The 57,671-nt window shown below is 71.1% G+C and carries 53 protein-coding genes, 1 tRNA gene, 1 rRNA gene and 1 pseudogene (1 of these 56 running past the window's edge); 15 read left to right on the top strand and 41 right to left on the bottom strand.

Features of this window, described 5'->3' with window-relative positions; translation table 11 throughout:
* The 3 genes from ACFYP0_RS14525 to ACFYP0_RS14515 form a co-directional block, all read right to left on the bottom strand.
* Positions 1-766, bottom strand: the 5' portion of a protein-coding gene (locus tag ACFYP0_RS14525) for a hypothetical protein (protein WP_386996136.1). Its footprint begins 680 nt before the window's first position; 766 of the gene's 1,446 nt are visible here — the first part of the coding sequence; it begins with the start codon at positions 764-766; the stop codon falls past the left edge of the window.
* Between the two features lie 5 nt (positions 767-771).
* Entirely contained in the window at positions 772-1,110 is a 339-nt protein-coding gene (locus ACFYP0_RS14520) for a pilin (RefSeq protein WP_269679770.1), read from the bottom strand.
* A 309-nt stretch (positions 1,111-1,419) separates the two neighbouring features.
* The gene (locus ACFYP0_RS14515) at positions 1,420-2,217 is read right to left on the bottom strand and encodes a hypothetical protein (RefSeq protein WP_386996133.1); all 798 of its coding nucleotides are present in this window, start codon (positions 2,215-2,217) and stop codon (positions 1,420-1,422) included.
* Between the two features lie 450 nt (positions 2,218-2,667).
* Here ACFYP0_RS14515 and ACFYP0_RS14510 point away from each other — a divergent pair, with 450 nt between their 5' ends.
* From ACFYP0_RS14510 to ACFYP0_RS14500, 3 genes are read left to right on the top strand one after another with little or no spacing between them, the layout of a single operon-like run.
* Positions 2,668-3,351: a hypothetical protein gene (locus ACFYP0_RS14510; RefSeq protein WP_386996130.1), complete on the top strand. Its 684-nt coding sequence runs from the start codon at positions 2,668-2,670 to the stop codon at positions 3,349-3,351.
* A 9-nt stretch (positions 3,352-3,360) separates the two neighbouring features.
* Positions 3,361-3,678, top strand: coding sequence for a hypothetical protein (locus tag ACFYP0_RS14505; RefSeq protein WP_386996128.1), 318 nt, complete (start codon positions 3,361-3,363; stop codon positions 3,676-3,678).
* 40 nt (positions 3,679-3,718) lie between these two features.
* Positions 3,719-4,468: a hypothetical protein gene (locus ACFYP0_RS14500; protein WP_386996126.1), complete on the top strand. Its 750-nt coding sequence runs from the start codon at positions 3,719-3,721 to the stop codon at positions 4,466-4,468.
* 12 nt (positions 4,469-4,480) lie between these two features.
* Here ACFYP0_RS14500 and ACFYP0_RS14495 read toward each other — a convergent pair whose 3' ends face one another.
* Positions 4,481-4,900, bottom strand: coding sequence for a hypothetical protein (locus tag ACFYP0_RS14495; RefSeq protein WP_386996124.1), 420 nt, complete (start codon positions 4,898-4,900; stop codon positions 4,481-4,483).
* A gap of 275 nt (positions 4,901-5,175) precedes the next feature.
* On the opposite strand from ACFYP0_RS14495, the gene ACFYP0_RS14490 reads away from it, so the two are divergent.
* Positions 5,176-5,433, top strand: a complete 258-nt coding sequence (locus ACFYP0_RS14490; protein WP_386996121.1) for a transcriptional regulator — start codon at positions 5,176-5,178, stop codon at positions 5,431-5,433.
* Positions 5,434-5,811: 378 nt separating this feature from the next.
* Here the strand turns inward: ACFYP0_RS14490 and ACFYP0_RS14485 are convergent, their stop codons facing one another.
* The gene (locus ACFYP0_RS14485) at positions 5,812-6,429 is read right to left on the bottom strand and encodes a hypothetical protein (protein WP_386996118.1); all 618 of its coding nucleotides are present in this window, start codon (positions 6,427-6,429) and stop codon (positions 5,812-5,814) included.
* A gap of 52 nt (positions 6,430-6,481) precedes the next feature.
* Here ACFYP0_RS14485 and ACFYP0_RS14480 point away from each other — a divergent pair, with 52 nt between their 5' ends.
* The gene (locus ACFYP0_RS14480) at positions 6,482-7,027 is read left to right on the top strand and encodes an HAD domain-containing protein (protein WP_386996116.1); all 546 of its coding nucleotides are present in this window, start codon (positions 6,482-6,484) and stop codon (positions 7,025-7,027) included.
* Positions 7,028-7,196: 169 nt separating this feature from the next.
* On the opposite strand, the gene ACFYP0_RS14475 is transcribed toward ACFYP0_RS14480, so the two are convergent.
* From ACFYP0_RS14475 to ACFYP0_RS14455, 5 genes are all read right to left on the bottom strand, one after another.
* Entirely contained in the window at positions 7,197-7,565 is a 369-nt protein-coding gene (locus tag ACFYP0_RS14475; RefSeq protein WP_386996113.1) for a hypothetical protein, read from the bottom strand.
* Positions 7,562-9,145 carry a hypothetical protein gene (locus tag ACFYP0_RS14470; protein WP_386996111.1) on the bottom strand — a complete coding sequence of 528 codons (1,584 nt, stop codon included), beginning with the start codon at positions 9,143-9,145 and terminating at the stop codon, positions 7,562-7,564. The genes ACFYP0_RS14475 and ACFYP0_RS14470 overlap by 4 nt, the downstream gene beginning before the upstream one ends.
* Before the next feature lie 359 nt (positions 9,146-9,504).
* Positions 9,505-10,863 carry a WXG100 family type VII secretion target gene (locus ACFYP0_RS14465; protein WP_386996108.1) on the bottom strand — a complete coding sequence of 453 codons (1,359 nt, stop codon included), beginning with the start codon at positions 10,861-10,863 and terminating at the stop codon, positions 9,505-9,507.
* 1 nt (position 10,864) lies between these two features.
* Complete coding sequence (locus ACFYP0_RS14460; RefSeq protein ID WP_386996106.1) at positions 10,865-11,458, bottom strand: hypothetical protein; 594 nt, start codon at positions 11,456-11,458, stop codon at positions 10,865-10,867.
* Between the two features lie 33 nt (positions 11,459-11,491).
* Positions 11,492-12,940, bottom strand: a complete 1,449-nt coding sequence (locus ACFYP0_RS14455; protein ID WP_386996103.1) for a S8 family serine peptidase — start codon at positions 12,938-12,940, stop codon at positions 11,492-11,494.
* A gap of 162 nt (positions 12,941-13,102) precedes the next feature.
* Between ACFYP0_RS14455 and ACFYP0_RS14450 the strand changes: the two genes are divergently transcribed.
* The 4 genes from ACFYP0_RS14450 to ACFYP0_RS14435 all read left to right on the top strand — a co-directional run bounded on the left by ACFYP0_RS14450 (position 13,103) and on the right by ACFYP0_RS14435 (position 15,949).
* Positions 13,103-13,291, top strand: coding sequence for a hypothetical protein (locus ACFYP0_RS14450; RefSeq protein ID WP_386996100.1), 189 nt, complete (start codon positions 13,103-13,105; stop codon positions 13,289-13,291).
* Positions 13,292-13,562: 271 nt separating this feature from the next.
* Positions 13,563-14,300 carry a hypothetical protein gene (locus ACFYP0_RS14445; protein ID WP_386996098.1) on the top strand — a complete coding sequence of 246 codons (738 nt, stop codon included), beginning with the start codon at positions 13,563-13,565 and terminating at the stop codon, positions 14,298-14,300.
* Positions 14,293-14,871, top strand: a complete 579-nt coding sequence (locus ACFYP0_RS14440; protein WP_386996095.1) for an XF1762 family protein — start codon at positions 14,293-14,295, stop codon at positions 14,869-14,871. Before ACFYP0_RS14445 ends, ACFYP0_RS14440 begins: the two co-directional genes overlap by 8 nt.
* 91 nt (positions 14,872-14,962) lie before the next feature.
* Complete coding sequence (locus ACFYP0_RS14435) at positions 14,963-15,949, top strand: tyrosine-type recombinase/integrase (protein WP_386996093.1); 987 nt, start codon at positions 14,963-14,965, stop codon at positions 15,947-15,949.
* A 650-nt stretch (positions 15,950-16,599) separates the two neighbouring features.
* Here ACFYP0_RS14435 and ACFYP0_RS14430 read toward each other — a convergent pair.
* Entirely contained in the window at positions 16,600-16,947 is a 348-nt protein-coding gene (locus tag ACFYP0_RS14430) for a hypothetical protein (protein ID WP_386996091.1), read from the bottom strand.
* A 358-nt stretch (positions 16,948-17,305) separates the two neighbouring features.
* Between ACFYP0_RS14430 and ACFYP0_RS14425 the strand changes: the two are divergent.
* A pseudogene (locus ACFYP0_RS14425) lies at positions 17,306-18,370 on the top strand (IS630 family transposase).
* On the opposite strand, the gene ACFYP0_RS14420 reads toward ACFYP0_RS14425, so the two are convergent.
* The gene (locus tag ACFYP0_RS14420; protein ID WP_386996089.1) at positions 18,371-18,694 is read right to left on the bottom strand and encodes a hypothetical protein; all 324 of its coding nucleotides are present in this window, start codon (positions 18,692-18,694) and stop codon (positions 18,371-18,373) included.
* 105 nt (positions 18,695-18,799) lie between these two features.
* Here ACFYP0_RS14420 and ACFYP0_RS14415 point away from each other — a divergent pair, with 105 nt between their 5' ends.
* Both ACFYP0_RS14415 and ACFYP0_RS14410 read left to right on the top strand, forming a co-directional pair.
* On the top strand, positions 18,800-19,411 hold the full coding sequence (locus ACFYP0_RS14415; RefSeq protein ID WP_386996087.1) for a hypothetical protein: 612 nt from the start codon (positions 18,800-18,802) through the stop codon (positions 19,409-19,411).
* 301 nt (positions 19,412-19,712) lie between these two features.
* Positions 19,713-20,627 carry a hypothetical protein gene (locus ACFYP0_RS14410; RefSeq protein ID WP_386996085.1) on the top strand — a complete coding sequence of 305 codons (915 nt, stop codon included), beginning with the start codon at positions 19,713-19,715 and terminating at the stop codon, positions 20,625-20,627.
* Between the two features lie 259 nt (positions 20,628-20,886).
* On the opposite strand, the gene ACFYP0_RS14405 is transcribed toward ACFYP0_RS14410, so the two are convergent.
* The 11 genes from ACFYP0_RS14405 to ald all read right to left on the bottom strand — a co-directional run bounded on the left by ACFYP0_RS14405 (position 20,887) and on the right by ald (position 31,795).
* Positions 20,887-21,513, bottom strand: coding sequence for a maleylpyruvate isomerase N-terminal domain-containing protein (locus tag ACFYP0_RS14405; protein ID WP_386996082.1), 627 nt, complete (start codon positions 21,511-21,513; stop codon positions 20,887-20,889).
* A gap of 369 nt (positions 21,514-21,882) precedes the next feature.
* Positions 21,883-22,839: a tyrosine-type recombinase/integrase gene (locus ACFYP0_RS14400; RefSeq protein ID WP_386996080.1), complete on the bottom strand. Its 957-nt coding sequence runs from the start codon at positions 22,837-22,839 to the stop codon at positions 21,883-21,885.
* Positions 22,840-22,955: 116 nt separating this feature from the next.
* Positions 22,956-23,029, bottom strand: a tRNA-Pro gene (locus ACFYP0_RS14395).
* 196 nt (positions 23,030-23,225) lie between these two features.
* Complete coding sequence (der, locus tag ACFYP0_RS14390; RefSeq protein WP_091407237.1) at positions 23,226-24,632, bottom strand: ribosome biogenesis GTPase Der; 1,407 nt, start codon at positions 24,630-24,632, stop codon at positions 23,226-23,228.
* Entirely contained in the window at positions 24,629-25,309 is a 681-nt protein-coding gene (cmk, locus tag ACFYP0_RS14385; protein ID WP_124861717.1) for a (d)CMP kinase, read from the bottom strand. Before cmk ends, der begins: the two co-directional genes overlap by 4 nt.
* 195 nt (positions 25,310-25,504) lie before the next feature.
* Positions 25,505-26,275 carry a pseudouridine synthase gene (locus ACFYP0_RS14380; protein WP_124861715.1) on the bottom strand — a complete coding sequence of 257 codons (771 nt, stop codon included), beginning with the start codon at positions 26,273-26,275 and terminating at the stop codon, positions 25,505-25,507.
* Positions 26,262-27,284 (bottom strand): SMC-Scp complex subunit ScpB, encoded by a 1,023-nt coding sequence (scpB, locus tag ACFYP0_RS14375; protein ID WP_386996594.1) that lies wholly within the window; start codon positions 27,282-27,284, stop codon positions 26,262-26,264. Before scpB ends, ACFYP0_RS14380 begins: the two co-directional genes overlap by 14 nt.
* A 242-nt stretch (positions 27,285-27,526) precedes the next feature.
* Positions 27,527-28,531, bottom strand: coding sequence for a segregation and condensation protein A (locus tag ACFYP0_RS14370; protein WP_386996077.1), 1,005 nt, complete (start codon positions 28,529-28,531; stop codon positions 27,527-27,529).
* Between the two features lie 41 nt (positions 28,532-28,572).
* On the bottom strand, positions 28,573-29,496 hold the full coding sequence (locus ACFYP0_RS14365; RefSeq protein ID WP_124862901.1) for a ParA family protein: 924 nt from the start codon (positions 29,494-29,496) through the stop codon (positions 28,573-28,575).
* 179 nt (positions 29,497-29,675) lie between these two features.
* Positions 29,676-30,641, bottom strand: coding sequence for a site-specific tyrosine recombinase XerD (locus tag ACFYP0_RS14360; protein ID WP_355493323.1), 966 nt, complete (start codon positions 30,639-30,641; stop codon positions 29,676-29,678).
* Positions 30,642-30,679: 38 nt separating this feature from the next.
* The gene (gene ald / locus ACFYP0_RS14355) at positions 30,680-31,795 is read right to left on the bottom strand and encodes an alanine dehydrogenase (protein WP_124862907.1); all 1,116 of its coding nucleotides are present in this window, start codon (positions 31,793-31,795) and stop codon (positions 30,680-30,682) included.
* Between the two features lie 280 nt (positions 31,796-32,075).
* Between ald and ACFYP0_RS14350 the strand changes: the two genes are divergently transcribed.
* Positions 32,076-32,363 carry a TM2 domain-containing protein gene (locus tag ACFYP0_RS14350; protein ID WP_386996073.1) on the top strand — a complete coding sequence of 96 codons (288 nt, stop codon included), beginning with the start codon at positions 32,076-32,078 and terminating at the stop codon, positions 32,361-32,363.
* An 83-nt stretch (positions 32,364-32,446) separates the two neighbouring features.
* Here the strand turns inward: ACFYP0_RS14350 and ACFYP0_RS14345 are convergent, their stop codons facing one another.
* From ACFYP0_RS14345 to recN, 9 genes are all read right to left on the bottom strand, one after another.
* Positions 32,447-33,052 (bottom strand): NUDIX hydrolase, encoded by a 606-nt coding sequence (locus tag ACFYP0_RS14345; RefSeq protein ID WP_355493322.1) that lies wholly within the window; start codon positions 33,050-33,052, stop codon positions 32,447-32,449.
* Positions 33,049-34,800 (bottom strand): CTP synthase, encoded by a 1,752-nt coding sequence (locus tag ACFYP0_RS14340; protein WP_124862916.1) that lies wholly within the window; start codon positions 34,798-34,800, stop codon positions 33,049-33,051. The genes ACFYP0_RS14345 and ACFYP0_RS14340 overlap by 4 nt, the downstream gene beginning before the upstream one ends.
* A 163-nt stretch (positions 34,801-34,963) precedes the next feature.
* Positions 34,964-37,378, bottom strand: coding sequence for a hypothetical protein (locus ACFYP0_RS14335; protein WP_386996070.1), 2,415 nt, complete (start codon positions 37,376-37,378; stop codon positions 34,964-34,966).
* Positions 37,378-38,547, bottom strand: a complete 1,170-nt coding sequence (locus ACFYP0_RS14330; RefSeq protein ID WP_386996068.1) for a glycosyltransferase family 4 protein — start codon at positions 38,545-38,547, stop codon at positions 37,378-37,380. The genes ACFYP0_RS14335 and ACFYP0_RS14330 overlap by 1 nt, the downstream gene beginning before the upstream one ends.
* Entirely contained in the window at positions 38,544-40,229 is a 1,686-nt protein-coding gene (murJ, locus tag ACFYP0_RS14325) for a murein biosynthesis integral membrane protein MurJ (protein WP_386996065.1), read from the bottom strand. Before murJ ends, ACFYP0_RS14330 begins: the two co-directional genes overlap by 4 nt.
* A 1-nt stretch (position 40,230) precedes the next feature.
* Positions 40,231-41,097 carry a hypothetical protein gene (locus tag ACFYP0_RS14320; RefSeq protein WP_386996062.1) on the bottom strand — a complete coding sequence of 289 codons (867 nt, stop codon included), beginning with the start codon at positions 41,095-41,097 and terminating at the stop codon, positions 40,231-40,233.
* 67 nt (positions 41,098-41,164) lie between these two features.
* Positions 41,165-42,109 (bottom strand): copper transporter, encoded by a 945-nt coding sequence (locus ACFYP0_RS14315; protein ID WP_386996060.1) that lies wholly within the window; start codon positions 42,107-42,109, stop codon positions 41,165-41,167.
* Positions 42,110-42,136: 27 nt separating this feature from the next.
* Positions 42,137-43,315, bottom strand: a complete 1,179-nt coding sequence (gene steA / locus ACFYP0_RS14310) for a putative cytokinetic ring protein SteA (RefSeq protein ID WP_091407271.1) — start codon at positions 43,313-43,315, stop codon at positions 42,137-42,139.
* 119 nt (positions 43,316-43,434) lie between these two features.
* Entirely contained in the window at positions 43,435-45,192 is a 1,758-nt protein-coding gene (gene recN, locus ACFYP0_RS14305) for a DNA repair protein RecN (RefSeq protein ID WP_355493654.1), read from the bottom strand.
* 89 nt (positions 45,193-45,281) lie between these two features.
* Here recN and ACFYP0_RS14300 point away from each other — a divergent pair, with 89 nt between their 5' ends.
* Positions 45,282-46,301: a helix-turn-helix domain-containing protein gene (locus ACFYP0_RS14300; protein ID WP_124854821.1), complete on the top strand. Its 1,020-nt coding sequence runs from the start codon at positions 45,282-45,284 to the stop codon at positions 46,299-46,301.
* A 79-nt stretch (positions 46,302-46,380) separates the two neighbouring features.
* Here ACFYP0_RS14300 and ACFYP0_RS14295 read toward each other — a convergent pair whose 3' ends face one another.
* The 5 genes from ACFYP0_RS14295 to ACFYP0_RS14275 all read right to left on the bottom strand — a co-directional run bounded on the left by ACFYP0_RS14295 (position 46,381) and on the right by ACFYP0_RS14275 (position 53,014).
* The gene (locus ACFYP0_RS14295) at positions 46,381-50,100 is read right to left on the bottom strand and encodes a S8 family serine peptidase (RefSeq protein ID WP_386996057.1); all 3,720 of its coding nucleotides are present in this window, start codon (positions 50,098-50,100) and stop codon (positions 46,381-46,383) included.
* A gap of 158 nt (positions 50,101-50,258) precedes the next feature.
* Complete coding sequence (locus tag ACFYP0_RS14290; RefSeq protein ID WP_091407282.1) at positions 50,259-51,143, bottom strand: NAD kinase; 885 nt, start codon at positions 51,141-51,143, stop codon at positions 50,259-50,261.
* 109 nt (positions 51,144-51,252) lie between these two features.
* A complete protein-coding gene (locus ACFYP0_RS14285) occupies positions 51,253-52,113 on the bottom strand; it encodes a TlyA family RNA methyltransferase (protein ID WP_386996055.1) in 861 nt (286 codons plus the stop codon).
* Between the two features lie 38 nt (positions 52,114-52,151).
* Positions 52,152-52,427, bottom strand: a complete 276-nt coding sequence (locus ACFYP0_RS14280; protein WP_356978922.1) for a hypothetical protein — start codon at positions 52,425-52,427, stop codon at positions 52,152-52,154.
* A complete protein-coding gene (locus ACFYP0_RS14275) occupies positions 52,424-53,014 on the bottom strand; it encodes a phasin family protein (RefSeq protein WP_386996052.1) in 591 nt (196 codons plus the stop codon). Before ACFYP0_RS14275 ends, ACFYP0_RS14280 begins: the two co-directional genes overlap by 4 nt.
* 110 nt (positions 53,015-53,124) lie before the next feature.
* On the opposite strand from ACFYP0_RS14275, the gene ACFYP0_RS14270 reads away from it, so the two are divergent.
* Positions 53,125-53,463, top strand: a complete 339-nt coding sequence (locus ACFYP0_RS14270; RefSeq protein ID WP_124854815.1) for an SCP2 sterol-binding domain-containing protein — start codon at positions 53,125-53,127, stop codon at positions 53,461-53,463.
* Positions 53,464-53,477: 14 nt separating this feature from the next.
* On the opposite strand, the gene ACFYP0_RS14265 is transcribed toward ACFYP0_RS14270, so the two are convergent.
* The 4 genes from ACFYP0_RS14265 to rrf all read right to left on the bottom strand — a co-directional run.
* Positions 53,478-54,509 (bottom strand): HAD-IIA family hydrolase, encoded by a 1,032-nt coding sequence (locus tag ACFYP0_RS14265; protein WP_386996050.1) that lies wholly within the window; start codon positions 54,507-54,509, stop codon positions 53,478-53,480.
* Positions 54,506-55,555 carry a tetratricopeptide repeat protein gene (locus ACFYP0_RS14260; RefSeq protein ID WP_356978929.1) on the bottom strand — a complete coding sequence of 350 codons (1,050 nt, stop codon included), beginning with the start codon at positions 55,553-55,555 and terminating at the stop codon, positions 54,506-54,508. Before ACFYP0_RS14260 ends, ACFYP0_RS14265 begins: the two co-directional genes overlap by 4 nt.
* A gap of 20 nt (positions 55,556-55,575) precedes the next feature.
* Entirely contained in the window at positions 55,576-57,270 is a 1,695-nt protein-coding gene (locus tag ACFYP0_RS14255; RefSeq protein WP_386996048.1) for a hypothetical protein, read from the bottom strand.
* Between the two features lie 316 nt (positions 57,271-57,586).
* Positions 57,587-57,671 (bottom strand): 5S ribosomal RNA (rrf, locus tag ACFYP0_RS14250); the annotation flags it as partial.

Genomic DNA, 57,671 nt, shown 5'->3' with positions numbered 1-57,671 from the left:
AGATGATGAACAGGTTGAACGTGCCGGTTGGGTCGTTGGGCAGGCCGAGGGCGGGCAGGTTCGCCGTCGGACTGAGGAAGACGGTCAGCGCGGTGTGCAGGGCGAGGGCTTGGGCGATGACGGTGGCCAGGGCACCGATGATGGCCCGCCACCACAGCTTCGCCGCGGGTTCGGTCCACGGTGTGGCGTGACAGGCCAACGCCACAGGTGCGATGCCGACGAGGATCACCAGCAGGCCGAGGCGCAGGATCCAACCAACCATGATCATCGCGACGAGAGCGGCGATGGCGATCCCGATGATCAGTGTGAGGAGCGCGTTGGCGGGGTTGGTGAGGGCGTCGACGACGGTGCGTTTCATCTGGGCGAGGGAGCCGTCGGTGGCGATGGGGTCACTGGTGAGGGCCTGGGTGAGCGCGTTGCCCAGTGCGATGAGCCCCTTCGACAGCGGCGTCGCGAAGTTGGCTGCGATGAAGCCGATGACCAGGCGCGGCGCCAGTTCACCGACGCCGTAGCGTGCCTGCACGCTGTCTCGACCCATGATCACGATGCCGCAGGCGATGATCGCCAGCACGAAGCAGGTGTTCACGATCATCAGGGCTCGGGCGCTGATCGTCTGGACCTGCGGCAGCCCAGTGACGTCGGGTACGACGAGGAACGCCGAAGACAGCAACGACCACAGGGCGTCGATGATGTCCGCGACCCGCTGTGCCAGCCAGGTGAGGATCTCGTCCAGCAGGGTTCCGACTCCGACGATGTCCCAGAACATCGGGGTCAGGTTCCCAGGATGCCGCGCAGGATGGTCACCAGCACCGGGGCCAGCACGGCGAGCGCGTAGCCCGTCGCTGCGCCCTTGAGTGCGCCCTTGGCCTTCTCCACCTGCCCGGGGTCGCCGCCGGCCATCAGGTACAGCGCCCCACCGTAGGTGAGGAACAACGTGGCGACGCCGACGAGGATGCCGACGATCCAGACAACCAGGTTGTTGATGACGGTCGGGAGGTTGTTGACGGCGAGCAGGTCCGGCGCTCCGGCGATGGCCTGCGCGGTCAGGCCGAGCAGGACACTGGCGTTGGTCGTAGTGGATAGGGACAGTCGGTTCAGGATGCGGCGCATCGGTGGTCACCTCCCGCCCCACCTCGCGGTGGGGCGTGCTCGAAAGCGGTTGGGAGGCGCCGCCCGTACGAGCGGGGACCGTGGAAGCACTGCTCCTTCCACACCGGGTTCGGTTTCGTGGTGAGCACGGACCTGGAGCCGGACCAAGTCACCACCCGTACCGGGCGGCGCCCGAGACCGCTCGCGCACCCCGGCTGGCGTGTCGGAGGGGTGATCGGTCTCGTGACCGCCAAGAGCCCGTGTTGGGCCCGATTTCCCGGGGCTGACCGGCCAACACATGGCCAACCGTCACCCAACCGCTCGCCCCGGTCACTGGCCGGGCCACGCCCTCAGGGACGTGCGGCGAACCGGCTTGGCCGGACGGGTACGCAGCCTGACGTGGGCCAGTTCCCCGTCACGGATCGCGTCGACCAGCCTCGACTCAGCCCGGTCGCGCCAGTGCGAGGCCAACTGTCCCGCGATGCCCCACCGGGCCGCCGCCGCCTGCACCGATGCGCCTTCCAGCCGCGTCTCGGCGATGATGTTGGCGTCGTCGGCGTCGATCACCCCGATCGCCACCGCACGGGCCAGAACGAACTCCGGGTGATCCCACGGCTGCAGTGGAGTACGCGGCCCGGGTGGCTCACTATCGAAGGGTTCGGTGGTGACGTCGGCGTAACGCACCTTCAGGCCCGCCCGCCCGGCAGCATCGAGCATGCGCGGGAGAATCCGCGGTTGGTCGACGTCCACCCGGCGCATCAGACGGTCCCAGAAGGTCCCCAGAATCTCCGCGTCGATATCGTCGCTGTCGCCCCGGTAACCCCGCGCCAGCCCGCCGGCCAAGGCCCGCAGGCCGGGCATCGCAAGGCCGACCGCCCCCAACCCCCAGCCAGGGCCGTCTTGGCGCGAGCGGACGACGAGTTCCCGCCAAATCAGGTCGCGTACCTCTCGCGGGGTGTCCCGGTCGAGGAGGAACCGCTTCAGCTCGTACAGGGACATCAGGCGGTCCGGGCAGCCGTCGAACCGGCAGCCGTCGAACTGGAGAGTGGTGGGCGGGTGGACGAGCAGGTCGAAAGCGCGCTGGGCGGAGTCCAATGGAGACTCAGGCCACTCGGAGAAGGAAGGCATCGTGATACTCCCGGTGTGCGGCGGGCTGCCGCCGGCGGCGGTAGCTCTCGAGGCTCATCCACACACGCGCACCCAACGCGACCTGGGGTTCACCGATGCGCGACGGCTTCAGAAATCGGTGCACGCACGCTTGTTGTCCGCAGGCCAGAACGCTGGGACCGCTTGTTGGCCAACAGGACGCCGTACTTCGCGGGACCCCCTTCGGAGATCACCAACAGGGCCTGTTTGGGCAGCTCAAGAGTGCTGTTGGCTGGCGTTGGGTCGAAACTTTGCCAACGGCGTGCGTCCGGCCTTTCGCTGCGGAGATCGACGCGGTCCTCCGGGGCCTCTCTGCCGCGACAGTGTCCTCGCCGTGGCGAGACGTCCAGCCCAGCGCCCGGGGTCCCCCGGATCTTGGTCATTCACGTACCGTGGTCCTACCTCGCCGTGGCGGGCGCATCACGGAAAGCGTTGACCGAGCAGGAAGCCGGGGGGCGAATGCAGCAGGGCAGCAGGCGTGAACGCCTCAAACTGGCGAGTCTGGACTTCCTGGGCGACGATTCCGCCTTGCGTGAGCAGGCCGATCGTGCGCTGCGCGAGGCGGGACGTGAACTGCGTCCCGGGGAGTGCTCCGGGGCGGACCACACCGGCTCCGTCCGCGTAGTGGTCGACACCCAGCGAGAGGTTTCCGCTGTCGCGATCGCTCGCGACTGGCGCGGCCGGATCGGCCCCAGCGGGCTCGCCGATGCGCTCGTCGAGGCGTACGTCGCCGCCGTGCAGTCTGCCCTCGAAGTTGCGGCTCTCCTTCATCTGCAGGTGGAGGAGAGTGGTCTTGCATCGCCGGAACGGGAACCGCTGGACAGGAGCCCCGAGCGGGACGTCGACGAGCACACCTGGCTGCGCGACACGTGGCGGACGCTGTCCGGCCTCGACGCAGAGCTCGAGGCTGCGACTCGCTTGCCCAGGCGGACGGATGAGTCGAGCATGTCGAGCCCGAACGGCTGTCTGACGTTGCACATCCGCGGAGGCGGCATCACCGGCATCACCGGTGACGTCCGGCGGATCGCACGGGCAGACGCGGGTCAGCTGCAGTTCGAGGCTCGTTCCCTCTTCCGCGCGTTCGAGCTGGCCACCGCCAGACGGACTGGATTGTGAGGTAGTGAGATGGCTGAACTGAACGTCATCACCGATTCGCTGCGCGATGAGGGAGGTAAGTGGCTGACGCTGTCGGACCGGGTCGCTGCCATCAAGGTCGCTGCGGAGCAGCTGCACCTCGACCCATCGGCCTTCTTCATCGGTGACGCGAACGTCCTCATTCACTCGCTGGCATACAACGACTTCCACAACTTCATGGTCGCCGTTCTGAATGGGGCGGTGACCGAATTCGAACAGGTGGGCAAGGCCCTGCGGCACATCGCCGATGAGTACGACCGGGCCGACGAGATCGTCTCACTCGACCTCAACAAGATCTACAGGGCCTAGCGGCCCACCGCGCGACGTCGGAGAGGGCACGGAGCACCCCATGCAGCCAGGTACCACTGATCTCGAGTACGGGGAACCGTTCAACAAGGCGTTCGACCACATCCGCGCCGGCATCGACACGGCCATCGCCACGTTCAACGAGATCGTCGAGCAGGTACAGCAGTGGAAGTGGCTCCTCGGACCCGCAGCACTCTTGTGGATCAAGCACAGCCTGGATAGCACCAAAACGGCACTGAATGCCGTCCTCGACCGCGTCGAGCAGGCCCTGGAGCATCAACTGCCGGTGCTCTCGCTGATCGAGGCCAGCTTCCGCTGGGTCAACGACGTGAAGACTCCGGTCTCCGAGCTTTCTTCCGTCACCACCGACCCGGCGAACGAGAACCTGCCCAAGTGGACCGGCGACGCCGCGAGTGCCTACAACGCCAAGGCTCTCAAGCAGAAAGCCGCGGTCGACGAATCCGTCGTCAAGTCGGAGTTCATCAGCCAGTGGCTGTTCACGATCGCCAAGTCAAACGTCGACTACGCCGTCGAACTCGCGAAGATCGTCACGGGGCTGGTCGGCAAACTGGCGCAGGCGGCGTCCGAAGGGGCAACCGTCATCGACCTACCGTGGGCCATCTCCACCCTCGCCGAGTCGGTCGGAGACCTGGTCACCGCCGGCCTGGACGTTCTGCTCACCATCGGCCAACGCTTCATCGACGCGCTGGGCAACATCCGCGACATCGCCACGCAGGTCGGGGACCACTCGAAGCTACCCGGTGGGCGGTGGCCCGAGGCCGTCCGCGGATGACCAACGGGCACATCACACCGTGGGTACGGCCGCCTGGGTCGCCTTGAGCAACGTCAGCGCCTTCGACGCGAGCGTTTCGGTGGCGGCATACGAAGCACCGCCGACGGCCAACCAGACCTTCACCACCAGGTTGCCCGTACGCGCCCGGACCATGTACTCGGCGTACTTGAAGCCGGGCTCGGAGCGCCTGGTGTAGGCCTCGGCCTCGTCGCCCACACCGGTGATGACGCCGGCGGGAGTCATCACCGTCACCTGCGCCGTGGCCCGGTAGAGCAGCCGAGCCTCCTGCTCGCTGACTGGCGTGGACGCCTCCACCCGCAGGTTCGCCTCATGCCCGTCCTTCGTCCGCATCTCGAACAGACACGACGCACCCGGCTGCCCCAGCGGTGGCTTCGGATCAGTGCGGGCCACCGTCAAAGACAGCTCCGCCAACGGCCGAAGATCAGTACGCTTACACAGGTCCAGGTCTTGAGCGCGGTAGACAGGGCCGACCGAGGCGGCAGGTGCGGTGGCGGCAACGCTGCTCGTGGCCGGACCGGCGGTCGGCGCAGCCTCCGGAGCCGAGGCATCGTCGCAGGCGGCAGTGGCGAGCACCGCAACGAGCGCCACGACAAGACGAGAGACACCGGCCGACGCAGACACGTCTCGAACATACCGGCTGCGGAGCTGGCAGACTGCCCGAGCGACGAGCCACTATGGTGCCGGGTATGACTGCCGCAGAGACTCCGGAGCAGATCGCCCGGACCCGGATGGTCACCGCCCAGGCGGTCCTGCAGGGCAAAGCCGACCTGCGGACGTACCCCTATCGCCTGCTAGCCGTGGTCTCCCATCACGGCCTCGGCGGCGGCAAGGTCAGCGAGGCCGTTGCTGCCGCCGAGGTCCTGGGCCAGTTCGGCTGGGACCTCGTAAACATCTCGGAATTCGCCTCCAACAAGATCGTCTATGCCTTCCTCCGGCGACGGTGACGATGACTCCCGGACCCTGCTGACCTGACGCGGCTGAGCAGGTAACCGCCATCGGACCGTAGCGTTCCGTGGATCTGCTGATCGCACTACTGGCGTGTCGCGCCGCCCAGCGATCTACAGGAGGTTTAACGCTCACCCGGGAGCGAGGCCTGGAGGGGTGGATGCGGTGGAACGGGCCTTCGACAGGCCAGAACTGATGGCTGTCCTTGCCCGCAGGTCGCGTTGGACGCCTGCGATCGCCCGACGGGCCCCCTCTAGTACGAGCACGTCCCGTTGACCGAGCAGTCGCGAGCCTCGACAGTTGGCGCGCGCTCAGTTGAACGCCGGAAGGGCTACGACGGCGGCATGGGTCGAGGTTGCTCCGGCGTGCCGGACGGATCAGAGGAAGTCCCGCCAGAACGCCACCGTCGCCCTCGGGTTCCAGCGCTGATCTGTCCTGTCCATACCCGGCCCGCCGAACTCCTGATGGATGTAGTCGACCAGGTCCATGCCGTAGTAGATGATGTCGGTCTCCACGATCGAGAGGACTGGGTGCCCGACGGTTCCACGCCCGGCGGGCAGGAACCGATGCCCGTAGACGGGTACCAGCCGTGGCGCCTGCGCAAGCTTGCGCCGCGCGGTCTCCAACGCCTCATCGCGGTCTGCCGGCCGATCGCCCCAGGTGTCGTGCCATACCGCGTTGTGTTCCACGTCGAAGAGCACCCCTTCCACGGGCCACTCCAGGCACTCCCGAATGGCACCGGAGGTGGCATCCCGCCAGTCCGGCCAGGGCCTCTCCCACGCATAGGACACGCCCTCCTCCGGCTCGAACGGCACGTTCAGCGGCAGCCCTTCCGCAAGGAACGCCCGATGGTCATCGGCGAACTCAAAGCCGTACGTCCTCTCAATGCGATCGAACTCCTCATCCGTCAGGCCCGGCGCGATCTCACAACACCCCGTCTGCGCGAGTCGACGCGCCGCCTCCATGCCCAGTCGAGCACCATCACCCTTGATCACGCCGGCACGATAGTGCTTCGGGCCGGCCAGGATGAACCGATATCGTGCTGCCGTGACCGGCTCTGCAGAGCGTCCGCTGCTCTTCCTCGATGTTGACGGACCCCTCATTCCGTTCGGTGGGACACCGCAGCAATACCCAACTTGCGAGACAGGCACTGAACCACGAGAGATCAGCTCGAATCCGCTGCTGGGCAGAATCGATCCCGAACACGGACCCCGGTTGACGGCGTTACGGTGCGATCTGGTGTGGGCCACGACCTGGATGGACGACGCAAACGAGACCATCGCGCCACGGATCGGTCTGCCGCAGCTGCCGGTGGTGATCTGGCCGGAGCCGACCGACACCGACGAGCAGGACGAGCGGAACGGGCTGCACTGGAAAACCCGCGCCCTCGTTGATTGGGCCGCAGGCCGCCCCTTCGCCTGGGTCGACGACGAAATCACGAACACCGACCGAGCCTGGGTGTCAGCACATCACGCAGGACACGCCCTGCTTCATCGCGTCGATCCCCGTCAGGGTCTCGCTGATGCTGACTACGCCGCACTCATGGACTGGCTACACAGGATTCACGACACACCGCCGCGTGGCGCGGCCTGAATCCCCAACCAGAGTTGGGTGCCGCGACACGCCGACGACTCAAAGCCGAGAGCCTCACTAGGCTCACCCAGATACCGGGCCGGCCACCGCTGGTCTGACATGAGCCCAAGACCGTGCGGTTAATCCTGCGTCCGGCTGCTGCGCCGTCCGTCCATCTGAAGGCTGAGGCTTACCTCTGCGGACGGGCGTTGATCTGCTCGACCGGTGGAAGCCGCCGAACGGGTTCGTCACCGATGGAGTAGACCTCCAGGCAGCACAGATAGCCCTCACCATCGACGAGCAGCACGATGCCGGCGTAGAACTCGTCGTCGCTGATGTCAGCCGACACTGGTGCACCGGACAACACCGTGGCCGGCGCTGCGGCGCGGTCCACAGCAAGGTTAACGGTCACGCAGCCGCAGTCGCACCGACCCTCGACAGTGGCGAACGGCAACTGCGCACGCAACTCGTCGCGCCCGGGGAACGGCACGGACAGCAGCCGCGCGATGACGTCCCGCTCGATGTCGCTGAGCGGGCGAGGTATGTCGCCGCCGGTCATATCGCCGCCTGATGGGGCAGGCCGGCATGGAACCGCAGCAGCCGGACCTTGTCCTCGTCGAGGATCGGGCGGGCACGTTCGATCAGCTTGTCGAGTTCGGCGGCACGATCGCGGGATGGACCGTGATAAGTCGTGGCCGCCTGCCGATTGAGCCACGAGCTGATATCCGCCCGCGCACCGACGCGCAACCGGTCGTCGGGATCATCGATCAGCCGTAGGTTGGTGGCCAGCCGCTGCCATGCGTTGGCCAAGGTCAGTAGCCGGTAGCCCGCGAACCGGACATGCGGCGCGTTGCCCGGCCTCAGTAGGGCCTCGAGCATTTCCGGGTCCAGGGCGCCGAGGTCGTGTCGCAGGGCCGCCACCACTTGGCGGGTCACCGCGCCAGACTCGTCGCGCAGCAGTGGCACGAGTTCGGCCGGCCGGGTCACACCGAGGCGACGCAATGCGCGGACCGCTTCGACCCGACCACGCGCACCTGGATGCGCCAGCCACCGTCGAACCAGGCCGGCATCCTCGACGCCGCCGGTCTCGCCCAGCCCGGCGATCGCCCCCGGCGCCGGCGGCTCCCGCCGAGCAAGCAGGCGATAGAACTCTGCCGGATCCGCTCCGCCGCGGCGGAGCCCGGCCTGAGCGATCGCCCGCACCAGCGGATGCCGATCAGGCAACGCAGCCTCAGCAGCGCCCAGATCACCGACTGCAGTCACGGCCTGCAGCGCCTCAGCCCGAACCAGCGCAGTACGGCTGACCAGTAACCCTCGCAATTGAGCCGGGTCCGTCGCGGCCTGAACGGCACTTCGGGCGCACAGGGACCGGATCGGCAGGTCATCGTCTTTCATCGCGGCCGTGATCAATCGGCTCACACTCAACAGGCCACCAGTCGTCGCGGCCTGGTACGCCGCCCGCCGGGTCCGACGATCCCGCGCCGCCAGCAACGGCTCCAAGCCGTCCAATGGCAGGTCCCGCAGGACACCTTCGACGCGCTCGGCCAACCAGGCGCCCTGACCTCGACCGCGCAGCGCGAACACCATCTCCGTGAGCTGGGTCAACGACCCCCGCGATGACGACAGCCAATCATTCACCGCCGCCCTTGCCGGCTGGCGCACCTCGGCCACCCAGTCGGCGGTCCGAAGCGTTAGCACCGCCAGCGCAGCCGGGTGCGCGTGATCAGCAAGGTGAACAACCGCCGCTTCACGGATCCGCCCGTCACGGTGGCAGCCGGCTACGACCAGGCGCAGTACCTCCACCTCACCCTCAGCCAGCTCCGCCGCAAGGCTCCGCGACCAGCGCGGCGCCGACCACCACCGCTCCCGCAGCGCTTCATCCACCGCCAACCACCACCGCGCCTCAGCGGAACCAAGCGCATCCGCAGCCGCGGCCCGCAGGCCCGGCTCACCGTCGCGGGCCACCGTCAGCAACACGACAGAGAACTCTGCGGGGCTGACGCTTCGATCGGCACCGCCTGCTCCAGCCCGCACCCACTCGATGGCCGGCAGCTCAGGCAGATAGTCAGGTTCAGGCGACTCGCTCGAGCTTGCGGACATAGCTCGCAGCCAGCGCCGCAGCACCGTGCCCAGCGACATCGCGCCCACCGACGCCCCCGTTCCCACCGCAGGTCACCATGATCGCAGCCATTCTGTCGCCCATGAGCCCACCGAGCGAACGCATTCACCCGTAGCCCCACGGCGACTCCGCAGCGGGTGGCAACCAACCGCCAGACATGGCCCAAACCAGATAAATGATCCTCGCGGTACGGAGAAGGCAGCCCACCGCCGTTGGGCCGAGACTCGCCGTCGTTGGGTGACGGCGCCCCGCCGTTGGGCTGACCGGGAGGGCGATCGGTATCCCTGTTCTCCGGATGGGTCTGCCGCGATCATTGACGGGCACGACCCCAGGGACGACCGTTGCCGTCAACGTGCGGAGCACTGGTCGATGGCGAGCCTCAGCGCAACACGCCGTCCGTGCCGTTGTCGTCCGCGCCCCATACGTCGTCGTCTTCTCTGAGCCATGTGCCGTGTTGGGACTCTTCGTTGCCGTCGTCGGCTCCACTGTTCGTCCCCGTCAAACCGCCCCGGACGCCACCGCCGGCAGCACGGGCGCCCGTACTGCCGGACCCACCCCGGCCGCCCGCGCCGACCATGCCAGGCGTCATCGCCGCACCGCCCCTGCTGGACGGACCATTGGCACCGCGCCCGGCACCACCGGTACCAGCCGCGCCACCCATCATCGGCGACATGCCGAGGCTGACCGGGCGGCCCAGGGAACCACCGCCCGGAATGGGGGCACCGGCCCCGCCCAGGCCTGCCGTGCCACCAAGACCACCGCCCCCGGCTCCCAGGCCGGTCGCGCTGGGCACGCCCCCGCCGGCACCAAACCCGGAGTTCACGCCAGTGAGGTTTCCCGTACCTGCGCCTGCGCCGGCTAAGCCGCTGCTGTACTCGCCGGCCAGAGCGCCGCCACCGAGGTCGCTGCCGACGCCCGAGGGCTTGCCGCTGCTGCTTGGGGCGTTGCCGTCGTAGCCGCCAGAGCCGGAGGAGAGGTCCGGGTGGGTACCCGAGCCGAAGCCTGCCCCGCCGGAGCCGGTGTATCCGGTTACCAGAGAAGGCTCACCACCGAGACCGCCGGTTGAAGGCCCTCCACCGAGGCTGGTCGCCTGGCCGGCACCGCCGGTGCCCGTTGGACCTTCCAGGTCCACCCCGCTCGGGCCGCTGCCTGTGCGCTTCTCCGACAGGGCGCCTCCGGGGGTCTCCCGCTCCCGGGCTGCGTAGTCGTCGCTGACCTTGTCGTAGGCTTTGCGCGCGTCCTCGGTGTTGTTGTTGAAGAATTCGCCGATCCGGTCGTTGAGCTGGCCGAGCTTCTCCATCGGCCAACTACCCGCGAAGTCGGCCCGGATGCTCGCCTCGAACAGCCCCGTCTCGATGACTATGGCACCGTTGCGGGCCGCCGCCAGGTCGCCCACGCACCCCTGTGGGACCGGCATCGCGTTCTGCGCACGCTCCAGATCCTGCGCGGCGGTTTGCAGGACGGTCACGATGCTGTGCTGACCGCTGCCCGACTCCCGGGCACCATCCACAATCGTCTCGGCCTGCTTGGTCAGCGCTTCCATGTGCATGCGGAACGCGTCGTACGCCGGGCCCTTCCAGCTCTCGCCGAGGTCGTGGATGTCGGCGCCCACCAGCCGTTTGACCTCCTCGACGTTGCCCAGCAGCGCCTGCCAGCCCAACGCGGCGCTGGTGATGTCGGCCGGCCGGCCTGCGACCAGCACCTGCCGCGCCATGTCCTCCCAGCTCGGAGCGCTCACGTCAAACTCCTTCCGCGCTACTGCCCGGAGCGGGGCCGCCGGCCCTCAGGGCTCGCTGCATCTCCTGCGCTGACATCTTGTTCGCGTCCTCGGCGGTGTCGTACTTACGCTTGACCTCGCGCAGCGCATCGGCCGCCCGGTACAGGTCGTTGGAGAGATTCGTCAGCGACTCCGAGGTCGTCCTGTGTAAACCATGGTGAGCGGCGGCCAGGCTCAGCCCTTTGGGAAAACCGCCCAGCGCGCCGCCCGGGTCAGCCAGGGCCGCTTCGCCGCCGAGTAGGTCCTTGATCTCCTCCATGTCGACGGCGAGCCGGCGCAGGTAGCTTGCGTGCCGCTCGATGTTGTCGGCGGCCGCCTCTAGGCGGTCCGCCTCCCACTCGGTGACGTCGCGCTGACCGGGCCCGCCCACGAGCTGCGACGGCGCCGATCCTGCGCCGGCGCGGACGTCATCCTGACGGAACCCCACGGCCGGCCCGTGCGCAGCCACCGTGGCAATGGGCCGCAACGGGCTGCCCGCTGGCATCGCGTCGGCGACGCCGGGCGGCACCCGCGTCCAGCCCTCCACCTGTGGTGGGCTGTTGCCCTCGTCGCTCATCTCCGTCCTCCCCGTTGATCGGTCGGTGGTGTGTCAGCGCTGGTGCGGGCCGCCCAAGCCCTGGGGCGGTGCGGTCCCGGGCTGCGCCGATCCGCCGGGCTGCCCCGGTAGCGAAGTGGGCGGAGGGAATGGGGGTACGGGCTGCGGCCTGGTCTGACGTGGATGAGGATGCTGCGCAGCATCTGACCGCGGGGGCGGCGTACCTCCCGGCGGGCCGTAGCCGGGCGGCGGGACGGCCGGGTGCCCGTACCCGGGCGGCGGGAACCCCGGACCACCCACCAGCGCTCTGCCCGGTTCGGGTCCGACCGGCGGCGCGGTACGGCGGCGCCGGCGGCGGGCGACGACTACGGCCAGCACCACCGCGGCGATGACGACGGCCAGGCACAGCACGCCCGCGACCATGAGGCCGGTCTTGTTCTTGACCTTGATGGCGACAGCCGGCCGTTCGGTCTGCCCGGCGCTGGGGGAGGTCGTCGCTCCATCAGGCTGCGCGCCGGCCGCCAGCAGCGGGTTGCCGTCTACGGCTGGCACCGGCCGCTGCAGCGCGGCAAGCGCGTCCACGGCGCCGAAGCCGAACTCCGGATCCCGACCCGGCACCCCCGCGTCCCGGGCCGTCCGGATCAGGCGATTGATCACGTTCGCCGCGTCCAGGTCCGGGTAGCGTGACCGCACCAGCGCGACCACCCCGGCCATGATGGCGGTCGCCTGACTAGTGCCCGATGCAACCGCGTAGCCGTTGTCCTGCACCGCCGTCGGCACGGGAGCGATGATGTCGTCGCCCGGGGCCGCGAGGACCACCTCAGGGCCGGCGACCGAGGCGCGGGCGAGGCCTCCCGATCGGGTTGTCGCGTTCACCGCGATCACACCAGGCGCGTTCGCCGGGGAGTCGACCGTCCGACCGCCCGCGCCGGTCGCCGCGACGAGCACGACGTTCTTGCTCAGGGCGTACTGGACCGCCTCGACGATCCGGATGCTGGCGGGCTGCGCGAAGCCGATGGACAGGCTGATCACGTCAGCTCCGGCGTCGGTGGCCCAACGGATGCCCCGCGCCACCTCACCGTCGTAGCCGTTGCCCTCGCTACCGCTCAGCGCGATCGGCAGGACCTTCGCCTCCGGCGCGACCCCCAGCTGCCGGTTCCGGTCGCCGCCCCGCCCGACGATCAGGCCGGCCATCGACGTGCCATGGCCCGCCTCCTTGTCCCGGTCGACCCAGCCTTGCGGCGACCCCGCCGGGGCAGCACCGGGGCGGCCGGCCAGTTGGCCGGCGAGCGCCGGGTGCGTGGCGTCGACGCCGCTGTCGATGACGGCGATCGTCACCCCACGCCCCTTGGTGATCTCGTGGGCCTGCGGGATCTGCAGCGCGTCGAGATACCACTGCAGGCCGCGTACCGTGTCGGCCGCCGACGCTGGAGCTGGCACGCCCACCACCCCGGACCCGACCAACGCGCCGATCATCGACACGGCGACGGCGATCTTCAGCACCGATCGGCGACCCTTACCCGTACGCACGGCACTCCCCGAACCTCGACGACTCGCTACGCGTGCGGCTTCGGTCCGGCTCGAGCCGGACCGAAGCCGCACGTCTGATTTTCTCAGCCCCGCACCTTGGTTGGCGTTGCTCATCTCGGTGGAGACGTTCTTTGCATGGGCAGCGCCGACGGCGCCGCCGATCTCGTTCAGGATCTTGCCGACGTCCCGGACGGCGGTGTAGTCGCTGCTCCGACCTCGAACACCACGTTCACGCCCTTCCGTCTCTTGTGGCGGCGGATCCGCGACGCGAACCTCCACCGCATGGCCGCAACCAACCCGGCCGCAGCGCAGGTGAGACGCTAGCGCAACGCGTCAAGATCCCGCCACCCTGTGTGACCAGCTGAGCCGGCGCCGCACCTCGTGCAGGTAATCCGACGGTTGCCATCCACGCCAGACTCGTCGGCAACCCGCCGCGGCAGTCCGCCATCACCGCCGGACCGGAGGTTGGCCAACCGTTGGCCAACGGTTGGGTCGCCGTTGGGTGGCCAACGTAGTGCTTCCCCAGCAAACCCGCCGGCACGACCGCTCTTGGTGGTCGTGAGCACGGGCCAGCCGGTGTGGAAGCCACCCACCGATGACCAGATCCTCCGCGACACCCGAGAACCCCAGCGGGCCGAAACCACCGTCCCGAGACGGCAGACCCGACCCATACGCCGACAGCTCCACCTTCGGCCACCACCGCGACTTCCTTCACGTCGACGTCATCGTCGGTGGCTCGCCGATCTGGATCTCGGTATGGCGCAGCGGCGCCCTTGGCGAGATCAGCGAGTCCACCTTTCGTCGCCTGCTGGCGCGTCGAATCATCGCCATTTACAGCCGGCGCGGCGCGACCGTGGTCGACTTCGACGGCGACCCGACCGTTCGCGACGAGAGCATTGCCGCGGCCCGCACCTACCGCTCGGTCACCCATGCTGCGGACCTGGCCGGTCTCGACACCGTGGAGCAGGTCGACCTGGTCGTACTGCGCTGGCCGCGACCCCAGCCGCTCGCGCGACCCAGGCCGGTCGACGGTGCGGTGGCCGATCTCTTCCGTGCCCTCCGGCTGGTTATCACCCCGGACGGCTTCGCGGTCCTCATCGTCGAGCAGCGTTCAGCCCAACCGGCGCCCACCGAGGTCGTTCACCTGGCCGGCCTTGTCCCCGAGGCGCACGTCGGTGGGATGAACTACCTCCAGCACGTCCTCGCGATCACCGCACCGGTAGGTCTCACTGCGGACAGCGCGGACGCCGCACGGTCGGCGGCCAGTCGGCACGGCTCGCCGACTGCCCTGCACCTGTTGGTCTTCGTCGTGCGAGCAGGCCACCGTGACTGACCAGCCGGAGACTGCCGCCCACTATCGTCCGTCGCGTCGCCGCCCAGCCCGTCCGCGGGTACGGCCGATCAGCTACCGGCAGGCGTGCGCCTACATCAGCGCCCACCACCAGCAACTCGAACGACCGCAGGGACACACGTTTTCCCTCGGACTGACCAACCACGCCGGCAACCTGATCGGTGTCGCGATGGTCGGCCGTCCCGACGCCCGCCACCACGACGACGGCCTGACCGCCGAGGTCACCCGCCTGGCGACCGGCGGGCCACGCAACGCGTGCTCGGTCCTGCTTGCCGCCGCGTGGCGAGTCGCCCGGCGCATGGGCTACCAGCGCATGATCACCTACACCCGCACCGACAGGCCCACCGCTGGCCTTCGGGCCGCGGGTTGGAAGGTCATCACCGAAACCCCTCCCACACGCGGGCGGAATCGGCTCAGCCGGCACCGCGCGCCGCGCGGCACCGGCGACGCGACCCGCACTCACTGGCAGGTCGCCACTGAGGACTGGCGCACCCGAACCGAAGCCCCTAACCGCGTCCCCCGGCGGGCCAGAGATGGACAGGGCCCACGGTGACCGGCCACACCGCAGCCGTGCACGCACCGGCGGATCGGTTGCTCCGCCACCGCGACGGGCCCATCGGCACCCTGCGGCCGGTCCTCGACGAATGCTCGACCTGGAGCGTCACCCCATGCCAATAGATGCAGGAAAGATGCTTGCTGGTCTGCCCGCTCCGTGGCGCGGTTTCCTGGAGGACTGGCATCGGTCATTGCGGTCCGGGAACTATCCGGAGACGACCCGCTACAACTATCTGCTCGCCGCGGCACAACTGGCCCGCTACCTGCAGGATCGCGCGAAATCGGCACCTGACACGTCGGAGGCAGCACACGATCCCACTGCCGTGGCCCGGGCACACGTGGAGGAGTTCCAGGCGTGGATGGTGGAGACACGCTCACCCGCAACCGCCCTGAACAAGCACAAAGCTCTGCAGCAGTTCTTCAAATGGCTCGCGCTCGACGAGGAGGAGATCGATCGGTCGCCGATGGAGCGGGTTCGGCAGCCCAAGACGCCGCAGAAGTTGATCCCGATCATGCGTGACGACGACACGCGACGCATCCTGGAGACGTGTCGCGGCAGGGCGTTCGTCGACCGTCGAGACGAGGCGATCATCCGCCTGCTGTACAACACGGGAGCGCGGCTGTCCGAAGTCGCCAACCTTCATGTTGACGACATCAGCCTCGCCGACACGGACACTGTCCGCTACCACGGCAAGGGCGCCAAGGACCGCCGGGTACGGCTGGGACCCAAGACCGCTCGCGCCATGAGCCGCTACCTCCGAATACGGGCCCAGCACAAAGGATCACTCCTTGCCGAACTTTGGCTGGCAGATCGAGGCATACGGGCACTTGCCGCCAACGGCATCAAGCTCATGCTCAAACGTCGCGGCCGCCGCGCCGGCGTCGTGAACGTCCACGCCCACCGCTGGCGGCACAACTTCGCCCACGAGTGGAAGCGCGCTGGCGGCGACACGGGCGATCTGATGCTGCTGCTCGGTTGGACCTCAGACGACATGCCCCGGCACTACGGCGCCAGCGCTGCCGCCGAGCGTGCCCAGGAGAGTCAGTCCCGTGTCGGGATCGGTGAACGTGTCTGAACCCGAAGAACGGAGAGCTAGGTCGACCGGGCTGACACCGGAGCAGCGTCGACGCCGGGCACGCATAGCCGCCCACACATCCTGGGCCAGAACAACCGACCGCCGCGCTCGCACGGCAGCGGGGACGCAGGGCTTCCTCGATCGCTTCGAACGACAGGTCGACCCCGACGGCCTACTCGATGCAGATGTACGCGCGGAAATGGCACGACACGCCAGGAAGGCGTACATGTTGCAGCTGGCGGAACTGTCCCGAAAGTGCCGCCGTCGGCGTACCGGAGGTTCACAGCCCTGACTCGAATCCGGCTCCGCCGCTCAACGACGTCGAGAACACGGTCCGCTGGGTCCGGGAGGTCACCTACGAGAGAAGACGGTCCTCAGATCCGCACCGCCCAGGTCGTAGCCACTCTGCGCAAGCCTTCATCGGCGCACTCCGCCACCGCCGGCAGCACCGACATGGCCGGCGCAACCTGTCGACGGCAGGTACCAGATTCAGTCGCCGAGCAGCACCAAGTCTGCCCGTTTTGTCCTGGCTGCGACGCTAGAGGGCCCCGGTTACGTTGACGTGACGGACACGCGCCACGCACAGCAGGGGTGATGGGGTGCCACGGCTATTTCGCGGATCCGGTTCAGTGGTAGCGGGCAGCTCTCGTCTAAACGCTCTTGTCTTTGCCCGTTGGTGTTGTCGACGGCTCGGCGTAACCCACGTTCAGCCAAGCTTCCGCAGTGATCGGTGAGCCGTAGCCCGAGCAGGGTTCTGGTGGCGTGAACATCGCTAGCCGCCGTTCGGTGCGGACGTCTGCCACGGTGGCACCGGGAGGCAGGCTGTCGAACGGTGGAACATCACGGATCTGCTCCTTGACGTCAGTGGAGGCGAAAAAAGCCGTCACGACCGCGTCGAGGACCCGCTCTGCCAACTCGTCGGATGTAACGTCTCCCGCATCTCGGGCAGCAGCCACGGCGGCCGCTCGCATGGGCGCCAGTACTGCGTCAGGAAGCACGGGCTCTCGTACCCTCATGGTTTCCCCAATCATCAGAGACGGTGGTCAGAGTATCGCCGGCCGCCTCGTACATGGGTGTTCAACACCTGCGGTGCTGCGCCACGCTCTCATGCGGATGCCAGGACGCGCCCGCGTGCTCCGTGCGCGCTGCTGCCCGGGACGGTTCCGGCGATCCAGTCCGCAGTGCAGCGGGGGGCTTGAGTTGCGCAATCCTGCTGAGGTGGCGAGTGGACGTTGTTCCGGTAGCCGTTGAAAACGGCGGCTTGATAAGCGAGAGCGGTTGCTCCGTTGTGCGCCATGCGCTCCTAGTGCTGTGTGTCTGAAGTGATTTGACGGTAGTGGTGGGTGACAATGAGGCATGGCTGTCGCTGCTCCGTTGGTACTTCGCCCCGGTGATGGCGTCCGTCTGCGGGAGTTGACGCGTTCGTCTGCTGCGCCGGCCGGGCATGTGCAGCGGGCTCGGATGATGTTGCTGGCTGCCGAGGGCCTGCCGAACGCGGAGATCGGCCGGCGGGTGGGAATGACGCGGCAGACGGTGATCGCCTGGCGAACTCGGTATGAGGCCGGTGGGATCGCCGCGCTGGCTGACCTACCACGCTCGGGTCGGCCGGGGCGGATCGATGAGGCGGCGGTGGTCGTTTCGACGCTGAACCCGCCGCCGTCGGACTTGGCGGTGACGCACTGGTCGGCGCGGCTGCTCGCGGAGCAGCTGAGCAGGGCTGGGATGCCGGTCAGCTTCGCCGAGGTAGCCCGGATCTGGCGGGCCTGGGGTCTGCCAGCGCATCGCGTGTAGACGTTCAAGTTCTCCACGGACCCGCAGCTGGAAGCCAAGATTCGTGACGTGGTGGGCCTGTATCTGGATCCGCCGGCGAACGCGGTTGTGGTGTGTGTGGACGAGAAGTCGCAGATTCAAGCGCTGGATCGGACCGCGCCGCTGCTGCCGATGCGCTTCGACGCCGCCGAGCGCCGCACCCATGACTACCGACGGCACGGCACCATCACGCTGTTCGCCGCCCTGGAGGTTGCCACCGGGAAGATCACCGCGGACGCCTGCTACGACCGTCATTCCAACGCTGAGTTCCTGGCCTTCCTCAAGCAGGTCGCCAGGGCCCACCCCGGCGTGAAGCTGCACGTGGTGGCGGACAACTCCGCCACCCACAACCACCCGAACGTCAGGGCCTGGCTGGCCAAGCATCCGCGGATCACCATGCACTTCACCCCGACCAGCGCGTCCTGGATGAACATGGTCGAGGTTTTCTTCGGGATCACCAGTCGGCAGGAGATCCGGCGCGGCAGCTTCACCAGCGTCAGCGACCTGATCGGGGCGATCCGCGCGTTCATCGACGGCTACAACGAGCGCTGCCAGCCGTTCCGCTGGACCAAGACCGCCGACCAGGTCCTCGCCAAGGCCATACGCGAGTAGTCAGAACGCTTGACCAGCGACACCGCTGTAGCCGCTCAACCCGTACCGCCCGGCCAGATCGAAGATACCGTCAAACCGGTCAAGCATGCCTACCGGCAAGGTGAGCAGGACGTACTTTGCGCCATCTTCGGGCACCTCAAGCAAGTCGTCTTCCGTTGGCTCGAGCACGTCCACCAGGTCGGGCCACCGCGACAACAACTCGCCGCGGAACCAGGAGACGTCGGAGTGCGGCTCAAGCGCCTCGGTGCCCCCGTCAGCCAAGCCGTCGAAGATCCCGCTGGGGTCGCCCCGGCCAACCTTCCAGAACGCGAAGTCACTACTCACGACGACGATGCTAACCGGCAAAGGAAATCAGACACGCGACACTAGATCCGGACGTCGCGCCTGGCGGGTTCGAGTCTTCCACATTGGGCCTGTCATCCTGCCGGGGTGGAGGAGTGGGCGTACGACGGCATGACCTACCAGATCAACTCGATGTACCTCCTGACGGAGGACGCGTGGACCTACGAGCTGATCGGGCCACGCGCAACGTCCGACGTGGTCGGCGCGGTCGCTGTGGTAATACCAGATGTGACGCCCGACGGCGAGCAGTTCACGCCGGCGGACGCCACCCACGCCTACGTGGCCGCCACTGAGAGGCCACTGCCCTGGCCGGTGTTGCTGCACTTCGTTCGCTTCGTTGAGTCATCCGGCGACATCGTGTCCGGCGCGCCGAACGCGGCCGTGGCCGGTGATCTCTCTTTGTCCTTGAACTTGTGGCGCTTCGCGAGTCGAGTTTTCGAGGTCACGTCCCACCATGACGGCGAGCACGACGGTTGGTGCTACGAGCTCTACGAGGTCAACCCGACGAACACCTCAAACGACTACATCTATATACGCATCCCCGATCTCCAACCGTCTGGCGGACCGTTTGTACCCGCCCTCGCACGACAGGTCACCGTCGCCGGGCACGGCAACTCGAAGCTTCCCTGGCCGGTTTTCCGCCACTTCCTCGATGCCGTCTTCGCCAGTGGCCACGTGGTCGACGATCAGGAAGGTTGACGGCCCGACCAGTCGGCGGTACGCGCGGACAGCGGCAGATCCGCGCGTTCCTCACCGTCACCTTGCCGACCCCTTCGGGCCGTTGGTGGTCTCCGAGTGCTCGGCGAGGCTGCGTTGCACTGTTCTGCTCTGCTGGAGCTGACGGCAATCTTTCGCCGGAAGTGTCGCAGGCGCCGTTTAGCGTCGTGCGCGTTGACGGGCGCCGGAAGGGCGGGGCATGGCGGGCTGGGATGGAATGCCGTTGTGGGGCGGAGGCGAGGATGAGGTACGGGCTCGTCTGGCGGCGGGAGCCGACCCCTGCATGCCACTCGGGCATGACTCGGCCCTGCACGTCGCGGCGGAGCACTGGCCGCCCGCAGTCGTGGCGGCGATGGCCGCGGCAGCAACCGATATTGATGTCCTGTCCGACGGCCGGTCCCCGTTGTGGTTGGCCGTACACTCGCGGCGGCACGACAACGCCCGGGTGCTAGCAGCCGCTGGCGCGGATCCATGGCAGCCGATGATGGCCGGTTGGTCACCCGGTCGGCTAAGCCTCGCAGGCCCCGAACCCGACCTATTCGGCGCCGCCCCTGCCGGTGTCGAGCTGAGCCCAGCCGAGCGAGAAGCCGTCGCGTTGGCCGGCGAGCTGGGCGAACGTCTGCAGGTCGACCACTACGACGGGACCGGGCTTCTCTGCGTCGCCGGGATCGACGCAATCGAGGCGATCCGCCGGCTCGACGGCACCCCGATGAGCGACGACGAACTTCTCGCCCACTACGACATCGACATCGACGAGGAGCCCGAAGCAGGCGACGAGAACGACTGGGGCTGGCTTTCGGAGATGGACGATCTGCTACTCGTCGGCGTGACCGATGTGCCTGGCGGCTGCGTGATCACCCAGCCGTGGGGATACCAGCCTCAGACACCCCTGATCGGTCGGCTGCTATCCGCCGGCACCGTCGCCTACGGCCTCTATGCGAACCCGAAAAGCGGCAACCAGGGCAGCATCCACCGTGATGGCGAGACGATCGGCTGGGACCTGCACCCTGGCGGTGCCGCGTGGAGCACAGACACCAGCCAGATGATCCTGCTCAGCTACCTCTACCGGCTGCAGGCCCCGGCATACGCGTGCGCGTTCGTAGGCCTGCGTCCTGTCGGCGCCCGATGCATCACCGGCCCCGCCAACCAATGGGTCCTACTGCCCGACCGGGACTACTGGGCCCGCGAAACAGTGTGACGACGTCCGGAATGATGAGGCACTGCCTTGCCAGGTCCCTCGGCGAAAACGCCCAGATAAGAGAGGTGATGGAAGCCGTCGTCAACTACGCCGCTGACGGTAGCGCCGGCGAAAATTGCAAGGCCACGGTGCCCCGATCAGCCGTCCGCATGTCGCAAGATCGAGTGCACTCACATCGGCTATGACAGCGCGCGGCGCCAGGCGCTACCAACGCGCGACAGCGGCAGATGAGGACAGTGCAGAGCGAGCGCTCCGCCAGCTAGAGGGCGGAGATGGAGGTGGGAGCTCGTTCTTGCCGAGCTAGCGCGCGTATCACGTTCAGGGAACCGTGTCGCCAGGCCGCGAGGCTGCTCAGCAGCTGGATTGTCGCTTCAGTCGCTGTCTGCGGCATCGGTGGCGTCGGCAAGCCGAGGCTGACTGCCAGGTCGTCGGTGTGCACGACCAGCTCCATGACCCGGGTCAGCAGGAAGTCGTCGACCTTTAGGCCCCAGTCGCCGAGGTCCACGATGCGGTCGGGCGGTTGCGCTGTCACCGTGGCACCCAGGTCGGTCAATGCCGCATCGACCGCGTCCGCCAGCTCCCTGGGGGTCGTCGCTGCAGCTGTCTGCTCGCTGCGCCGCCGGATGTCGATGTTGTCGGCACTGTCTACACCTGAAGTCACCCAGGCGTTGCCGGTGAAGTGCTCCAGCACCGGGATCGCCAATTTTCCTGGTGGCGCGGCGAGGTACGTCACGGTCTGGGTGACCTGGTTGGCCAGGTGGCGGGCGAGGCCGCCGGTGGAGAAGTCCGGCAGTGCGCTGGGCGAGGACCATTGCTCGGCCAGTATCGGACTGCGCAACAGGGCCGTGGCGGTCTCGGCAGAGTCCAGGAACGCGGGTCGGATCATCGAGTGCACGATATGCGCGCACAGGAACCCATGTCATCCCCCGCACGCGCCAGCGAGGAGCGGCTCCCCGTTGCGAGTGGGTGATCATCGGCAGATCCGAACGCCGAGCCGCGCGTCGCTGGCAGGCCTTCCGTTACACGACGTCACCAATCGGAACGTCCGCCGGTCCTACACGCGTCACGATGCCGATCAGGCGATCAGCGGGAGGCCAGCTACCCCGCTGCAGCTCTGCACGACAAGACGTACCGAAGTCTGCACCGAAGCCAGTAAGCCGAATCCAGCGCCACCTCGACTCAGGCCCGCCGATCGCCGACGAGAGCAACGCGGTCTGCCCAAGGTACTCGGGTCGACCGACCGTGTTGCCCGCGTCTACACCCCTTCCCCGATGCCCAGTTGCACCTGGATCTCCTGGGCGCGTTCGGCCGCCGCGCTGGCGCCGTAGTGCCGGGGCATGTCCTCGGAGGTCCAGCCCAGCAGCAGCATCAGGTCACCGGTGTTCCCGCCGGCACGCTTCCACTCGTGGGCGAAGTTGTGCCGCCAGCGGTGGGCGTGCACGTTCGCAACGCCCGCGGCGAGACCCAACCGCTTCAGACGAATCTTGATGCCGTTGGCCGCCAACCTCCGCCCACCACGGTCGGCGAGCCACAGATCCGGCAGGTCCGAACCCTTGTGCTTGCCGCGCGCCCGTAGGTAGCGGCTGATGGCCCGCGCCGTCTTCGGCCCGAATCGCACCCGGCGGTCCTTGGCGCCCTTTCCGTGGTAGTGGACCGACTCCGTGTTGAGGTCGACGTCATCGAGCAGCAGGTTGCCGACCTCCGACAGACGCGCTCCCGTGTTGTAGTACAGGCGGATGATCGCCTCGTCACGGAGGTGCGGGAAGGTCTTGCCCTTGCATGCGTCGAGAAGCTTCTTCGTGTCTTCGTCGCGGATGATCGGGATCAGCTTCTGTGGTGTCTTGGGCTGTCGGACCCGATCCATTGGAGAACGGTCGATGTCCTCCTCAGTCAGCAGCCATTTGAAGAACTGCTGCAGACCTTTGTGCTTGTTCAGCGCGGTCGACGCCGACCGGGTCTCGATCATCCACGCCTGAAACGCCTCCGCATGTCCCCGGGTCACCTCGGTGGGGTCCTCCGCGGCGTCGGCGGCATCGGGGTCGGGCGAGTGCTCGGCCAGGTAGCGGGCCAGTTGCGCGGCGGCGAGGAGGTAGTTGTACCGGGTCGTCTCCGGGTAGTTGCCCGCCCGCAGCGTCCGGTCCCAGTCGCGTAGGTATCCCGCCCAGGTCGAGGACAGGTCGGTCGTGAGCTTGGTGAGGTCCAGTAGAGCCATGTCGGTCACCCGTCGAGTCAAGGGGTCGATAAGCGGCGTGCTCGACCTCGACGAACCACCATGAACACGAAAAAGAGGGTTCCCACAGGCTCTGACCTGTGGAAACCCTCTTGCTGTCGGGACGGCCGGATTCGAACCGACGACCCCTTGACCCCCAGTCAAGTGCGCTACCAAGCTGCGCCACGTCCCGCCCCCGCGTGGTTTCCCCCGCGGCAGCCGGTACAGCTTAGCGCAGCAGCTCCGACTCGTCCGCACAGGCCCCACCGACGTAGCGAGGCAGCAGAACTACCGCACATCCCCTAGAGCGTCCTAGGAGGGTGGGGTTGGATAGGGAAATGCCGGATGGGCAGGGGCGCCCATCCGGCATTTGGCAGAACTGGACCGCGTCAGCCGTGCGCCTTGCCTCGGCCGCCGGGGCCGAGCTTCTTGCGCGGGCGGACCGAGATCTCGATCGGGCTGCCCTCGTACCCGAATTCCTCGCGGAGCTTGCGCTCGACGAAGCGCTGGTAACCGGCGTCGAGCGGGCCGGTGGTGAAGAGCACGAACCGTGGCGGTGCCACACCGGCCTGCGTCGCGAACAGGATCCGAGGCGCGCGCCCACCACGTACCGGGTGGGGGGTGGCCTGCACCAGCGCGGTGAGCCACTGGTTGAGGTGCGCGGTCGGCACGCGGGTTTCCCAGCTGGCCAGCGCCTTGTTCAGGGCCGGGGCCAGCTTGTCCACGGCACGGCCGGTCATCGCCGACAGGTTCAGCCGGATCGCCCAGGGGATGCGGCGCAGCTCCCGGTCGATCTCCTTGTCCAGGTAGTACCGACGGTCGGCGTCGACCAGGTCCCACTTGTTGAACGCGATGACCAGCGCCCGGCCCGACTCGGTCACCATCGACAGGATTCGCTGGTCCTGCTCGCTGATCGGTTCGCTGGAGTCCAGCAGCACCACGGCAACCTCGGCGGCCTCGATCGCGCCGGCGGTACGCAGACTGGCGTAGTACTCGGTGCCACTGGCCTTGCCGACCCGCTTGCGCAGCCCGGCCGTGTCGACCAGTTGCCAGGTCTGACCGCCGATCTCGACCAGGCTGTCCACGGGGTCCACAGTGGTGCCCGCCACCGAGTCGACGACCGCCCGCTCCTCGCCGGAGAACCGGTTGAGCAGGCTGGACTTGCCGACGTTCGGCCGCCCGACCAACGCCACCCGGCGCGGCCCGCGAGGACGGTTCTCCACGATCGCCGGTGCCTCCGGCAGCGCGGCGAGGATGGCGTCCAGCAGGTCGCCGGAGCCGCGTCCGTGCAGCGCGGACACCGGGAACGGCTCACCGAGACCGAGTGACCACAGCGAGGTGGCCTCCATCTCGATGGAGTTGTTGTCGGCCTTGTTGGCCACCAGGATCACCGGCTTGGCGCTGCGCCGCAGCATCTTCACCGCGGCCTCGTCCACGTCGGTGGAACCCACCATCGCGTCGACCACGAAGAGCACCACGTCGGCGGTGACGACCGCCGTCTCGGCCTGCGCCGCGATGGCCGCGGCCCGGTCCTTCGCGTCCGGTTCCCAACCGCCGGTGTCCACCACGGTGAACGCCCGACCGTTCCACTGCGCGTCGTACGGGACCCGGTCGCGGGTCACGCCCGGGACGTCCTCGACGACCGCCTGCCGGCGGCCGATGATCCGGTTGACCAGCGTCGACTTGCCCACGTTGGGGCGGCCGACCACGGCCACCACCGGCTGCGGGCCGGTCGGTTCCTCGACGGCGACGTCGGGCTCCCGCAGCTCCACCCAGCCACCACCATCGCTACTCATGCCACGCCCCGCTCGGTGAGGAGCTCGCGCAGCCGCGCCACGACCTCGTCGATGCCCAGCTCGGTGGTGTCCAGCACCACCGCGTCGGGCGCCTGCGCCAACGGGTTGACCTTGCGGGTCGAGTCGAGACGGTCCCGCCGGGCCAAATCGGCGGCCGTGGCCGCCACGTCGGTGGCGTCCTCGGCGCTGCGCCGGGCGGCACGGGCCGCCTCGGAAGCGGTCAGGAAGACCTTCAGGTCGGCGTCCGGTGCCACGACCGAGCCGATGTCGCGACCCTCGACCACCATCCGACCAGCGTCGGCGATCATCTCACGCTGCCGGGTGACGAGCAGCTCACGGACGGCCGGCACGGCGGCGACGGCGGAAACCGCGCCGGTCACCTCGGCGCCACGGATGTCGGCGTCCACGCCCACCCCGTCGATGGTCACGGCATACCCCTGCGGGTGGGTGCCGATACGCAGGTTGACCTCGCCGGCGACCTTCGCCACCGACGCGGCGTCGGCGAGATCCACGCCGGAGCGCAGCACGGCCCACGTGATCGCCCGGTACATCGCCCCGGTGTCCAGGTAGCGCGCACCGATGCTCACGGCGAGCCGCCGCGACACGGTGGACTTACCCGAACCGGACGGCCCGTCCACAGCGACCACACATCGCCCGGTCCGTACGTTTTCCTCCACCGTGTCCTCCTCAGCCCGTACCTCACGGATCGCCCGGTGATCTGGCGCCGCAAGCGGTTGTCAATCGTCATCAATCATGCCCGGGTCCATTGGCGGACCCGCGCGCGACGCCGCCGGAGGCGACCCACGCCACCCGGGCGGCCGCGTCCCGGCCAACGGTGGAGCCTACCGGCTGCCGTACCCCGAACTCGGGGGTCAGTCACCCACCGCGTTGAACAGGGCGGCGACCTCGGCGTTGGTCAACCGCCGAATCCGTCCGGTCCGCAGTTCACCCAGCCGGATAGGACCGATCGAGGTACGCACCAGCCGGGTGACCGGGTGTCCGACCTCCTCCATCAGCCGTCGGACGATGTGCTTGCGGCCCTCGTGCAGGCTCAGCTCCACCTGGGCGGATTTACCCAGAGTGTCCACCACCTTGAACGAGTCGACCTTGACCGGCCCGTCCTCCAGCTCGACGCCGGCCAACAGCCGCTTGCTCAGGTTGCGCGGGATCGGCCCGACCACCTCGGCGAGATAGGTCTTCAGCACCTCGTACGAGGGATGCATGAGCTTGTGCGCGAGGGTGCCGTCGTTGGTGAGCAGCAGCAGGCCCTCACTGTCCGCGTCAAGCCGCCCCACGTGGTAGACCCGCTGCTCCACCCGGTTGCCGATGAACTCGGCCAGCTCGTTGCGCCCCTTGTCGTCCGCCATGGAGGTAACCACCCCGCGCGGCTTGTTCATCGCCACGTAGACCAGGCGAATGTCGACCTGGAGGCGCTCCCCGTCCACGTGGATCACGGAGGTGGCCGGGTCGACCTTGTCGCCGAGCTTGGCGACCCGCCCGTCCACGGTGACCCGGCGGCGGAAGATCAGGTCCTCACAGGCGCGCCGGGAACCCACGCCGGCGGCGGCGAGCACCTTCTGTAGGCGCTCAGCCCCCTCGTAGACGGGCGCGTCGGCTTTGGGGGAACGGTTATCGGGTCGCATCAGCAAGCTCTTCTACGTCGTCGGGCAGGAAGGGTGCGAGGGGCGGCAGCTCGTCGACGGTGTTCAGCCCGAGCTTCTCCAGGAACAACGTGGTGGTCCGGTAGAGGAACGCCCCACTGTCCGTTTCGGTGCCGCACTCCTCGATGAGGCCACGGGTGACCAGCGTACGGATGACCCCGTCGCAGTTCACACCCCGGATGGCTGAGATTCGCGAACGGGTCACCGGCTGCTTGTACGCAACCACGGCGAGCGTCTCCAGCGCCGCCTGGGTCAGCCGCACGGACTGCCCGTCCAACACGAACCGCTCAACGTACGTAGCGTATTCCGGGCGGGTGTACAGCCGCCACCCGCCGGCCGCCCGCCGCAGCTCGAACCCGTGCCCGGCCGCCGTGTACCCGGCGGCGATCTCGTCGAGCATCGGCCCGACCCGCTCGGCGGGCTGCTCCAGCACCTGGGCCAGCACCAGCTCGCTGACCGGCTCGTCGACGACCAGCAGGATCGCCTCCAACGCGCCGCGCAGCTCGGCCTCGGACAGCTCGGGTGCGGGCTCCGGCGCCACCGTCGCCCGCCGCCGCCCCGCCAGCTGCCGCCGGGGTACGTCCCCAGCCCCACCCGACTCCCCCGCCGTGGCCTGCGTCACCGCACCGAGGTCCGGTCCCGCCGAGCCCACCTCGTCCGGGGCCGTCACAACGGGATCTGGCTCACCCGGACTCGCCTCGTCCGAGGCCACCTCAAGGGGATCGGGCCCACCCGGGCCGACCTCGACAGGGCCTGGCCCACCCGAGGCCGCCTCGACAGAGGCTGGCCCACCCGGGTCCACGTCGTCTGGGCTCGGCCCATCCGGGCCCGCGTCGTCTGGGCTCGGCCCATCCGGGTCAACCTGCGCCGAGCCCGACGCGACTACGTCCGGCTCGGCGGAATCGGCGGCGGCGTGGGGTTCCGGTCGGCGCGCCGCCGTTTCGGGCAGCGCCTCGGCCAACGCGGCCCGATCGGTGGTCGGCTCGGCCAGCTCGTCGGTGTCCGGTGGTGCGGCTGAGTCGTCCGGCGGCGTGGGGGTGTCGGCGGCGGGCGGGCGGGGGCGGTCCCACGGGGGGACCCAGGCGGCGGCCTGGTCGGCCAGCGAGTCCCGACGTTGCTCGTCACTCATCCCGCGCACCCTCCGTCGTTCCCGTCCCGTCCGGCCCGCCGGCCTCCCCCGCCGGCACAGGGTCAGCCCCCGCCAGCGCGGGCTCAGTCACCGCCAGCGCGGGCTCAGTCACCGCAGGCCCACCCCCCCGCCAGCTCAGACTCAGCCCTCGCCAGCTCAGACTCAGCCCTCGCCGGCTCAGACTCAGCCCTCGCCGGCTCAGACTCAGTCCCCGCGGGCCCAGGACCAGCCCCCGCCAGTTCAAGCTCAGGCGACTCCGGGTCGGTCGGGGTGCCGGCGTACTCGTCGACGTGCAGCTCGGTGTCGCCGTCGGTCGGGCCGGTCCAGCGCACGGTCAGCTCCTCCAGGGCCTGCTCCTGCACGAAGGACACCAGGCCCTCCCGGTACAGCTCCAGCAGCGCGAGGAACCGGGCCACCACCTCCAGGGTGGCCTCGCAGCCGGCGCAGAGCAGCGAGAACGTGGCGGTGCCGGCCCGGCGCAGCCGGGCCGCGAGGATCGCCGCGTGCTCTCGGACACTGACCCGGACCATGTGCACGTGGGCGATGGAGACCTCCGGCACCGGCTTCGGGGTCATCGCCTTCACGGCCAGCTTCAGCAGCCGCTGGGGGCCGATGCCGAGCACCAGGTCGGGCAGCGCCTCGGCGTAGCGGGGCTCCAGGCTGACGGCACGCGGATAGCGTCGGCCGCCGACGGCCTCCAGCTCGGCGATGTGCGCCGCCGCCTCCTTGTACGCCTTGTACTGCAACAGCCGGGCGAAGAGCAGGTCCCGGGCCTCCAGCAGGGCGAGGTCGGCCTCGTCCTCGACGTCGGCGGCGGGCAGCAGCCGGGCCGCCTTCAGGTCGAGCAGGGTCGCGGCGATGAGCAGGAACTCGCTTGCCTCGTCCAGGTCCCAGTTGTCGCCCATCGCCCTGATGTAGGCGATGAACTCGTCGGTGACCGTGTGCAGGGCCACCTCGGTGACGTCGAGTTTGTGCTTGCCGATCAGTTGCAGCAGCAGGTCGAACGGGCCGGTGAAGTTGGCCAGCCGGACCGTGAACCCGGTGGGTTGCACACCGTCGACCACGGCCGCGTCGGCGGTCTCGGGTGGGTCGAGGGGTGGCGCGGTCACCGGACGACCGTAGTCCACGAGGCGGGCACCGGGCGTTCCGGCTACCGCTCCGACTGGGCGGCGATCACCTCGCGGGCCAGCTGACGGTAGTTACGTGCCCCGGAGGAGGCCGGGTCCATCGTCGTGATGGGGGCACCGGCCACGGTGGACTCGGGGAACTTCACCGTCTTGGTGATGACCGTCTGGTAGACCTTGTCGCCGAACGCCTCCACGACCCGCTGGAGGACCTGGCGGCAGTGCGTGGTGCGGCTGTCGTACATGGTGGCGAGGATGCCTTCGAGCTCCAGGTCGAAGTTGAGTCGCTCGCGCACCTTGTCAATGGTGTCCAGCAGCAGTGCCACACCCCGCAGGCTGAAGAACTCACATTCGAGCGGGATGAGCACGCCGTGCGCGACGGTCAGCGCGTTGATCGCCAGCAGGCCGAGCGACGGCTGGCAGTCGATCAGGATGTAGTCGTACTCCTTGCGGACCGTGCGCAGGACCCGGGCCAGAGCCATCTCCCGGGCGACCTCGTTGACGAGCTGGATCTCGGCAGCGGAGAGGTCGATGTTGGCCGGCAGCAGGTGCAGGCCCGCCACGTCGGTCTTGATGAGGACGTCCTCGGCGATCACGTCGTCCTGCATGAGCAGGTTGTAGACGGACAGGTCGAGGTTGTGCGGGTTGACGCCCAGGCCCACCGAGAGGGCGCCCTGCGGGTCGAAGTCGACGAGCAGCACCTTGCGGCCGTATTCGGCGAGGGCGGCGCCCAGGTTGATGGTGGTCGTGGTCTTGCCGACGCCACCCTTCTGGTTGGCCATCGCGATGATGCGCGCCGGGCCGTGCCGGTCGGTGGGCATCGGCTCGGGAATGGGCTTACGCATCGTGTAGGCAGCCGGGTCCGCAGGACCCAGGTCCGCGCCGAGCGTCGCCTGCTGCTCGCGGAGCTCCGACGTCCAGGTCTCGGCACGGTCACCGTTGCCAGCCATGTGCTCGTTGCCCCCTCCCGACGACCCACCCGGCGTCGGAGCCGTCCGACGTCCTTCGCGGCGCCGCTGCGCACCCCGGTCGTGTCGCTCCAGGAGGTCCGCGCCGATGCCGACTGTACGCCACCGACCAGCAGGGGGTTCGGCACCGGCCCGGCGTGTCGGCGTCGACCGCGACCGGTTCAGCCCTGGGCGCGCGGGTGGGCGGTGGCGTACACCTCGCGCAGCCGCTCCACGGTGACCAACGTGTAGACCTGGGTGGTGGTCACCGAGGCGTGGCCGAGCAGCTCCTGGACCACCCGGACGTCGGCGCCGCCGTCGAGCAGATGGGTGGCGTAGGAGTGACGCAGGGTGTGCGGGGAGACCGCGGCCGGCCCGTCGACGGGCAGCCCGGCCCGGTCGGCGGCGCGGCGCAGGATGCCCCAGGCGCCCTGGCGGGACAGCGCGCCGCCCCGGGCATTCAGGAACACCGCCGGGGTGCCCCGGCCGGCGGCGGCCAGCCCGGGGCGGGCCCGGACCAGGTAGGCGCGGACGGCGTCGACGGCGTACCCGCCGATGGGCACCAGCCGCACCCGGCCGCCCTTGCCGCGCAGCAGCACCGTGCCGTCGTCGGTGTCGAGGTCGTCCACGGCGGCGCCGACCGCTTCGGAGATGCGCGCGCCGGTGCCGTACAGAAACTCCAGCAGCGCCCGGTCGCGCAGCGCGAGGGGCGCGTCGTCGCCGGTCGCGGTGATCGGGCCGGCGGTCTCCAGCAGCCGGACCACGTCGTCGACCGGTAGCGCCCGGGGCAGCCGTCGGGGCGGCGTGGGCGGTCGGACGTCGCGGCTCGGATCGGCGCCGGCCAGGCCCTCGCGCAGCGCGAAGCGGTGCAGGCCCCGTACCGCGCTGGCCGCGCGGGCGGCGGAGGAGACCGCCAGCGGCGGGTGCGCGTCGTCGCCGGCGCGCAGCCGCGCCAGGTGCGTCTCGACGAGGCCGGCGCCGACCGACGCGAGGTCGGTGACGCCGGCATCGGTCAGGGTGGCGAGATAGCGGTCCAGATCCCGGCGGTACGAGGCGAGCGTGTTCGCGGAGAGGCCACGTTCGACGGTCAGGTGGTCGAGGTAGCCGCGAACGGCACGGCGCAGCGCCGGCGTGGGTGGTGTGCCCACGCCGGCGGAGTCCGTGCCGCCGGTCAGCCCGCCACCGTTCAGGCCAGCACGTCGGCCAGCGGGAGCACGTCCATGCCGTGCGCCTCGGCGACCGGGCCGTAGGTGACCTGACCGGCGTGGGTGTTGAGGCCCAGCGCCAGCGCCGGGTCGTTGCGCAGCGCCTCGCGCCAGCCCTGGTTGGCCAGCTCCAGGGCGTACGGCAGGGTGACGTTGGTCAGCGCGTAGGTGCTGGTGTTCGGCACCGCGCCGGGCATGTTCGCGACGCAGTAGAAGATCGACTCGTGCACCTTGTAGACCGGGTCGGCGTGCGTGGTGGGGCGCGAGTCCTCGAAGCAGCCGCCCTGGTCGATGGCGATGTCGACCAGCACACTGCCCGGCTTCATCCGGGAGACCAGCTCGTTGGAGATCAGCGTCGGGGCCTTCGCGCCGGGCACCAGCACCGCGCCGATGACCAGGTCGGCGTCGAGCACGGCGCGCTCGACCTCGTAGGCGTTGGAGGCGACGGTCTGCAGGTGGCCCCGGTAGATCGCGTCGGCCTGCCGCAGCCGGGCCACGTTCTTGTCCAGCAGCAGCACCTCGGACTGCAGGCCCAGCGCGATCGCTGCGGCGTTCATGCCGGAGACACCGGCGCCGATGACCACGGTCTTGGCCGCATACACCCCGGAGACACCTCCGGGCAGCACACCGCGCCCACCACCGGTACGCATCATGTAGAAGGCGCCCACCTGCGGGGCGAGCCGGCCGGCGACCTCGGACATCGGGGCGAGCAGCGGCAGCGACCGGTCGGGCAGCTCGACGGTCTCGTATGCGATGCCGGTGACCCGGCGGTCGATCAGCGCGTCGGTGCACTCCTTGGAGGCGGCCAGGTGCAGGTAGGTGAAGAGCACCTGCCCCTCGCGCATCCGGTGGTGCTCCTCGGCGATCGGCTCCTTGACCTTGAGCACCAGCTCGGCGGTCTCCCACACCTCGTCGGCGGTGGCGAGGATCTTCGCGCCGGCGGCGGCGAACTCCTCGTCGGTGATGCTGGAGCCAACCCCGGCGCCGGACTCGACGAAGACCTGGTGGCCGCTGCGGGTGAACTCGTTGACACCCGCTGGCGTGATCGCCACGCGGTACTCGTGGTTCTTGACCTCGCGTGGGATTCCGACCTTCACGATGCAGACACCTCTCTTCGGGGCTGCTCTCCCCCGACTGCTCGGTGCCACGACGGCCCCTTTGCCATCGCGGTACACCGGTCCTGCGGCGGCAGTCTAGGCGCGCCCGGTGCCGCCGCGAGCCAGCACAGTGCCACCCGGTGCCCGGGTGTCCTGACGAAGTGTCAGGACACCGCCGGGATGCGGCGGTCCACCGTCACCTCAGCCAACAGGACAGTGTTTCACCATTATCGTCCCATCTGCCGGACGGCGGTGCGGACAGCTGGCGAGTGGATCACTAATGTGTCCGCCCATGACCACTCCTCCTTACCAGCCCGGTTACCCCCAGCCGGGGTACCCCCAGGGCGTCTCCGACAAGAGCAAGATCATCGCGGGCATCCTCGGTATCCTGCTCGGCACCTTCGGTGCCGGTCGGTTCTACACCGGACACACCAAGATCGCCGTTCTCCAGCTCGTCGTGAGCCTGGTGACCTGCGGCGTCGGCGCTCTCTGGGGCGTCATCGACGGCATCCTCATCCTGGTCAACGGCGGCACGGACGCGCAGGGCCGTCCGCTGCGCGACTCCTAGACCAGCAAGCGAAAGGGGCCCCGCGGCTGACCGCGGGGCCCCTTTGGCGCGTACTCCCTCACCGGCTGGACCGGCGGCGACGCTCAGCGCGGCAGCGGCGCGTCCGCCCGACGCAGAGACGCGAAGCCGGTGTCCCGGGCGCGGGCCACGGCCAGCAGCCCCGCCACCGCGGACGCGTTGGTGATCTCACCGGCCAGGACCATGGCGACCGCCTCGTCCAGGTCGATCCGGACGACCTGGAGGTCGGCCTCCTCGTCGTGGCGCTCGTGCCGCTCGTCGGCCGGCACGTCGGCGAGGTCGCGGGCCAGGAACACCCGGACGATCTCGTTGGTGAACCCCGGTGAGCTGTGCAGGTCGACCAGCACGTCGACCCGGCCGGCGGTGAGGTCGGCCTCCTCGGCCAACTCCCGCAGCGCGGCCACCGGCAACTCCTCGCCGGAGACGTCCATCAGACCGGCCGGCAGCTCCCACAGGTGCCGCCCGACCGGGTGCCGGTACTGCCGGATCAGCACCACCTGGCCGGCGTCGTCGAGCGCCACCACGGCCACCGCCCCGACGTGCCGGACGAGGTCCCGCAGCCCGGTCCCACCGCCCGGCATGGTCACCTCCTCGGTGACCACGTCGAAGATCCGTCCCCGGTACCGCTCCTCCCGGGAACGCACCTCGTAGCGGTGCTCGAGGTTGCTCACGACGCCGACGACGCCTTCGTCGCGGCGCCGTTGCGGGCGGCCTTGCGCGTCGTCGGGGCCTCCGCCGCCGCGTCCAGGTCGACCGGCAGCTGATCGGCCTGCGAGTACGCCACCGCGGCCTTGACGAACGAGGCGAACAGCGGGTGCGGGCGGGTCGGGCGGCTCTTCAACTCGGGGTGCGCCTGGGTGGCCACGAAGAACGGGTGCAGGCTCCGGTCCAGTTCGATGAACTCGACCAGCCGGCCGTCCGGCGAGGTGCCGGAGATGTGCAGGCCCGCCTTGGTCAGCGCGTCCCGGTAGGCGTTGTTCACCTCGTACCGGTGCCGGTGCCGCTCGCTGATCTCGGTGCTGCCGTACGCCTCGGCGACGATCGAGCCCTCGGTCAACGTCGCCGGGTACGCGCCCAGCCGCATGGTGCCGCCCAGGTCGCCCCGACCGGCGACGATGTCCTCCTGGTCGGCCATCGTGGCGATGACCGGGTGGGCCGCCTGCTCGTCGAACTCCAACGAGTTGGCGCCGTCCAGGTCGGCCAGGTGCCGGGCCACCTCGATGGTCATGCACTGCAGGCCGAGGCAGAGGCCGAGCAGCGGGATGCCGGCCTCGCGGGCGTACCGGGCGGTACCGACCTTGCCCTCGATGCCACGGACGCCGAAGCCGCCGGGGATGAGGATGCCGTCCACGCCGGCCAACGCCGCGGCGGCGCCGGCCGGGGTGACGCACTCGTCGCTGGGCACCCACTTGAGCTGCACCCGAGCCCGGTGACCGAAGCCCGCCGCCCGGATCGCCTCACTCACCGACAGGTACGCGTCGGGCAGGTCGACGTACTTGCCGACCACCGCGACGGTGACCGTGTGCCGGGGGCGGTGCACCCGCTCCAGCAAATCGTCCCAGCTGGCCCAGTCCACGTCCCGGAAGGAGAGGCCGAGCCGGCGCACCACGTACGCGTCGAGCCCCTCCCGGTGCAGCACCTTCGGGATGTCGTAGATGCTCGGGGCGTCCGGGCAGGCGACGACCGCCTCGGCGTCCACGTCGCAGTAGAGCGACAGCTTCTCCTTGAGCTTCACCGGGATCTCCCGGTCGCAGCGGAGCACGATCGCGTCCGGCTGGATACCGATGTTGCGCAGCTGCGCCACCGAGTGCTGCGTCGGCTTGGTCTTCAGCTCACCCGAGGGCGCCAGGTACGGCACCAGCGACACGTGCAGGTAGAAGCAGTTGTCGCGGCCCAGGTCGTGGCGGACCTGGCGGATCGCCTCCAAGAACGGCAGCGACTCGATGTCGCCGACCGTGCCACCGACCTCGGTGATCACCACGTCGGGGACCTGGCCGTCCTCGTCCGGGTCGGCCATCGCCAGGATCCGCGACTTGATCTCGTTGGTGATGTGCGGGATCACCTGGACGGTGTCGCCCAGGTACTCGCCGCGCCGCTCCTTGGCGATCACGTCGGAGTAGATCTGGCCGGTGGTGACGTTCGCCTTGCCGGAGAGCGCCCGGTCGAGGAACCGCTCGTAGTGCCCGACGTCGAGGTCGGTCTCGGCGCCGTCCTCGGTGACGAAGACCTCACCGTGCTGGAACGGGTTCATCGTCCCCGGGTCGACGTTCAGGTAGGGGTCGAGCTTCTGCATCACCACACGCAACCCGCGCGCGGTCAGCAGATTGCCGAGGCTGGAGGCGGTGAGGCCCTTACCCAGCGAGGAGGCGACGCCCCCGGTGACGAAAATGTGCCTGGTCGTCCGTGCTGATGGGGCCAAGGCCTGCTCCCGTGTCGTCTGTCGCGGTCATGCAGACCGCCGTGCTTGATCAGCAAAGTGATCACGCGATCCACGGGATTCGACGGTAACACCTCCAGGGCAGGTACCCGCAGGCCGCACCCCGGCTGCGACACCTCCGGGCCATCCGGACGAGGCCCGGCGCTCAGGACGCGGCAACCTCCGTCGATGACCGGGAGACCTGCCGGGGCGGTACGGGCACCGTCGGATCGGCGTCCGGCGTCGACCCGCTCGCGGTCGGCTCGGCCGGTTCGTCGGCGTCCCCACGGCGCTCGCCCGCAGTGTCCGACGCCGGTTGGGCGACCTTCGCCGGTGCGCTCGGAGGCGGGCCGGCGATCGGACGGGGATGCACGGCACCCAGTGGCCCACCGCCGCCGGTCGGACCGTCGCCTCCACCGAGCGGGCCGACCCCGCCGGACCCCGAGTCGTCGTCGGCGCCGTTGGCGCGGGATCGGCCCGCTGCCGGGCGGGTCCGGTCCGCGGCGTGCCCGAGCACCCGGAGCGACGCCAGGGCGGCCATCGGCACCACCAGTGCGGCGGCAGCGCCCATCACGTCCAGGGCCGCGCCGTCGAGCACACCACCGAGCACCGCGGCGACCACAGTGCCGGCCAGCGCGGCCCGGACCGCCGGGTAGATGCCGAACAGCCGCATCAGCCCACCCCACGGCTGCAACAGGGCGAACCACACGAGCAACCCGCCGGCCAGCGCCAGCACCGTCAGCGGGCTGTTGACCAACGTCTCGAAGTTCTCCGTGCTGGACCGGTGCACGGCGAACCCGCCGGTGCCGTCGCCGAGCGCGGAGAGGAACCGGCCCAGGCTGCCCCGCTCCCCCGGCGGACGCCGCAGGTCCACCACGGCGAACCCGATACCGACCGCCAGCGCGGCCATGGTGGCCCAGGCCAGCCGGCTGATCGTCAACCAGCCGCCGGCGCTGATCACGGCGGCGACGCTCACCCCGGCGGTGAGCGCGATCGCGCCGACCGGGTCGGCGCCCAGGTACGGGCTGCCGACCACCACCACGGCGAGGCCACCCACCGCCACCATCACCGCCGGCCGCCAGCCCCGGTGCACCCGTTGGGCGAACCAGCCGCCGGTGACCAACGCACCGGCGAGGAACACTCCCAACCCCACAGTGCTCAGCCCGGCGTACCGGCCGCCCTGCAACGCGGAGTAGCCGACCACGCTGTTGAGCTGGAGGCGGGCCCCGGTGAGCACGTCCAGCCCGACCACGAGCGTGGCGAGGCCGGCCACCGCTCCGAGCGGCCCGAGGGTGTTCGCGTACCCGGGGACGAACCGCACCGCCGCAGTGCCGGCGGCCACCAGCAGCGCGGTCACCCCGGCGAAGATCCACCCGGGGTGCTCGCCGCGCCACCAGGGCACCGCGTCGGCCAGCAGCGCCGCCGGCACGGTCAACGCCACGGCGACCAGCAGCAGCTCCACCACCGCCACGATCCGCCCGGAGACGGGCGTCGGGCCGGCCGGGCCGGCGTGCGGACGGGCCCGGCGCAGCAGCGGCAGCATCGCGATCGCCAGCAGCACCTGCGCCCCGGCGAGCAACGCGAAGAACACCCCGGAGACGGAGCGCTGGGCGGCCGCCTCCCGGTCGGCGTTCGCCGGCGCGTTGATGGCCTCGGTCAGGTCGGCGGGGCCGTCGCCGGTGCTGATCGCCGGACGGCCGAGGAAGAGCCGCTCCGGCATGGGCCGACCCAACGCGGCGAGGGCGGTCGGCGCAAGGTCGACAAGTTGCAGGTACCCGTCCCGGCCGGTGCTCGCGGAGGTGAGCCACCCCCGTTCCCAGCCCGGCCCGTCGGCGACCGCCACGTGCAGCCGGGCCGGCTGGGTGGTGTCGGAGATCCCCGCGACCAGCACCAACGACCGTGGGGGTCGCGCCGCCAGCACCCGCGCCAGCTCGGCGTCCGCCGCGCGGGCCTCCTCGGCGCGGGTGGCCGGATCGGCCCCCTCGACCGTGCCGAGGTCGACGATGCTCAGCACACACGAGCCGAGCAGCGGCCGCGGGTCGGCCGGCAGCCCCGAGGCGTACCGGTCGACGCGGCCGAACGGCCGGGCGGCGGCCACGGCCGCGCCCGGGCCGACGGCGACGGAGCATCGCACCGACTCGGACAACGAGCCGGGCAGGGCGCCCCAGGGCAGCTGCTGCTGGTTGTACTGGACCACGCTCTCCTGGTCGGGCAGGTTCGCGCCGATGCCGTCCGGTTGTTCCACCGTCACCGCCGCCGACGGGCAACCGTCGACCGACCGGCTGCCGTTCCACGCGGCGAAGCTGCCCGCGCCGAGGGTCAGCCAGCCGTCCACCGGGCAGGTGGGCCGGTGCGCGGAACGCACCGACAGGGAGCCGATCGAGCCGTCCTGGGCCATCCGCCACAGCGTCGGGGTGCTCTGCGGATCCACGTCCTCCCAGCGCAGCCCGGCGATCCCGGCGAGCACCACGAAGTCGGCGGTGCGTTGCGGGGTGCCCTGGGGTGGGCGGGCGGCGAGCGCGGTGACGCCCAGCGCCACCACGAGCACTGTCAACAGGGCGGGAGCGATTCGGCGCAGCATCACCGGTGTCCCGTTCTCCGGGCGTCGGAGCCCGGGGCGGCCGCCGGCCCGCCGGGGTTCCCGGCCAGCTCGGCGTAGAGGGCGGCAAGCGTGGCGACGGTGTCCGCCTCGGTCGGCCACGTCGCCGCCCGTTCGGCGCCACGCCGGCCCAACTCCGCCCGCGCCGCCGGGTCGTCCAGCAACGCGCGTACGGCCGCGTCGACCGCGTCCACGTCACCGGCGGGAACCAGCGTGGCCGCGTCACCCACCAGGTCCGGGAGCCCGCCGACAGCGGTGGCCACCAGCGGCACGCCGGCGCGCAGCGCCTCCTGGGCGAAGAGCTGTCGCGCCTCCCAGTCGCTGGTCACCACGGCCAGGTCGGCGCCGGCGAGCAGGTCGGCCACGTCGGTGCGGTGCCCCAGCAGGGTCACCGGGGCGCGGGCGGCGGAGGTCCGCGCGGCGAGCGGCAGATACGCCGGCCCGCTGCCCGCGATCACCACGACCGGCGGCGGGGTACGCGCACGCCAACGGGCCGCCGCGTCGATCAGCACGTCGTAGCGCTTCTGCGGGTGCAACCGACCGACCGAGACGATCAACGGCTGGTCCGGGCGGACGCCGAACTCGGCGCGTACCGCCGCCGGGCGTCGACGCGGCGCGGGCAGCGTCGGCGCGGCGACCGGAGCGAGCCGGGCGTCGGCGGCACCCACCTCGGCGGCCCGTCGCACCAGGTCCTCGGAGGCGCCGAGCGCCACCCGCACGCCCCGGGCCACCACCCGTTCGACGAGCCGGGACACTCCGCCCCGCAGCCCTCCCGCGAGCACCGCGTTGTGCCAGGTGACGATCAGCGGGGCGGCCGGACGGGCCAGCACGGCGACCAACCCGGCCCGCAGGCCGTGCGCGTGCACCACGTCGACGTGAACGGCGGCGAGCGCCCGGCGCAGGGAGAGCACCGCCCGCGCGTCGGCCGGAGTCGGGCTGGCCGGGATCTCCACCGGCGCGAACCGCGCACCGACACCGGTGAAGTCGAACTGCTCCTCAGTGGCGGCGGGCCCGCAGACCAGGACGGTGGTGCCGCCCGCGACGAGGCCCCGGGCCACCGAACGGACGTGCTGGCCGACCCCGCCGGTGCTGGACGCGAGCACCAACGCGACGGTGCCCGACCAGTTGGCAGGCTGAGCTGGCTCAGTCATCGCGTCGCCGTCTCCTTCCCGTCGCCCCGCTCCGCGGAGCCCGCGCCCGGTGTCGGCGCACCGCCGGACGGCCCCCGCCGGCCCAGACGCCGCAGCACCCCGGCGATCAGTGGCTGTACGTCCCGCCGGTCGACGAACCAGACCACGGCGAGGAACACAACCCCAATCAGAACCCCGGACAGCATGCCCTGACCGAACGCTGCCGCCGTCGTCGGGGTGCCGCCGTCCGACTGGTCGAGCCAACGGCTCAGGCCCAGCCCGGCGAGCCCGGCGAGCACACCGGCGAGCACACCGGCCGCTCCGGCCCGTGCCGCTCCCGCGAGGGCGGGACGGCCGGCGCCGCGCAGCACCGCCACGAGCAGCAGGGCGCCGAGCACCAGCATCCCCACCGAGTTCGCGGACGTCACCGCGAGCACCCGGTCGGCGGTGGGCAGCAGCGCCGTCAACGGCAGCGCCACGGCCGGCACGACCAGCCAGCCGAGGGTGATCGCCACCGTCGCCGACCGGGTGTCGCCGCGCGCGTACAGCGCCCGGGACAGCACCGCGAACAGGCCGTAGCCGAGCAGTCCCGGCGCGAACCCCCTGATGGCAGCCGCAGTGGACGCCGGATTGTCCGGGTAGAAGAGGGCGGCGACCGGCTGCGCGGTACCGATCAACGCCGCGACGCCCAGGCAACTGAAGAGCAGCACGCCCCGCGTCGCGCCGGAGAGGGTTCGTCGGTAACCGTCCTCGTCACCGGCGGCGCTGGCGGTGGCCAGGGTGGGATAGGACGCCACCGCCAACGGCACGGCGAGGACCGCCCACGGCAACAGGTAGATCGCCTGAGCCAGGTTGAACACCTGTGGGGAGCCGGTGGGGCCCCCGGAGACCCGGTTCAGGACCACCAGGAGCGCGATCTGCTGTGCGGCCACCGTCACCGCGCCGGCCGTGGCGAGCCCGCCGATCCGCGCCCGCGCGTCGGCGGTGAAGGCGTACCCGAACCGGGGCCGTAGCCGCAGCCGGCGCAGCGGGATCAGCAGTGAGAGCGACAGCACCACCACGCCCAGCGTGGTGCCGCCGGAGAGGAGCAGTTCGCCGCTGCGGCCAACCTGGGCCACTGACACGCCCCGCCCCTGGGCGGCGCCGAAGGCCACGTAGACGACGACAACCGTGAGGCTGGACAGCAGCGGCGCGATGACCGGCCAGGCGAAGCGTCGGTGTGCCTGCAGGACGCCGGTGAGCACGATGCCGATCCCGTAGAGCGGCAACTGCGGGGCGAACACGCGCAGCATCCGGGCGCCGGCGGCGAGTTCCGCCGCCGATCGTCCCTCGCTGATCAGCGAGATGATCGGGTCGGCGAACAGGACGACGAGCACGGCGAGGGGGACCAGCAGGCTCACCGTCCAGGTGAGCAGGGCGCCGGTGGTGGCCGCCACCGCCCGCCGGTCCTCGGCCGCGACCGCCCCGGCCAGCAGTGGCACGACCAGGCTGGCCAACGCCCCGCCCGCGACGATCTCGAAGACGATGTTCGGCACCGTGTTGGCGATGACGTACATGCCGCCGAGGTCGCTCTGCTCGACCACCCAGGTGAACACGGCGGTACGGCCGAAGCCGGCGAGTCGGCTGGCCACGGTGAGGACGGCGATGAGCGCGGCTGCCCCGGCCAGCCGGCCGGCGCCGGCGAGGGGTGCCGGTCTTGTCACGTCAGTCGGCGCGTCGGCCCAGTGCGTCGAGTTCGCGCAGCCCCGGGGTCCGCTGGATCACCGCGGTGAAGCTGACCTTCTCGCTGGCGGCGGTGAGCCCGGCCAGGACGGCGAGCAGACCGGCCCGGCCGAGCGGGCCGGTACGGGCGGCGAGCGCGACGCCGAGCACCGCCCCGAGCGCGTTCGCGCCACTGTCGCCGAGCATCACGTCCTCGGCCAGGTCGTCGCGGAGCAGACCGGCGGCGGCACCGGCCGCACCCGCGGCGATCCCGCCCTGCGGGCCGCCGGTCAGCGGCGCGGCGAGCAGCAGCCCGGACTTGAGGGCGCGGCCCGGCCGCAGGTCGAGCAGGTTGAGCAGGTTGGCCGTGCCGGCGATCACACCGGCGCCGAGCAGCACGTCGACACCCCGGCCGAACGCACCGTGCCGCTGCCGGCGCGGGTGCGCGGCGACCCGGGCGTCGGCGGCGAGCAGCGCGGCGGCTCCCAGCCCGGCGGCTCCCACCCCGACAACCTTGACCAGACCGGCGGTGACCCGCCCCTCACGCAACGCGGCGAGGTGCCCGGCGAAACCCTTGGCCGTCTTCTGCTCCGGCCGCGCGCCGACCACGTCGTCGTACAGCCCGACGCCGCCCGCGCCGAGACCGGCGACCAGCGCCGCCCCACCGGCGGCGCCGCCGGTGGCCCCGAACGCGCCGGCGGCGGCCGCGCCGGCGGCGAGCGCCGGCCCGGCGGCCAGGCTCACCGTGCGGCCACGGAAGTTGGTGCGTTCCAACGCGGGCCCGGCCGGCGAGGTGCGCGCCTCACGCAGCGCGTAGCGGGCCGCCGCGGCGCCCGCGCCGGCGATCAACAGCCGACCCAGCGCGCTCACGCCGCCACCTCGCCGGCTCGGTCACGCGTCACCTGGTCGGATCCGGACACGGGGGTACGTCGTTCGCTCACTGGGGCAGTCTAGGCAACAGGCCGGAGGCGGCGTTGTCGCCGACGCCGTACTGCCCGGCTTTCTTCTCGGTGAGCTGCTGCACCAGGGCGAGGGTGGTGACCACCTGGCCCTGCACGGTGTTGGCGTTGTCGACCGTGGAGATGGTCTGGGCGAGCACCGGGTCGCCGCGCACCACGCCGACCAGGTTGCCGCCGACGGAACCGTTGCCGGCCACCACGATCGCCCCGGTGCGGTCGAACTGCTCGGCGATCTTGACCACCGACTCGTCCCGCTTGTCGGAGTCCTTGTCGACGTACGGCTGACCGCTGACCACGACGACCGCCTCCGCCGAGGCGGTGACCTTGTTGCTGTCGGTGGTCAGGTAGCCGGCGTTGTTGTAGGCGGCGAGCACCGCCCGCCGGTCGGCGTCACTGACCGGCGCGACGCCCTGGGGCCGGTCCAGCAGGACGCTGGCCAGCAGCGCGCTGGAGGTCTCCACGCCGTGTCCGTTGCCCGGCAGGCCGGTGGTCTGCGCGGTCGGACGGGCGGCGGTGACGGCCAACTCCAGCAGGTTGGAGTTGTTGTCCGGGTTGATGAACTTGTCCTGCAGGTCGACCTGGCCGGTGATGGTGGCCCCGGCCTGCTGGAGCTTCTTGAGCACGTTTCCGGTGTGGTCGCGCCCGTTGGGCAGGCTGAGAACCGCGACCCGGCGCGCGGTGAGGGTGCCGGGCAGGAGGAGCTGGGAGGTCTCCTCGGCGAATTCCTCTTCCAGCGCGAGTTGCTTCTCCATGTTGCTGACCGTCTGACGCCACTGCTGGTTGTCCTTGCGTAGCCCGGTGACCTGCTCCTTGAGCGAGTCGGCGACCGGGCCGTTGAGGGCGGCTGTGCCGACCACCAGGCCGATCGCCAGAGCCAGGAAGACCGCGGTGAGGGACACCACGTGGTAGCGGAAGTTGATCACGCTTGCAGCCTCTTGATCGGTCGGGAACTAGAAGAGCCGGTACAGCTGGAACACAAAATTGTCCCACCACTCGGCGACCACGCCCAGGTACGCCTTCCCGACTGTTGACACGGCCACCGCGGACGCCATCGCCGCGATCGCCGACAGCACCAGCAGCAGCAGCGACGAGCCGGAGATGCTCTGCCGGTAGAGCCGGCTCACCCCCTTGGCGTCGACCAGCTTGCCGCCGACCTTCAGCCGGGTCAGGAAGGTCGAGGCCATCCCGCCGCGGCCCTTGTCGAGGAACTCGACGAGGGTGGCATGGGTGCCGACCGCGACCAGCAGCGAGGCGCCCTTCTCGTCGGCGAGAAGCATGGCCAGGTCCTCGCTGGTCGCCGCGGCCGGGAAGGTGATCGCCGGCACACCGAGGCCGTTGACCCGGGGTAGGCCGGGCGCGCGCCCGTCCGGGTACGCGTGCACGATCACCTCGGCGCCGCAGCGCAGCACGTCGTCGGTGACCGAATCCATGTCCCCGATGATCATGTCGGGGGTGTAGCCGGCCTCGACCAGGGCGTCCGCACCGCCGTCGACGCCGATGAGCACCGGCTTGAACTCCCGGATGTACGGGCGCAGCACGTCCAGGTCGGCCTTGTAGTCGTAGCCGCGCACCACGATCAGGCAGTGCCGACCCTGCATCTGGGTCTCGATGTCCGGCACTCCGACACCGTCGAGCAGCAGGTCGCGTTCCTGGCGCAGGTAGTCCATCGTGTTGGCGGCGAACGCCTCCAACTGCACCGACAGACCCTCCCGGGCGTCGGCCATCGCCTTGCCGACCGACTCGGCGTCCTGAAGGCTGCCGTGGGCCACCGGCTCGTCACCGGCGAAGACCGTGTTGCCCTCGATGCGCACCTGGTCGCCCTCGCGGATGCGCTCGAAGACGCCCTCCCCCAGGTCGTCGAGGAGCGGAATGCCGGCGGCGATCAACACCTCCGGGCCGAGGTTCGGGTAACGGCCGGAGACCGAGGGCTTGGCGTTGAGCACCGCCGCGACCCCGACGGCGACGAGCGAGTCGGCCGCCACCCGGTCCAGGTCGACGTGGTCGATGACCGCGATGTCACCGGGGCGCAGCCGACCGACCAGGCGTTTCGTCCGGCGATCAAGGCGCGCGGTGCCGAGGACTCTGCCCGGTTCGGAGTTCCGGTTCCGGCGCAACGTGGGTAGACGCATCGTGACCATCCTGGCATGTGAGGCAGGCTTTTCTGTCGCGACATGCCTGAGCAGGGCCGCCTACCCAGGGAAGCACACACCGGCACAAGCCGGTGTGCTTGCGCTCACAATACGCGGCGTCACAACCGCCTTTCCTTGGCGGCCACTGCCAAAAGCTCCTCGGCGTGGGCGATACCCAGATCTGAATCGGGCAAACCCGCCAGCATGCGCGCCAACTCCCGAGCCCGCTCGGTGTCCTCCACCACCCGCACCCCGCTGGTCGTCACCGCACCGCCGGTGTCCTTCGCCACCACCAGGTGCCGGTCGGCGAACGCGGCCACCTGCGGCAGGTGCGTGACCACCAGCACCTGGTGACTGCGGGCCAGTCGGGCCAGCCGCCGGCCGATCTCCACCGCCGCCTGCCCGCCGACCCCCGCGTCGACCTCGTCGAAGACCAACGTGGGCGGGCCACCGGAGCCGGCGAACACGACCTCGATGGCGAGCATCACCCGGGACAACTCACCGCCGGAGGCGCCGCGCTGCAACGGCAACGACGGCGCGCCCGGGTGGGCCAGCAACCGCAACTCCACCTCGTCACCGCCGTCCGGCGTGACACCCACCTCGACGCCGTTGACCGCAAGCGTCGGCTCGGCCCGCCCGGCCGGACGGGGCAGCACCGCCACCTCGATCCGCGCGTGCGGCATCGCCAGCCCGGCCAGCTCGACGGTGACCTGGTCGGCGAAGCGGACCGCCGCCTCCTGCCGGGAGGTGGACACCCGCCCGGCCAGGTCGGCCACCTCGACGGCGAGCCGCTGGCCCTCCCGCTCCAACTCGTCGAGCACGTCGTCGGACATGTCCAGATCGGACAGTCGGGTGCGCGCCCGATCGGCCCAGGCGATCACCCCGTCGACGTCGTCGGCGTACTTACGGGTCAGCGCGCGCAGCGCCGCTCGCCGCTCGTAGACGTGCTGCAACCGGGCCGGGTCCGCGTCCAGCGTCGCCAGGTACGCCGACAGCTCCGCGGACACGTCGGTGACCAGGGTGGCCGCCTCCTCCAGGCGGGCCGCCAGCTCACCGAGCGCCGGATCGGTGCCGGACTGCGCCTCCAGGGTCCGCCGGGCGGTGCCGAGCAGCGCCGCCGCGTCCGGGGTCTCCTCCGCCGCCTCCGCGCCACCGGCCACGCACTGCTGGGCGATCTGCGCGGCCGTCCGCAGGCCCTCGGCGTGCTCCAGCCGCTGCGCCTCGGTCTTCAGCTCGCCGTCCTCACCGGGCTGCGGATCGACCCGGGTGATCTCGTCGAGGCCCAACCGCAGCAGGTCGGCCTCCTGGTTGCGCTCGCGGGCGTTGCGCCGACGGTCGGCCAGGTCGTCGACGACCCGACGCCACCCCGTGTACGCCTCGCGCAGCGCGTCGAGCAGCTTCTCGTGCGCGGGGCCGGCGAACCGGTCCAGTGCGGCCCGCTGCTCGGCCGGGCGCAGCAGCCGCAGCTGGTCGGACTGACCGTGCACGGCAACCGCCTGCTCGCCGATCTCACCGAGCATCGACACCGGCATGCTCCGACCGCCGACGTGGGCGCGCGAGCGCCCCTCCACCGTCACCGTGCGGCTCAGCAGCACCGACCCGTCCTCGTCGGGTTCGCCGCCGGCCTCGATGATCCGCGCGTGCACGGCGTCGGCGACCCGCCCGTGCAGCCGCAGCCGCCCCTCCACCACCGCACGGCCGGGTTGGGCGCGGACCCGCCCGGCGTCGGCCCGGCCGCCGAAGAGCAGGCCGAGGCCGGTGACCACCATCGTCTTGCCCGCACCGGTCTCGCCGGTGATGACGTTCATGCCGCCGGTCAACGGCAGCGTGGTGTCTTCGATGACGCCCAGTCCGGTGATGCGCAGCTCTTCCAGCACAGCCACCGACAGTAGACGCGAGGCCCGACACTTGACCAGCCGACGGGCCCGGGTACGGCCCGCACCCGGCCGACGTACAGTTCTGCCCCGTGTTGGACGTGATCGGCCTGACCTCGGCTGAGGAGGAGCTCTACCGCTGCCTGCTCCAGCTCACCACAGCCCGCATCGACGAGTTGGCCGATCGCCTGCACCGGCCCCGTGAGCAGGTCGTCGCCCAGGTCGAGGCACTGCGCGGCAAGGGCCTCGTACAGCGCAGCGACAACGACCCGGACGCCCCGCTGCGCCCGACCGCCCCGGACGTCGCCCTCGGCGGGACGCTGCTGCGACGTCAGGAGGACCTGGAGTCCGCCCGCCGACTGGTCACCCAACTGGCCGAGGAGTACCGCACCGGGCTGCGCCGACACCACGTCGACCACCTGGTCGAGGTGATCACCGGCGCCCGGGTGCTTCGCGACCGCCTGCGCGACCTGCAGAACTCGGCGCGTACCGAGGTGCTCTGGTTCTGCCGGGCCAATCCCCTCGCCATGGCCGGCCCGGAGAACGTCGAGGAATTCGACGCGCTGGCCCGTGGGGTGAGCTACCGGGCCATCTACGAGCGTGACCTGCTGCTGGAGCCGGGCGCTTTGGCCGACCTGGCCAAGGGGGTCGCCGCCGGGGAGCAGGCCCGCGTCCTGGACCGGCTGCCGGTCAGACTGGCCATCGTGGACGCCCGCACGGCCATCTGCCCGTTGGTGCCCGACCGCGACGGCGGCGAACCGAGCGCCGCCGTGATCGGCCGCAGTCAACTGCTCGACGCGCTGCTCGCCCTCTTCGAGAGCCACTGGCGGGTGGCCACCCGGCTGCGCCTCGACGACCCCCTCGCCGTCGCGGCCCCCGAGGCTCGACGCCCGGATCCCGCCGACCAACCGGGCGACGGTTACCAACCCGACGCCGACGAGGCCCGGCTGCTGTCGCTGTTCGTGGCGGGCGTACCGGACAAGTCCATCGCCTCCCAGCTCGGGGTGAGCCGGCGGACCGTGCAACGGCGGATCGCCGACCTGATGGCCGCCGCCGGCGTGGACACCCGGCCCGGGTTGGCGTTCCAGGTGGCCCGACGCGGCTGGCTCTGACGCGACAGGGTCCGCCGTCGACCGACGGCGGACCCTCGACCGGCGGGGCGGGACGGCCAGGCCGCCCCGCCCCGCCCGATCAGCGCAGCCCGTACGCCTGGAGCACCGTCTGGTCGACGGTGTTCCCGGCCCGGTCGGCGGCGTGCACCCGCAGCGACACCGTTCCGCGCCCCGCCGGCACCGTCGCGGTGTACCGGGTGCCCGAACCCTTGGTCGGCGCGTTGCGCCAGGTGACGCCCCCGTCGAAGGAGACCTGCACCCGGACACCGGCACCGGTCGGCGCCGGCAACCCGGCCGGCTGCCGCAGGGTCAGCCCCAGCTGGTGCGGCCGGTTGCCGCGTACCGTGCCGCGCAGGTCGGCCGGCACCCGGTAGTCCACCTGGAGCAGCGACAACGGCGTGGCGGCGTCGCCCGCCGGTCGGGCCGAGGTGAACTCCCAGGCCGTGTCGGTCCGCGTGCCGTAACGCCAGTCGGCCGAGGACCGCTGGGTGGTCACGTCCAGGCGGTAGCGGGCGGCCCCGGCGGTCGTGGGCACCGACGCCCAGCCGTCGGAGAGGTCGGCGATCTGCTGCCCGTCGCGGCTGACCCGCGCCGTGACGGTGTCCGACTCCTCGCTCTCGCCGGCCACGCTGTAGTGCCCCTCGGCGTCGACGAACTCGGGCACCCGCAACTCCAGGTTGTCACCGGCGCGGGTGGGCACCGGCGCCCCGCTGGCCGGGACGGCCGGGCGGAGCACCGGCGCGTGCCAGGTCTCGGTCACCCGGTCGTCGGCGGCGTAGCGCCGGGGCTGCTGGGTCAGACCACCGGTCAGCTGCCCCCACTGCATGAACATCTGCTTGTGCAGCACCCGTTGCTGCCACCAGGAGTCCCCGGCGCTGACGAACTCCTGCCGGGTGGTGCCGTTGCGGACCATGCGCTGGTCGTCGTTCCAGGCGTACTCCTGCCACGGACGCCAGCCGAACCGCTCCTCGGTGGCCCAGCCCGCACCCATGTCGCCGTAGCTCGCGGTCACCTCGGCGGTGTTCTTGGCGGTCACCGTGTGCACCACACGCTCCGGCACCCGACCCTTCGACACCTGCCACACGTCGTACAGGTAGGGGCTGTCCACGGTCAGCGTCAGGTCCAGCGTCGCCCGACCCTTGCGCGCCGCCGCGATCAGCCGCTGCCCGTCGTCGTACGCGACCACCATCGACGGGATCGGCAGCCGCTCTCCGTTGGGCCGCCAGACCGTCCACGCGCTCTGGTCCTCGGGCCGGACGATCAGCACCGCGGCGGCGCCGGCTGCCGCGACGGCGGCCGCCTGCTCCTCTTCCGAGCGGTTCGGGTCGGCGCCGAGCAGCACGGCGGCGCCCCGCACCCGGGTCAGATCGGCGGGGGTGCCGGTGCCGGCCCAGACCAGCGGCAGCTTCCGCCGACCGGTCGGCGCCGGCGACGTGCCCAGCAGGTTGATGTCCGACGGACCGGACACCCCGCTGATCTTCGCGTCCACCATGGGCGCGACGAGCTGCCACCGCGAGGCGAACTCGAACTCGCCCTGGCGCACCTGGCGGGTCGGCGTGACGTTGACCTGCTGAACGGTGCTGTAGGCCATCACGCCGTGGTCAATCTGCCGGCCATTGCCCAGCACCCGGTGCACGTAGTAGCTGAGCGTGGCCCGCTGCTCGCTGGGCTTCGGCGTCTCGATCCGCACCGGCGTGCCCTTGCGCGCGTCGAGCACCACGGTCAGGTCCCGGTCGACGGTCACCTCTGGCTCGACGATCTGGGTCATCTGCTCGTCCAGGGGGACGCCGTGCGCCATCAGCGCGGTCAGCACGTACGTGCCCTCCTCGACCTCCAGGGTGCCCTCGCCACCCCACAGGCCCCAGAAGTCCGACTCGGGCTGCTCACCGAAGACGGTCAACCCCGGCGAGAGGCCCGGCTGGCCCTGCCGGTCCAGCAGCTTGATGGTGAGTTGGTGCACGGGACCGCTGACGGTGAGCCCGACTGCGGTCCGCACCGCCACGCCCTCCGTGCCTGTCGCCACCAGCCAGCCACCGTGCGGGCCCCGACCCAGCTTCGCCGGGTCGGCGCGCAGCGGCACGGCCACGCTGCCGCCCGCCGGCACGGTCACCTCGCCGGAGGTCACGGCGACCCCGTCGGGCTCGGCCACGCCGGTGTCCAAGTTGCGCAGTTCCAGGGCCAGTCGCAGGGACTGCGTGGTCGTCGTGCCGTTGGTGTACGTCACGGTCCGCTCGACCGCCGCACCGCCGGTGGAGATCCGGCCGAAGTCTGCGGTGGCCGAGGCGTACACCTGCTGGCCGAGGGCACGCGCCACGTCGACCCGGCCGGAACCCTGCTCGAAGACGGTCAGCGCCGGGTTCGCCTTCGTCGTGCTGACCAGCGCGTCCTTGAGCTTCGCGGCGGCCCAGTCCGGGTGTTCCTGGGCGAGGATCGCCGCCGCTCCGGCCACGTGCGGAGTGGCCATCGAGGTGCCGGACGCGGTCGTGTACGCGTCGTCCACCGGCGTACCCATGGCGGTGCCGGCGGCCCGGGCGGCGACGATGCCGACGCCCGGCGCGGTGATCTCGGGCTTGAGGCCGTTGTCGCCGAGGCGCGGGCCCCGGCTGGAGAACTCCGCCAGGTTGTCGGCACGGTCCACGGCCCCGACGGTGAGCGCCGCCGCGGCCGCGCCGGGCGCACCGACGGTACGCGCGGCGCCCGAGTTGCCGGCGGCGACCACGAACAGCGCGCCGGTCTCGGCGGTCAGGTCGTTCACCGCCTGGCTCATCGGGTCGGTGCCGTCGGTGGGGTCGCCACCGAGGCTCATGCTGACCACCTTCGCGCCGGAGTGGGCGGCCCACTCCATGCCCGCGATGATGGACGAGCTGTAGCCGGAGCCACCGTCGTCGAGCACCTTGCCGACCAGCAACCGCGCACCCGGGGCGACGCCCTTGCGTAGCCCGTCGGACGCCGCACCGCTGCCGGCGATGGTGGCGGCCACGTGGGTGCCGTGGCCGTGCCCGTCGCGGGCGCTGCCGCTGCCGGAGAAGTCCTGCGCCTCGGCGATCCGACCGGCCAGGTCGGGGTGGGTGGCGTCGACGCCGGTGTCGAGCACCGCCACCTTCACGCCGGCACCGTCGCGCCCGGCCGCCCAGGCCGTCGGGGCGCCGATCTGCGGCACGGAGTGCTCCAGCGCCGGGCGGACTCGCCCGTCCAGCCAGATACGGGCGATGCCAGCACCCAGCCGGGGCGCGGCGGCAGTCGTGGTCCGGCTGGCCGGCGTACCGGCGAGCGTGGTCCACAGGTTGCCGAGGGCCCCCTTGCCGACCCGCAGCGCCGCGCCGTTGATGCTCTCCAGCGGCCGGGCGTCGGTGGCACCGGCAAGCGGCTTGACCCGCCCGGCCGCCTGCTCCTGGTAGCGCACGATCAGTGGCAACGCGCCCTGCGCCGCGTCGCCGTATCCGTCGGCGGCCAACTCCTGCACGTCGAACAGGTTGGCGTCGAGGGCCCCGCTCGAAACGTAGGGTAGGGCGTCGCTGGGCAGCACCCGCAACCGGCCGTCGACCTCCAGGGTCTGGAAGATGACGCGCTCGCGCCCGGGTCCCGGGCGGACAGTGGCGGCGACCCGGCCGGGTGCCGCGGGCGCGAGCTCGACCTGGTCGCCGGTGATCAGGGTGATGCGGACGGGTGCGTGCTGGGCGGGCGTGCCCGACGTCGGGCCGGTGGGCCGGGCGGGCGGGTCGGCGGACGCCGGTGCGGCGATGCCGACCACCAACGCGCCGACCGCGCCGACGGCGAGCCAGCGTGGGGACCAGTGCATGCGATGGGCTCCTCTACTCCTCCAGGCCCGCCATCCGTGGATGAGGGCCGATCGGAGTCTGCGTCGGAGCGTGTCACCAGGTCACTAGTCGCCGGCCGCCGCAGCGGCGACATGTCGTCAGGTGGACAACTGACATCCACCGACCGTGTGCGCCACGGTCACCGGCGGCTGCCACGCCAACCGTGCACGGGGAGGCCGAACTTGGCCACCAGCCGGTCGGTGAACGGGCGGGGACGCAGCCGCACGATGCGTACCGGCAGGGCGCCCCGACGCACCGTCACCCGCGCCCCGGGTGGCAAGTCGTAGACGCGCCGGCCGTCGCAGGAGAGCACGGCGAGGGTGGTGAACGGGTCGACGGTGATCACGAAGGTGGACGTCGGGGCCGTGACCAACGGGCGGCTGAACAACGCGTGCGCGCTGATCGGCACCAGCAGCAGCGCCTCCACCTCCGGCCAGACCACCGGGCCGCCACCGGAGAACGCGTACGCGGTGGAGCCGGTGGGGGTGGCGCAGACGACACCGTCGCAGCCGTAGCGCGACAGCGGCCGGCCGTCCACGTCGACGAGCAGCTCCAGCATCTGGGCCCGCTCGCCCTTCTCGATGCTGATCTCGTTGAGCGCCCAGGACTCGATGGTCGGCCCACCGTCGAACTCGGCCGTGACGTCCAGGGTCAGCCGCTCGTCGACCGTGTAGTTGCGGCCGACGACGTCCCGGACGGCGGTGTCCAGATCGTCGATCTCCGCCTCCGCCAGGAAGCCCACCTTGCCGAGGTTGATGCCGAGCAGCGGCGCCTTCGCGGGCCGGGCCAGCTCGGCGGCGCGCAGGAAGGTGCCGTCCCCACCGAGCGCGAAGACGATCTCGGCGCCCTCGGCGGCCTGCGGACCGGCGACCGGCACCACGCCGGGCAGGTCGAGGTCGTCGGCCTCGTCGGCGACCACCCGCACCTCGAAACCGGCGTCGATCAGGTCGGCGGCGACCGACCGGGCGTGCTCCGTGCTGCGCCGACGGCCGGTGTGGGTCACCAGCAGCGCGGTCCGGCTCATCGGGCCGCCCGCCCACGCCGGACCGGGCGGCGTCGCGCCACCGACGCCGTCGCCTCGGCACGGCCGCGTGTCACCGCGCGACCCGTTGCGGCGCCCTCACTGCGCGCGTTCACCCTGCGACCTCCTCCGCCGCCACGTCCGGCACCCCGCCGGCAGTCGTCGAGCCGTCCGGCCCGGCCGCCACCACGGCCCGCACCCGCTCCGGGTCGGCCGCTGGTGCGCCCCGGCGCAACCATACGAAGAACTCCACGTTGCCGCTCGGCCCGGGCAGCGGGCTGGCCGCCACGCCGGCGAGTCCGAGGCCGAGCCGCGCGGCCGCCGCGGCCACGTCCAGCACCGCTTCGGCGCGCAGCTCCGGATCGCGGACCACACCGCCGGCGCCGACCCGGTCCTTGCCGACCTCGAACTGCGGCTTGACCATCAGTGCCAGGTCACCGTCGTCGCGGGTGCAGCCGGCCAGCGCCGGCAGCACCAGTCGCAGCGAGATGAACGACAGGTCGGCCACCGTGAGGTCGACCGGGCCGCCGATCGCGTCGGCATCGAGGGTACGGACATTCGTGCGCTCCAGGACGCGGACCCGCTCGTTCGTACGCAGCGGCCAGGCGAGCTGCCCGTAGCCGACGTCCACGGCCACCACCTCGGCCGCGTCGGCGCGCAGCAGCACATCGGTGAACCCACCGGTCGACGCTCCCGCGTCCAGGCAACGCCGCCCGGCCACGTGCAGCCCACCGGGGGCGAACGCGGCCAGAGCGCCGGCGAGCTTGTGCCCGCCTCGGGAGACGTACTCCTCAGCCGGGTCCGCACCGGTCACCAGGAGCGGGTCGGCGGGGTCGACCATCGCGGCCGCCTTGCGGGCGACCACGCCCCGCAGTTGGACCCGGCCGGCCTCCACCAACGCGGCGGCCTGCTCACGGGAGCGGGCCAGACCGCGTCGGACGAGTTCGGCGTCCAGCCGGTTACGACGTGCCATGGGTGGTTCTCCGGTCTGCTCAGGCCTGGTCGTCCCGCTCAGGTCTGGTCGATGGTGGCGAGGGTTTCCCGCAGCGTCTCGTAGGCCGCCTCGTACTGCGCGATCTGGTCGGCGGGAGCGAGCGTCGCCGCGTTGGCGATGGCCCGCACGGCGGCGTCCACCGCCGGATGCCGTGTCTCGTCGTCCCCGAGATCCGGCGGCGGCCCGGGGCGGGCACCCACCGGCGGACCGGGCCGAGCCGGGAACGAACCACCAGCCGGCGGACCCGGCCGAGCCGGGAACGAACCGCCAGCCGGCGGACCGGGCCGGGTCATTCGGCGTCGTCCGGCCGCTGCTTGCGAACCGCCGCTTTCTTGGCGGGCATCACGGCCGGCGTCGGGACGTCCTCGTCGGCCGTCCGGCTGATCGTCGCCGGCGCCTTCTTGGCGATGGCCTTCTTGGCGACCGCCTTCTTCGCGACGGCCTTCTTCGCCACCGGCGCGGAGACCGGGGCACCGGCCGAGGCGTCGGACGGCACGAGACCGGTGCCGGGCTGCGCGGCGACGGTCGGGTCGGGTTGTGGCGTGGGGCCGGCGGTCGGCGCGTCGGCCGGCTCGGCGGACCGCGCCTCCCGCAGCTGCCGTTCCAGGTCGTGCACCCGCCGGGTCAGCTCGGCCACCTCGTCGGCGGTGGCCAGACCGACCGCGCCGAGGGCCCGGTCGACCTCGAAGCGGACCAGCTTGGTCAGCGCCTCCCGGTTGGCGGCGCCGGTGGTGACCAGTTCCTCGCCGAGGGCCTGGAGTTGGGCGGCGGTCGCGCCGCCGGTGCCGACGAGGCGACGTGCCACGTCCTGGGCCTTCTTCCGGGGCGCCTCCGCAAGGCCCATGGCCAGCTCGAGGTAGGCGCGCCACGCGTCCTGCATGCCTGAGTCCTTCCACGGGGCGGGGTGTGCAGGTGTCACGCTACCGGGCACCCCGGACCGACCCGTGCGGTACGGTGCCGAGGACGGCGTGGCGATCACAAGGGGGAGATGTGGCCAGCGTGGACGAGTGCCGGCAGGCGTTGCAGGAGCTGGCCGCCCGGTTGGATCGCAACGCCGAGACGGTGCGCGAACGGATCGACCTGGACCGGACGCTGGCCTGCCGGATCACCGACCTGGACACCGCGTTCCACGGCCGGATCACCGGCGGCCGACTGGTCGAGCTGACCGACGGCGACGACCCCAAGGCCAAGATCGCGCTGAGCACGTCCAGCGACGACCTGCTCGCCCTGGTCCGGGGCAACCTGGACGTCACCAGTGCGGTGACCTCCCGCCGGGTGTCGATCAAGGCGAACCCGTTCGACCTGCTCAAGCTGCGCAAGCTGCTCTGAGGGCCCCGCCCGGCTCACGCCGCCGCGGTCAGACCGAAACTCTCCACCGCGTGGGCCGCGTCCGGGCCCACCGCACGGATCTTCGGCAACTCCGGCACCGACGCCGACCAGGCCACCGCGCAGAGCGCCGCCAGGGCGTCCAGCGGCCGACCGGCCCCGGCCAGCTCCAGCGTGCCGTCCCGGTCGGTCACGGACCAGCCGCCGGCGTCCGCCGGGCCCGGGACCCGCACGGCGGCAGCCGGGTCGAAGAGCCCCGCCAGGTCTTTCGCGACGTACGTGGGACGTCGCCGCGGTTCGGCGGCCAGCAACTCCGGTACGCCGTGCACGCCGGTGAGCACGAGCAGGCTGTCCAGCCCGGCCCGGCGGGCACCCTCGATGTCGGTGTCCAGCCGGTCACCCACCACAAGGCTCCGCCCACCGCTACTGCGCCGGGCGGCGGTCTCGAACAGCGCTGGCTCCGGCTTGCCGACCACCACGTCGGGGTCCCGCTCCAGTGCCGTACGCAGCACGGCGACCAGCGAACCGTTGCCGGGCAGTGGTCCCCGCCCACTGGGCAGGGTCCGATCGGTGTTGGTGGCGATCCAGATCGCACCCGCCCGCACCGCTACCGACGCTTCAGCCAGTTCGGCCCAACCGACCTGCGGGCCGTACCCCTGCACCACCGCGGCTGGCTTCTCATCGGCCTGGGTGACCGGGTTCAGACCGACCGCGCGCAGCTCCGCGCGCAGCGCCTCCGCGCCGACCACCAGCACCGACGCGCCGGCGGGCAGCCGGTCGCGCAGCAACTCGGCCGAGGCGGCGGCGGAGGTGAGGACCTCCTCCGGCCGGGCCGGCACGCCCATCCCGGTCAGCAGGTCGGCGACCTCGCTGGACCGGCGGGACGCGTTGTTGGTGGCGTACGCCACCGCCCGTCCCTCGGCGTGCAGCCGGGCCACCGTCTCGACGGCGCCGGGGATCGGCCGGTCGATCAGGTAGATCACGCCGTCCAGGTCGAAGACGACCAGGGTGTACCCGTCGACCAGCCGCTCCCCCACGCCCGCGCTCACCGCTGCGTCGACCCCGACTCGTCGTCCCGGGCCGGCGAGGTCCCGTCGGCGTTCGCCGCGTCCCCGTTCGCCGCGTCCCCGTCCGTCACGCCGCTGTCGCCAGTGGTGGCCGCGTCGGCGTTGCCGCTCTCGGTGGGGTGAGGGTCCTCGTCCTCGTCGTCGAAGCCTTCGTCGTCAGCGGGGCGGCCGACAGCGTCGTCCTCCTCGTCGTCGTCGAATTCCTCGTCGTCGTCATCGTCGTCATCGTCGTCATCGTCGTCATCGTCGTCATCGTCGTCGTCGTCGTCGTCATCGTCGTCGTCGTCGTCATCATCATCATCATCGTCGTCGTCGATGTCGTCATCGTCGTCATCGTCGATGTCGTCGTCGTTCGCGTCGCCGGCCAGGTCGGCGTCGGGTCGGGCCGGCACAGCGCCGGGAGCACCCGGGCCCGCGGCGATCTCCTCGGCGGCCTCGTCCTCTTCGTCACCCTCGATGACCACGCCGTCGAGTTCGAGCAGCCGCTCGGCGGCGTCTGTCTCGCCCTCCGTGTCCACGTCGGCAGCGCGGGAGAACCATTCGCGGGCCTCCTCGCGCCGGCCCACAGCGAGCAGCGCGTCGGCGTACGCGTACCGCAGCCGGGCCGTCCACGGCACAGTGGCCTCGTTGGTGAGGTCCGGAACCTGGAGCATCGCGACCGCGGCGTCCTTCTGCCCGAGGTCACCCCGCGCGCCAGCGGCGACGATCAGCAGTTCGATCGCCACGGCCTGGTCCAGCTTCTCCCGGTCCGCGCCACGGAACAGGTCAATGGCCCGCTCCGGCCGGCCGAGAGCCCGCTCGCAGTCCGCGAGCACGGCCAGGTGGCTCTGCAATCCGCTCATCCGGTGGTACGTGCGCAGCTCGGCGATCGCCGACTGCCACTCCCCCGCGCGGTACGCGGCCAGGCCGACCGCCTCACGGACAGCGGAGATGCGCGACGCGAGCCGCCGGGCGGCCAGCGCGTGCGCCAACGCCTCGGCCGGGTCCTCGTCGATCAGCTGCCCAGTGGCGACCAGGTGCCGGGCCACCGTCTCGGCGACCGGCTTGTTCAGCGAGAGCAACTCAGCGCGGACGTCCTTGTCGAGGTCGGTCGCGACAATGTCGTCCGGTAGCGCCGGGGCCGAGCTACGCCCACCCTCGGACGACTCGGAGCCACCCGTGCGGTCATCGCGACGGAACTCCCCGTCGCGGCGCGGCCGCTCGTCGGACCGGAAGCCGCCGGTACGCTCTCCGCCCCGGTAACCGCCCTCGCGGTCACCGCCACGGAAACCACCCTCACGCGGAGCAGCGGAACGCGAGCCGTCACGGTCGCCGCCGCGGAAGCCGCCTTCGCGACGGTCGCCGCCCCGGAAGCCACCCTCACGGGGAGCACTGGAACGCGAGCCGTCACGGTCGCCGCCCCGGAAGCCACCCTCACGCGGAGCAGCGGAACGCGAACCGTCACGGTCACCGCCGCGGAAGCCGCCCTCACGGCGGTCGCCGCCCCGGAAACCACCGTCGCGGTCGCCACCGCGGAAGCCGCCCTCGCGCGGGGGGCCGGAACGAGTGCGGTCGCCGCCCTGGTAACCGCCCTCGCGACGGTCGCCACCCCGGAAACCACCCTCGCGGTCGCCACCACGGAAGCCACCCTCACGAGGAGCGCCCGAGCGCGAGCCATCGCGGTCGCCGCCCCGGAAACCACCCTCACGCGGGGCACTGGAACGCGAGCCGTCACGGTCGCCGCCACGGAAGCCGCCCTCACGGCGGTCGCCGCCCCGGAAGCCACCCTCACGCGGGGGGCCGGAACGAGTGCGGTCGCCGCCCTGGTAACCGCCCTCGCGACGGTCGCCACCCCGGAAACCACCCTCGCGGTCACCACCACGGAAGCCACCCTCACGGTCACCACCACGGAAGCCACCCTCGCGCGGAGCGCCCGAGCGCGAGCCATCACGGTCGCCGCCCCGGAAGCCGCCCTCACGGCGGTCGCCGCCACGGAAACCACCGTCCCGGTCGCCGCCACGGAAGCCGCCCTCACGGCGGTCGCCGCCACGGAAACCACCGTCGCGGTCACCACCGCGGAAGCCACCCTCACGGGGAGCGCTCGAGCGCGAGCCGTCACGGTCGCCGCCCCGGAAACCACCCTCACGCGGGGCACTGGAACGCGAGCCGTCACGGTCGCCGCCCCGGAAGCCACCCTCGCGGCGGTCGCCGCCACGGAAACCACCGTCGCGGTCACCACCCCGGAAGCCACCCTCGCGCGGAGCACTGGAACGCGAGCCATCACGGTCGCCGCCCCGGAAACCACCTTCGCGACGGTCACCGCCACGGAAGCCGCCCTCGCGGTCACCACCGCGGAAGCCACCCTCACGCGGGGGGCCGGAACGAGTGCGGTCGCCGCCCTGGTAACCGCCCTCACGACGGTCACCGCCACGGAAACCACCCTCGCGGGGAGCACTGGAACGCGAACCGTCCCGGTCGCCACCGCGGAAACCACCCTCACGGCGATCGCCGCCACGGAAACCACCGTCGCGGTCGCCGCCACGGTAGCCACCTTCACGCGGAGCGCTGGAACGCGAACTGTCGCGGTCGCCACCGCGGAAGCCACCCTCACGGGGAGCGCCGGACCGGAAACCGCCCTCACGCGGAGCACCCGAGCGTGACCCATCACGGTCGCCGCCACGGTAGCCACCTTCACGCGGAGCGCTGGAACGCGAGCCGTCGCGGTCGCCGCCCCGGAAACCACCCTCACGGCGGTCGCCGCCACGGTAGCCGCCCTCACGGGGGGCGCTGGAGCGCGAGCTGTCCCGGTCACCACCACGGGAGCCAGAGTCGCGGCCGCCGGCGTATCCGCCTCGGGCGCCGCCGCTGTCGCGGTCTCCCCGGTACGGGGGCCGGCCTTGGTCATCGCGGCGCGGGCCGCGGTCGCTTCCGCCCGCACCGTCAGTACGGTCTTCGTAACGACGGGGACGGTCTCCGCCCTGCGGTCCTGAACTCACAGGTACATCCTTCCTGATTGCGCCACCAATGGCGCTACGCAGTCGAGGGCCGACCCGGATGGGGCGGCCCTCGACTGGAAGATTGTCCGGCGGCGTCCTACTCTCCCACACCCTCACGAGTGCAGTACCATCGGCGCTGGAGGGCTTAGCTTCCGGGTTCGGAATGTAA

This window comes from Micromonospora arida, assembly GCF_042873195.1.
Lineage (GTDB): Bacteria > Actinomycetota > Actinomycetes > Mycobacteriales > Micromonosporaceae > Micromonospora > Micromonospora arida.
The sequence above is the reverse complement of the archived record's forward strand: the minus strand, read 5'-3'. Positions and strand labels throughout refer to the sequence as shown.

Bases quoted from the DNA above. Each gene is read 5' to 3' on its own strand.
- der (WP_091407237.1), bottom strand. From the start codon at position 24,632: ATGAGTAGCGATGGTGGTGGCTGGGTGGAGCTGCGGGAGCCCGACGTC.
- ACFYP0_RS14295 (WP_386996057.1), bottom strand. From the start codon at position 50,100: ATGCACTGGTCCCCACGCTGGCTCGCCGTCGGCGCGGTCGGCGCGTTG.
- steA (WP_091407271.1), bottom strand. From the start codon at position 43,315: ATGCGTCTACCCACGTTGCGCCGGAACCGGAACTCCGAACCGGGCAGA.
- ACFYP0_RS14410 (WP_386996085.1), top strand. From the start codon at position 19,713: ATGCCACTCGGGCATGACTCGGCCCTGCACGTCGCGGCGGAGCACTGG.
- ACFYP0_RS14280 (WP_356978922.1), bottom strand. From the start codon at position 52,427: ATGACCCGGCCCGGTCCGCCGGCTGGCGGTTCGTTCCCGGCTCGGCCG.
- ACFYP0_RS14335 (WP_386996070.1), bottom strand. From the start codon at position 37,378: ATGCTGCGCCGAATCGCTCCCGCCCTGTTGACAGTGCTCGTGGTGGCG.
- ACFYP0_RS14460 (WP_386996106.1), bottom strand. From the start codon at position 11,458: ATGAGCGACGAGGGCAACAGCCCACCACAGGTGGAGGGCTGGACGCGG.
- ACFYP0_RS14365 (WP_124862901.1), bottom strand. From the start codon at position 29,496: ATGGCTGGCAACGGTGACCGTGCCGAGACCTGGACGTCGGAGCTCCGC.
- ACFYP0_RS14405 (WP_386996082.1), bottom strand. From the start codon at position 21,513: ATGATCCGACCCGCGTTCCTGGACTCTGCCGAGACCGCCACGGCCCTG.
- ACFYP0_RS14490 (WP_386996121.1), top strand. From the start codon at position 5,176: ATGACTGCCGCAGAGACTCCGGAGCAGATCGCCCGGACCCGGATGGTC.
- ACFYP0_RS14445 (WP_386996098.1), top strand. From the start codon at position 13,563: ATGACCAGATCCTCCGCGACACCCGAGAACCCCAGCGGGCCGAAACCA.
- ACFYP0_RS14520 (WP_269679770.1), bottom strand. From the start codon at position 1,110: ATGCGCCGCATCCTGAACCGACTGTCCCTATCCACTACGACCAACGCC.
- ACFYP0_RS14380 (WP_124861715.1), bottom strand. From the start codon at position 26,275: ATGCGACCCGATAACCGTTCCCCCAAAGCCGACGCGCCCGTCTACGAG.
- ACFYP0_RS14505 (WP_386996128.1), top strand. From the start codon at position 3,361: ATGGCTGAACTGAACGTCATCACCGATTCGCTGCGCGATGAGGGAGGT.
- ACFYP0_RS14435 (WP_386996093.1), top strand. From the start codon at position 14,963: ATGCTCGACCTGGAGCGTCACCCCATGCCAATAGATGCAGGAAAGATG.
- ACFYP0_RS14350 (WP_386996073.1), top strand. From the start codon at position 32,076: ATGTGTCCGCCCATGACCACTCCTCCTTACCAGCCCGGTTACCCCCAG.
- ACFYP0_RS14290 (WP_091407282.1), bottom strand. From the start codon at position 51,143: ATGAGCCGGACCGCGCTGCTGGTGACCCACACCGGCCGTCGGCGCAGC.
- ACFYP0_RS14470 (WP_386996111.1), bottom strand. From the start codon at position 9,145: ATGTCGCTGGGCACGGTGCTGCGGCGCTGGCTGCGAGCTATGTCCGCA.
- ACFYP0_RS14400 (WP_386996080.1), bottom strand. From the start codon at position 22,839: ATGGCTCTACTGGACCTCACCAAGCTCACGACCGACCTGTCCTCGACC.
- ACFYP0_RS14275 (WP_386996052.1), bottom strand. From the start codon at position 53,014: ATGCAGGACGCGTGGCGCGCCTACCTCGAGCTGGCCATGGGCCTTGCG.
- ACFYP0_RS14450 (WP_386996100.1), top strand. From the start codon at position 13,103: ATGGGCAGCGCCGACGGCGCCGCCGATCTCGTTCAGGATCTTGCCGAC.
- ACFYP0_RS14330 (WP_386996068.1), bottom strand. From the start codon at position 38,547: ATGACTGAGCCAGCTCAGCCTGCCAACTGGTCGGGCACCGTCGCGTTG.
- ACFYP0_RS14515 (WP_386996133.1), bottom strand. From the start codon at position 2,217: ATGCCTTCCTTCTCCGAGTGGCCTGAGTCTCCATTGGACTCCGCCCAG.
- ACFYP0_RS14500 (WP_386996126.1), top strand. From the start codon at position 3,719: ATGCAGCCAGGTACCACTGATCTCGAGTACGGGGAACCGTTCAACAAG.
- ACFYP0_RS14475 (WP_386996113.1), bottom strand. From the start codon at position 7,565: ATGACCGGCGGCGACATACCTCGCCCGCTCAGCGACATCGAGCGGGAC.
- ACFYP0_RS14285 (WP_386996055.1), bottom strand. From the start codon at position 52,113: ATGGCACGTCGTAACCGGCTGGACGCCGAACTCGTCCGACGCGGTCTG.